A 57,671-nucleotide genomic window follows, 5' to 3' on the forward strand; every position below is an offset into this window, starting at 1 on the left:
TCTTGGCTTTCTATTAGTGTGAAATAAATCAGACTCTCACGGCCAGTCATGGCCGAGGTGACAGTACGTGATTCCATATCGAACACGTTTTCGATCAGGTGATGTTCTTGCTCTTGCAACACGCCGGCCTGCGCGCCCGCTTCCATCATGGCGATGATGTCTTCTGGCGTGATCTCGTCCTTGCGCATGGTGGGCACTTTAAATAAGCGGAAGAACAGATTTGCCAAACCATTAAACAGCCACACCAAAGGCCTAAGTGCCACCAGACAAAACGCCATGGGACGCACGACAGACACGGCTATTCGCTCCGGCGCTATCATGGCTAATCGCTTAGGCATTAGGTCGGCAAATAAGATAAAAAGCGACGTCACGACAAAGAAGGACATAAAGAAGGCGGTTTTCTCAATCCAAGCGCCAACAAAGAATGTTTTTAGCAAGTCGGTCAAAAAGGGCGTAAACGCCGCTTCCCCTAAGATACCGCCTAAGATGGCCACTGCGTTTAAGCCGATTTGCACCACTGTAAAGAAATTACCCGGTTGCTCTTGCAGCAGGAGTACCTTAGCAGCATTCAGATCGCCGTCACTGGCCATCATCCTGAGTTTTATCTTGCGAGAAGCCGCCAGGGCAATTTCAGATATGGAAAAGAATGAACTAATCGCCACCAGCAAGATTAAGATCAAGAGGTTCTCAAACAACGTCATAGTGCTACACCGATAAAAGTAAGGAAAAAGGCCAGTTATACCAGCAGCTCAAGGTATCATTATGTATGCTATTTCACAGCAGCTAAATCGCTGTTTTAATCAGTTGGCAAAAAAGGCGTAAAAAGGCGTAAAAAGTATAAAAACTTGCGGCCATGCTGCACGAGCTAGACTTGGATTATTTCATTCTTGAGCACAGATTAGCTGTTTTCGCTCCATCACTTAGTCAATGGGTCATTAAGTATGTTAACCAAAAAACTAGGGCTCGCAGGCCTGTGGCTGTTGTTACAGCTGCCCAACCAAGTGTGGGCAAACAGTTCAGAGTATTGGTCGCTGCAAGAGTACTTAACCCTGTTTCCGGCACAACAGCCGTTATCCCAGCAATTTGCTAACCGAGTGCGGCAGCCCGCCGTGCCGTTGCAAGCGCCTTTAGCTAAACCGGTCAGTATTATAATGCTCACCCCCGATCAACAGGTATCGGATTACTGGTTGCGTAACCAACAAAGCTTGAGCAAAAGGTTAGCTGAGATAGGCGTACCTTTTAATTTACACAGCTATGCTTCCTTACCTGCCACTGCCCACCGAGAGCAAGAGCAACAACTGGCCAATGCTTTACTCAGTGATCCTGACTATCTAATTTTAACCTTGAACTCACAGCGTCAAGGGGTGCTGATCGATAAATTAATGACTCGCGATCGACCCAAAATTATTTTAATGAACATCACTACGCCGTTGAAGCACTTACGCAACCGGCAGCCTTTCTTTTACGTCGGCTTTGATCACAAAGACGGCACGCGCTTATTAAATAAGAAGATCAAAGAGCTGACCAGCAGCCAAGCTAATTATTTGATGCTCTACGGTACGCGCGGTTACGTTAGTGAAGCCAGGGGCGATGAATTCATTCATTTAAACGCCAATGAACCTTACATGAATCTGAGCCAAGCGTTTTACACGGACGTGAGTGCTGAAAAAGCCAAGCAGGCGGTACTGCAAACTTTAAAAGCTAAGCCGAATATTAATCTTATTTATGCCTGCACCACAGATATTGCCTTAGGTGCGGCAGCCGCGTTAAAACAGTTAAATAAAGCAGGCAAAGTTATTCTTAATGGTTGGGGAGGCGGCAGCGCTGAACTCGATGCCTTAGCGGCGGGCAGCCTAGATCTGACCGTGATGCGGATGAATGATGATAATGGAGTGGCCATAGCGGAAGCCATACGTCTTGATCAAGTTGGAAAGAACAATTTGATCCCACAAGTTTACAGTGGAGATTTTGCCGTCATCGACCGACAAACTCCCAAAGCCGAACTGGAGCGTCTCAAAGATTATGCTTTCCGTTACTCAAACTAATCGCCGACGCCAGCAAGCTATGTTGAAGCTGGCCTTACATTTTCTCTTGCCGCTATTGTTTTTACTGGCTGGCAGTTTTTTATTATTGGCATGGCAGTCCACTACCCGCATCGTCAATGACAGTATCAATTATCAAATGCAAGAGGCACACGATAGAGCACAGAGTCGTTTAGACAGTTATCTGACCGGCCTAAATACGTTACTGACCAGTACCGCGGAAAACCCAGCATTAGCCAATATCTTGGTTAAAGGAGATAGGCCTGCTGCTAAAAAAATACTGCAAAACACCTTGAGTCATAGTTATGGTGAGTATTTAGATTTATTACTATTAACACGCCAAAATCAATACTGGACCAATCTAAATTCACCACTGTATTTACTGGGCAATCATTTAAATGTACTCATCGTTGATACGCCTTATTTTAACAAGTGGTCTAGCATAGAGCTCATTCCTGAGCCCGCCCCCTTAATTGCTATAATACAGCGCTATCCTATTTTATCTGCAGACTCTGGTCTGATAGCGGGCAGCTTATTTGGTGGTTTGGTCCTAAACGACAACCTGACCTTGATCAGTTTACTCAGCCAAGGGGCCACGAATAAAAGTTTAAAATTACTGATTGATGACCAACCCGTGGGCCCTACCTTTAATACGGGTAAGATTGAACAGACTATTTTTGAGCAGGCGATAGCCAGTAATTTGAGTCGAGGTAAAGTTGCAGATCATTACTTTAGTCGCCAACCGTTACTGATTAATGGCGAGGCGAGCAAGTTACAATTATTATTGATAGCAGATAAATCGATGTCGGAACAATTAGCACATGCCTATTTTTATCATCTACTACTGGCGTTAGTGCTAATACTACTATTTATAGCGACCTACTTTTTCTTAACCATAAAGTCTGCCCAGTTAAGGCAATAATTAATCGGGTAAGTTTAATTTATAAAACTCTGCCTACTTTAATATAAGTAGGCAGAGTTAAAATGATAGCGTTATTCTACCGTCACTGATTTAGCTAGATTTCTTGGCTGGTCTACATCTGTGCCTTTAATAAGCGCTACATAATAAGACAGTAATTGCAGTGGAAGCGTATAGACTATGGGTGCGATAGCCATAGGCACATGAGGCACTTGGATGACGCGCATGCTGGCATCGCCTTTAAAGTCCGCTTGTTCGTCTGCAAACACATACAATTGTCCGCCTCGAGCCCGCACTTCTTCGACGTTCGACTTTAGCTTTTCCAATAAGTCATTATTCGGTGCCACCACAATGATTGGCATATCTGCGTCAATCAGCGCCAGCGGCCCGTGCTTAAGCTCACCGGCAGCATAGGCTTCTGCGTGAATATAAGAAATTTCTTTTAGCTTAAGTGCACCTTCCATGGCAATCGGATACTGCTCGCCGCGGCCCAGAAACAAACTGTGCTCTTTCTCGGAAAATTCTTCAGCCAACACTTCTATATCAGCAGCCAGTTTCAAAGTATCAAGCAAATGGCCGGGCAAAGCGCGTAAAGATTGCACCAGCTCGCTTTCAGTATCCGCCGTCATGTAGCCGCGACAGCGCCCTACCGCAGTGACCAGCATCAGTAATCCCGCCAGTTGCGTAGTAAACGCTTTGGTCGAGGCCACACCTATTTCGGCACCGGCTCGTGTCATAAAGGCCAAGTCCGATTCGCGCACTAAAGAAGAGCCCGGTACGTTACAAATGGCCAAGCTGCTCATAAAGCCCGATTGTTTAGCTAACCGCAGTGCCGCTAAGGTATCCGCAGTTTCACCACTTTGTGACAAGGTGATCAGCAGGCTATTTGGCCGTACTACCGACTTGCGATAGCGAAACTCAGACGCAATTTCAATATCACACGAAATGCCAGCCAAGGCTTCAAACCAGTAACGGGCCACCATGCCCGCATGGTAGGAGGTGCCGCAGGCAATCAGCTGTATATGCTCGACTTTTTCGAAGATATCACGAGCACCATTACCGAAAGAATCCACTACTACCGCCGATTCGGTGATGCGACCTTCTAGGGTATCGGTGATGGCCTTGGGCTGCTCGTAGATTTCTTTCAGCATATGATGGCGATATTCGCCTTTGTCGCCGGCATCATGAGTCACGTCAGACTCTAGCTCATCACGCATAACGGGATTGCCATGAGTATCAAAGACGCGCACTTCACGACGTGTTACTTCGGCTACGTCGCCTTCCTCTAAAAATAGGAAGCGACGGGTCACCGGCAATAGCGCTAGCTGATCCGAAGCGATAAAATTCTCGCCTAATCCTAAACCAATCACCAAAGGTGAACCGGAGCGTGCCACCACTAAGCAAGAGGGATCGCGCGCGTCCATCAATACAGTGCCGTAGGCGCCACGCAGCTCTTTAACTGTGGTTTGTAATGCCGCCAGCAAAGAGTCGCACTCTTGACGATGATAATGCACTAAGTGAGCAATCACTTCGGTATCGGTATCTGAGCTAAATTCGTAGCCTTTGCCTTGCAGTTCAGCCCGCAAGCTTTCATGGTTTTCGATGATGCCGTTATGTACCACGACAATATCACCAGACACATGAGGGTGCGCGTTACGTTGTGAAGGCTCGCCATGAGTCGCCCAACGGGTATGGGCAATACCCGTACCACCGGCTAGCGGCTGTGCTTCGAGTGCGCTGGCCAATGCTTGTACCTTGCCAAGCTCACGCAAGCGGCCTAATTGGCCAGAGGCTTGAATGATGGCCACGCCCGCCGAGTCGTAACCGCGATATTCAAGACGGCGCAGCCCTTCTACTAAGATTTCTGCCACATCACGCTGGGCTACTGCCCCTACAATTCCGCACATAGATAATTCCTTAAGATTTAGGGGCAATAACTAAGTTAATACCCTTTTGTTCTAGATGTTGTTGCTGCTCGGCCGAAATACCACTATCAGTCACTAGGGTATGAATAGCGCACCAAGGCAGTTCAAGGTTGGGGATCTTGCGGCCAATTTTATCTGACTCCACCATCACCACCACTTCTCGCGCTACCTCAGCCATCACCCGAGATAACCCGGTTAGCTCGTTAAAAGTCGTCGTGCCACGCTCCAGATCGATACTGTCAGCACCAATAAACAACTGATCGAAATCATAAGAGCGTAGTACCTGTTCGGCTACCTGTCCTTGAAAGGACTCAGAAGAGGCATCCCAAGTGCCGCCTGTCATCAATAAAGTGGGTTCAGGCTCTAACTCACGCAACGCATTGGCGACCATTAGTGAGTTAGTCATCACTACCAAGCCACGCTTGTGAGCCAGCTCACCCAGCAAAGCAGCAGTAGTGCTGCCGCTGTCGATAATAATGCGATTATGATCGCGAATACGCTCGGCGGCAGCTTTGGCTAAGGCCTGTTTTTGTGGAGATATCGGCTCGTTGATGCGCTCGGCGACCATGTCACTGGGCACCAGCACGGCACCCCCATAACGGCGCAGTAAGAGGCCGTTGTTCTCCAGTGCAGTTAAATCTTTACGAATGGTCACTTCGGAGGTGGCAAAGCGTTGGGCTAACTCGTCTACCGTCACTTCACCCTGCTCGTTTAACAGCGCAATTATAGTATGGCGACGCTGCTGAGTATTAGGCTTAGCAACGTGAGCGCTCGGCTTAGCAGTGTGGATTTTTGGTTTCGACATGTATGCTTTAAGTTTCGAATCGAAACAAAATACTAGCAGATCAAAAGATAACGGAGCAAGTGTTAATACCGCTAGCGCTTTAAGATGAAAGCACGGCTGCAACCTTCACTATGCAATAGTAAATAAAATACGGATTAAGGCGCTGTAAGCTAGCCTAGACTCTGAGCCAGATAAGATGGAGTAGTTCATGATCTAGCGTAAATTATAAGTCCCTAATTTACGCTATACTCACACTCCTAACCTAGGATTTTACCTAGTTTAATTAAGTAGTTAGATGTTTAAGAAGGCCATCATAATGTCGGTTTTAAGCACTCCTCATTCGCAACCAAGCTCAGTACAGTCAGAGCTAACGCAGCCTAATCTCACACAAACTAACAGTGGCCAAGTCATCAAAATTCGTGGCGGCGTAGTGGATGTGCACTTTTCTGATATTGCGCCTCGTATTCATGACTTGCTGTATGCCGGCGACGGCACTACAGAAAGAATTCCCATGGAAGTGGCGTCATTGCTTGATAACGGCGTGGTGCGCTGTATGTCATTAAGCAGCGTGCAAGGCTTAGGTTTAGGGATGCCAGTAGTCGCCACAGGCGCGCCGATTCAGGTGCCGGTAGGAGATGCAGTATTAGGCCGTATGCTCAATGTGTTTGGTGAGCCCATCGATAATAAACCCGCCATTGAAGGCGCCGAGCGGCGCTCCATTCATCAAGACCCCCCGCCATTAGCGGATCGGGTGGTGCACAGTGAAATATTAGAAACCGGCATTAAAGCCATCGACCTGCTATCGCCCATCGAGCGCGGCGGCAAAACCGGCCTCTTTGGCGGCGCCGGCGTGGGCAAAACCGTATTAATTACCGAGCTGATTAATAATACGGTGCAGCATTATCAAGGGGTGAGTTTGTTTTGTGGCATTGGCGAGCGTTCACGAGAAGCAGAAGAGTTATATCGTGAAATGGGCGAGGCCGGGGTGCGCGATAAAACCGTGATGCTGTTTGGCCAGATGAATGAAGCGCCAGGAGTGCGCTTCTTGGTGGGTAAGTCTGCACTCACTATGGCCGAGTACTTTCGAGATGTGCAACAGCAAGACGTACTGCTGCTTATAGATAATGTGTTTCGTTTTGTGCAAGCGGGCTCTGAAGTGTCCGGCTTATTAGGCCGCATGCCCTCGCGCGTAGGCTATCAACCGACGTTGGCCACCGAGTTGGCGTCACTGCAAGAGCGCATTACCTCTACCAACAAGGCGGCCATTACCTCTATTCAGGCGGTGTATGTGCCGGCCGATGACTTTACCGATCCCGCTGCCGCGCATATTTTCTCGCATCTTTCCGCTTCCGTGGTGTTGTCTCGTAAACGCGCCAGTGAAGGCTTATATCCGGCGGTAGATCCACTGGCATCGGCGTCTGTGATGCTCACGCCCGCCGTAGTAGGCCAGCGCCATTATGATATTGCCCGCGCGGTGCGCCGCACCTTGGCGGAATATGAAGAGCTGCGCGATATTATTGCCATGCTCGGCATGGAAGAGTTATCCGCCAGCGATCGCGCCGTAGTAGCGCGCGCACGGCGCTTAGAGCGGTTCTTAACCCAGCCATTTTTCACTACCGGCTCTTTCACCGGCACCGGCGGTAAGCGGGTGTCGATTAGCGAGACCTTGGCGGGCTGTGAAACCATCTTAAACCAAACTCAGTTCGACGATAATGAAATGGATTACTACATGATAGGTTCACTGGCCGACTTGAAACCGGCAGGGTTGGAGCAAAAGGTGTGAGTATGAGTCAGCAGGCAGAGCAGGGGTTAGTGAAAGAACAGGGCGTAGCGACAGGGCAGGTAACACTATTGCAGGTTGAGCTGCGCCTGCCCACCCGCGCCTTATTTTCCGGCACGGCCCGTAAGGTATTTGCCACCGCCCACAATGGCGCCTTTACACTATTGGTTAACCATACAGATTTTGTGACCGCCTTGGTGCCCTCGATACTGATCGTCACCGATGAAACCGGCGGTGAGCTCTTTTTTGCGGTCGATGAGGGCATCTTAGTGAAGAAAGACCATCGCGTGCATATCGCCATCCAACGTGGGCTACAAGGTGAGTCACTCGCAGCCATCAATGAATTAGTGAACACTCACTTCTTCGCCGTCGATGAAGAGGAAAGGGTGGCGCGCTCTGCCTTATCGCGCTTAGAGGCCAATATAGTGCGTCGCTTCGGTGACTTGCGAAAACCTTCTTTATAAGTAAGAACGGTATGCAACCAGCTATGAGTAAAGAATGATGAACAAGCCTAAAAAAGAACAAGATAAAGCCGCCGAAGCCATGCGCCGCAGTGCCCAGCGCACTCAGCAAGCGCGCAGCAGCAAAAACTTAAGCCCACTACACGGCTTTAGTACCTTCGGCATTATTGGCTGGTCCATAGCCGTGCCCACGGTGGGTGGTGCCTTTTTAGGGGTGTGGCTGGATAAGGTCGCGCCGCAGTCTTTTTCATGGCCGATGGCGCTGATCTTGGGTGGCATTATGATCGGCGGCATTATCGCTTGGAATTGGATTAATAAAGAAGACAGCAAACAACACCAAAAGTCACCTAAGGATCAGCCATGATGATAGCGAACTGGCCACTATTGGAGCTGGGCATAGCGCTGGAGTTAATACTGGGTTTAGCACTGGGTATAGCGGTAAGCACGAGCTTTTTTTGGGGCCTAAATTATGGCATCACCCAGGCACTTGACGCACCGCACCCCGCCCGCACCTTATTAATGAGCTTTGTATTACGCATGGCGTTGTTATTGGGTGTGGGTTTTGCGTTGGCGGCAGTGAGCGCCAGCTTATGGCCCTTGTTCGGTTATGTATTGGCCTTTTTTGTGGTGCGCGCAGTGTCGATACGTCGCGCTCGACGCGCCATCTTGGCGGCAACCACAGATAAAGGAATCCTAGATGCGAGGCAATAATTGATGCAAAGGAAAATCTTATGCAGATGACACCGGATGATACGCTTATGTTCACCCTCGGCAGTTGGGCGGTGAATGCCACTATCGTCAATACCTGGCTGGTGATGGCGCTGTTGGTGGTCGCATCTTGGTTGGTAACTCGTAACTTACGACCCGATGTGCCGCCCAATCGCTGGCGCACCTTATTAGAGGTGATAGTAAAGACTATTCAAGGTCAGATTGAAGAGATCAGCTTAAAGTCGGCGCGTCACGTGTTGTACTTTGCCGGCACCTTATTCTTGTTTATTGCCGTCTCTAACTTGCTGACTGTAGTGCCGGGCTTTAAGCCACCGACCTCGTCTTTATCCACCACTATGGCGTTATCGCTGTCGGTGTTGTTGGCGGTGCCGCTATTCGGCATCGCCAGTAATGGCGTTAAACACTACCTGAAAACCTTTATTCAGCCCTCTATCGTGATGCTGCCGTTTAATATAATCGGCGAATTTTCCCGTGGTATTTCTTTGGCGGTGCGCCTTTATGGCAACGTGATGAGTGGCGGCGTGATAGTGGCTATTTTGCTCAGCATAGCGCCGTTTTTCTTTCCGGTACTGATGGACATGCTGGGCTTACTGACCGGGCTTATTCAAGCGTACATTTTTGCCATTTTGGCGACCGTTTATATTTCTTCTGCTACCGAAAAATCAACCAAACCTTTGCAACAGGACTCCTTATGACAGATATCGCTATTATTGCCATTGCTTGTGTTTCTATCTTCACCGCCGGTATTACGGTGGCCATCGGCTCCATTGGCCCAGCACTGGGTGAAGGCCGAGCGGCAGCGTCGGCCATTGCCGCCATCGCTCAACAACCGGATGCCGCGCCTACCTTATCGCGCACCTTGTTTGTGAGTTTGGCAATGATTGAGTCTACCGCCATTTATTGTTTCGTAGTGGCGATGATTTTGATTTTCGCCAACCCGTTTTGGGATGCGGTAAAGGTCACCACAGGCGGCTAACTTTTTTAATTAGTAAGGTAACAAGATGTCCATTGATTGGATCACCGTACTAGCGCAAATGGCTAACTTTTTACTGTTAGTCTGGCTGCTAAAACGCTTTCTTTATCGGCCTATCCTCGATGGCATAGATGCCCGAGAAGCCGAGATTGCCAAACGCATGGCCGAAGCGGGCATTGCCGAGCAACAAGCTAACACCGTTAAGGCAGAGTACCAGCGCCAGCAAGCACAGTTACATGAAGATAAAGAACTGCTGGTTACCGATGCACTAAATAATACCAAGGCACAACGAGATGCCTTATTAAGCGAGGCACGCGCCAAGCTTGAGCAAGAACAACAAGACTGGCAGCGCTTTTTAAGCGCCGAGCGCGCAAAGTTTAGCCAACAATTGCAGCGTAATGGCGAACAGGCGTTGTTAACGCTCACCCGTAAGGCCTTACATGACTTGGCAGATGAAAGTCTGGAAGCCGCTATCGTGCGCCATGTGGGCAAGCGGCTGGCGCCCTTGGCCAGCGACTTAATTGATGCGGCTGGCGATACAGACCAAGCGCAAGCCTGCACCCGCGAGCCCTTGAGCTTGACCGATCAAGACCAATTACGCACCGATCTTAAACAACTGCTGCCGCAACTTACCTTAAGCTTTATCTCCGACGCCGAACAAGCGGCCGGTTTAATACTGCGGGTGGGCGGCGCGCAAGTGGCCTGGACTCTGGATAGTTACACCGATGAACTGGAAAACCAGTTAAGTAAACGCCATGAATAATTCTTCAACGTTAACTAATAACTTATCTGACGCCGTATCTAGCCACTTATCTAGCAAAGAGGATGATGCACAGTTTGCTCACTGGCTCGATAGCTTGGCCGACGTGCCCACGCCAGCACCGGTGATCACCGAAGTGGGCAAGGTAAGCGAAGTGGGCGATGGTATCGCTATCGTTTCTGGACTGGCGCGCGCACTTGCAGACGAATTATTGCTGTTTGACTGTGGTGTGCTGGGTATAGTGCTGGATCTTGAGCCCGACCGCTTAGGCGTAATTTTATTAGGCCCCTCGGAGTTGATCAATTTAGGCGAACCGGTACGGCGCACGCGCAAAGTAGTGAGTGTGCCGGTAGGCAGCGCCTTGTTAGGCCGAGTAGTGGATGCCATGGGCCGACCAAAAGATGGCTTAGGCAACATTGCCACCACATTAATACAGCCTATAGAAGCGCAAGCGCCGGGTATTTTAAGCCGTTCGGCCATCGCACGGCCCTTGGCGAGTGGTATGACCGCCATCGATGCGGCCATTCCGGTGGGCATGGGCCAGCGCCAGCTAATTATTGGTGACCGCCAAACCGGTAAAACCTCACTCGCAGTGGATGCCATTCTTAATCAGGCCAATACCGACGTGGTCTGTATTTATTGTGCCATTGGCCAGCGCGGCGATGCGGTAGCGCGCGTGATCCGTGCCCTTGAGCAGGGCAATATGCTGGCGCGCAGTATAGTTATGGCCGCCGGTGATGAAGAAGCGCCGGGCTTGGCTTACATAGCTCCCTATGCGGCCATGACCATGGCCGAGCACTTTTGTCAGCAGGGCAAAGATGTACTGATTATCTTCGATGATATGACCCACCATGCTCGGGCCTACCGCGAGCTATCACTCTTGCTACGTCGCCCACCGGGTCGTGAAGCCTTTCCTGGCGATATCTTTTATGTGCATGCTCGCTTACTGGAGCGCGCCGGACAGTTCACCCAAGAGGCGGGTGGCGGCTCCATTACCGCGTTACCGGTAGTAGAAACTCAAGCCGAAAACTTATCGGCTTATATCCCCACTAACTTGATCTCCATTACCGATGGTCAAATCTATCTCTCGCCACGCTTAGTGCGTAAAAACCAGTTTCCGGCGGTGGACTTGGGCTTATCGGTGTCACGAGTCGGCGGTAAGGCGCAAGAGCCGGCACTCAGAGGCGTGGCCGGTAACTTACGGGTCACCTTGTCGCAGTTTGAAGAGTTAGAAGACTTTGCCCGCTTTGGTACCCGCTTAGACGATGCCACCAAGGCGCGCTTAACCCGTGGCGCGGCGGTGCGTAACTCCTTGCGCCAAGCGGAGCGGGATCCGCAATCGGTGCTGGAGCAATTAGCCGTGCTAATTTCTGCCATGGCTGGGGTGTTTGATAGCTTAAGTGAAACTGTCGCCAGTGCCGCCATGCAGCAAGTACGCAGGACGGCATTGCAACAATTACCGGAGGTGGCGCAACGCGTGGCGGCCAATCAAGCCCTCGACGAACACCATCATCAAGGGATCCTGGCCATGGCCCGAGCCGTGGTTGAGCAGATGCGTATTGAGAGTAATGAGGCGGCAGCGGGCACGGATATAGACCAGCCAACCTGCCTGACCACTAAAAGGAGTGAATAATGGCGCAGACGCTGGAGTTTCTCACTCGACAACAGGCTACGCTGACCAGTATTCGCAGCATAGTGCACACCATGAAGACGCTGTCGGCGATTAATGCCAGCCCCTACGAGCAAGCGGCACAAGCGATTGCTGAATATCGACACACCTTAGTGCAAGGCTTTGCCGCCTTTGCTTATCGCACCGGACCCTTACAGACCGGCCCTTTGCAAAGTTCAACGACGCAAATTAGCCAACAACTGTTGGTGGTCTTTGGCTCGGATCACGGCTTATGTGGCGGCTACAATGAACTGCTGGCCGAGCAGGTGCATCAATATGCTATTGAGATTGAGCAGGGCCTTAAACATGAGCTAGATCTTAAACATAAGCCGCAGCCGCTCACCTTATTGTGCGTGGGCGCGCAAATGAGCGATGCCTTACAAGCACGAGGCTTAATTCCCGAGGCCGTGCTGCTGCCGCCCGCTTCCGCCGATGGCATTGGCCGGCTGGCCACCGAGCTAGTGACACGTATCGAAGCCTTTAGTCAGGCTAAGGGTTTACATAGCTCTACCGTCAATAGCACGGCAGTCGGCTTAGCCTTTACTCAAAGAGCCGAGCATCATCTGCGGGATCCGCATATTCAGGCGTTATTGCCATTGGATCCCAGCTTATTAGCTCGGCCAAAACGCTGGGATTCGCGATCCTTACCGGATTACAATTTGCCGCCCGACACCTTATTGTCGGCACTGCTGCGTAATTACTTATTTGCCAGCATCTTTGGCGCCGCCGCAGAAGCCATGGTCACCGAAAATGCCGCGCGGCTGGCGCTAATGCAACAAGCTGAGCAATCGGTGGATGAGCGTTTAGAAGAAGTAAAAGGCGAGCTAAACTACGTGCGACAAACAGACATCACCAACGAGCTGATGGATGTGATTATTGGGCATTTGGAATAAGAGCAGCGCCGAGCGCCCAGCACCAAGCGCCTAGCTAAAGACAAACAGGTATTTTGTAGGCGAACGCTTGCTCTCGCATTACGCCGCAGGTGGAACTATTTAAACATCACACCAAAACACTTTTGCCACGGAAGAACACGGAAAAATAGGGATCAGCTCTGAAAGATACCTTAATGGGTACCTGATTACTTATGAACCTCAGCTATTATGCGCCCTGTTTCAGTTTGTTCTTTTGTAGCTGCCGGTCTGGCTCCAAGGTCAAATGGTCTGGGTTTTGTAGCAGCCAATTCATTCGGCTGGCCAGCTTTGCTGGCTGTTACTGAGGTTTAGATTTAAACCAAAACATAAAACCGAGCCGAATAAATTGGCTCCTACAAGAGAATAGGCGTGAGTCACTCTGTAAGTTATTGAATTTGTTCATTAATAACTATTGAGATATGGCTGATCATTATGGGTAATCAGGAATGGGTAAGAGCCAAACCAGCGGCGTCGATATTCAGATACTACACGAATGTAGTCGCGCGCTTTAGCCGCGAAAGCCTGCACAGCAGGATCTCGCTTTTGGGCTTTCACTGGTAGGCGAACACTGCTAGTACATAAAAAACGCGGCGGTGAAATTCACAGCCGCGTTTTTTATGTTTCACATACAGCGTATCGCGTAAAGCGTATGGCTGCTTTTAAGCTATTTCTTCACGGGTCTTGGCCAGTTCTTAATATGGCGCTGGGGGACGCGGGTGATCACCAGCTCATTTTCAGCCACGTCTTTGGTGACGGTTGAACCCGCACCCAAGGTGGCGTTTTTACCGATACGCACTGGAGCCACAAGCTGAGTATCGGAACCGACGAACACGCCGTCTTCGATGATAGTTTGAAACTTGTTTACGCCATCGTAGTTACAGGTAATGGTGCCGGCACCAATATTCACACCGTCGCCAATTTCGGCATCACCTAAGTAGCTTAAATGCCCAGCTTTGGAGCCTTTGCCGAGGCGGGTGTTTTTGATTTCCACGAAGTTACCCACGTGAGCATCTGCACTTAATACCGCACCTGGGCGTAAACGCGCAAACGGGCCGGCAGAGCTGGCACGGCCTAACTCGGCTTGTTCGATAATGGAATAGGGCTTAATCACGGCATCATCACCAATCACGCAGTCTTTCAGGATGGCGCCGGCACCAATAACCACGCGGTTACCTAAAGTTACCTTACCTTCGATAATGACGTTCACATCTATGGTCACTTCTTCACCCACCGTTAGCTCACCGCGTAAGTCGAAACGAGCTGGGTCCAGCAAGGTCACGCCATCACGCATTAAGCGCTCTGCCTGCATTTTTTGATAAGCACGCTCTAAACCGGCCAGCTGTACTCGGTCGTTGGCACCTTCCACCTCGGCGGTGCTGGCAGGGTGCACGGTGGCAATTTCACAGCCGTCTTGATGGGCCATGGCGAAGATATCGGTCAGGTAATATTCACCCTGGGAGTTATTGTTATTCAAGGCAGCCAACCAGCGCTTTAATAAACCTGCTTCGGCAACCAGCACGCCGGTATTCACTTCGTTAATCAGCAACTGCTCGGCGTTAGCATCTTTCTGCTCAACTATGCCTACTACCTTGCCATGCTCGCGCACGATACGACCGTAACCGCTGGGGTTATCCAACTTTACCGTTAACAGGCCCACGCCGCCCACTGGCTTGGCGGTCAACAGCGCCTTTAAGGTATCTGGCTGTAATAACGGCGTATCGCCATAGAGCACTAATACATTATCGTTATCGGCAATTTCAGGTAATGCCACTGCCACCGCATGGCCGGTGCCTAGCTGTTCTGCCTGATGCACCCAGCTTAAATCTGCGTTAGTAATACGCGCTTTTAATTGCTCGGCACCGTGGCCATATACCAAGTGAATGCCGTCTACCGCACAGGCTTGAGCTGCCGCTATCACATGGCTCACCATGGGACGGTTTGCCACCGGATGCAGCACCTTAGGTAAAGAAGAACGCATACGGGTGCCTTTACCCGCCGCTAAGATCACAGCCTGTGTTGTCATTGGATTTATTACCTTATGTGAGGCGTAAATAGTGAGGAGTGAGGTGTAAATACGCGGCAGGCTCTCCACCTTACGCTTCACACCTCTCGCCTCACTTGATTTAAGCCATTTTGGTTTTTTTGTAAAAAAAAAGCGACCCTAAGGTCGCTTTTTTACGCGCGAGTAATACGCACGTTATCTTTTCAGCAACCGCAACACGCGCAGTTGTGCCATGGCGCGAGCCAGATCGGCGGCCGCTTCGGCATAGTTCACATCATGAGAGGAACTTTGCAACTTAGCTTCTGCCGCTCGTTTGGCTTCTTCAGCCTTGGCTAAGTCCAGATCTTCGGCGCGAATAGCAGTGTCGGCTAATACTTTGACACTGCTGTTCTGTACTTCCAACATACCGCCAGAAACATACAGAACTTCTTGTTGACCAGACTCAGTGACATATTGCACTAGGCCTGGACGAATCGATGTCAACAAGGGGGCATGTCCGTAACGGATCCCCAATTCACCCTCAGAGCCGGAAACCGTGACCGCTTGCACAATGCCAGAGAATAAAGACTCTTCGGCACTGACAATGTCGAGATGAAAGCGAAAATTGCTCATCAGGTTCTCCTTCGCGGCTTACAGCTTCTTGGCTTTCTCGACGGCTTCGTCGATTGAACCAACCATGTAGAACGCCTGCTCTGGCAACGAGTCGTAATCACCGTCTAAAATACCTTTAAAACCACTAATGGTATCTTTCAATGACACGTACTTGCCCGGTGCACCGGTAAATACTTCTGCCACGAAGAAAGGCTGAGACAGGAAACGCTCGATTTTACGGGCGCGAGATACGGTTTGCTTGTCGTCTTCTGACAGCTCATCCATACCTAAGATGGCGATGATGTCTTTCAGCTCTTTATAACGCTGTAACACAGTCTGAACGCCACGGGCTACCGCGTAATGCTCTTCACCCACAACCTGTGGATCCAGCTGACGGCTGGTTGAGTCCAACGGATCAACGGCTGGGTAGATACCCAAAGCAGCAATCTGACGGCTCAATACTACGGTCGCATCTAAGTGAGCAAACGTAGTAGCAGGTGACGGATCCGTCAAGTCATCCGCAGGTACGTATACCGCCTGCACAGACGTGATAGAACCTGTCTTGGTTGAAGTGATACGCTCTTGCAGGATACCCATCTCTTCAGCCAGTGTTGGCTGATAACCTACTGCGGAAGGCATACGGCCCAGCAGTGCAGATACTTCAGTACCGGCCAAGGTGTAACGATAGATATTATCTACGAAGAACAGTACGTCACGGCCTTCATCACGGAATTTTTCCGCCATGGTCAGACCGGTCAGTGCTACGCGCAAACGGTTTCCTGGTGGCTCGTTCATCTGACCGTATACCAGCGATACCTTATCGATAACGTTAGAATCAGTCATCTCGTGATAGAAGTCGTTACCTTCACGAGTACGCTCACCCACACCGGCGAATACAGAGTAACCACTGTGCTCGATGGCGATGTTACGGATAAGTTCCATCATGTTTACGGTTTTGCCTACACCGGCACCACCGAACAGACCTACTTTACCGCCTTTGGCGAACGGACAAACCAAGTCGATAACCTTGATGCCGGTCTCTAACAACTCAGAGCTGTTTGACTGCTCTTCGTAGGTAGGAGCTGAACGGTGGATAGACCAACGCTCTTCTTCACCGATAGGACCTTTCTCGTCGATTGGGTTACCCAGCACGTCCATGATACGACCCAACGTCGAAACACCTACTGGTACTTTGATTGGGTTGTTGGTGCGCTCAATTTCTAGCCCACGGCGCAAGCCGTCGGAAGAACCCATAACGATACAGCGTACAACGCCGCCGCCAATTTGCTGTTGCACTTCCAGGACGATGCCCTGGCTTTGGCCTTCAGTCGTGATCTTCAGCGCTTCATAAACGCGAGGAACTCCATCTTGCGGGAATTCCACGTCTACTACGGCGCCGATGATTTGGACTATGATACCCTTACTCATGTCGAATCCTCTAAACCTTTGAATACCCTTGCCTTTATACGGCACCGGCCCCAGCAACAATCTCACTTAGCTCTTGGGTAATCGCAGCCTGACGGGCTTTGTTATACACCAATTGCAGCTCGTCTATCATGTCACCGGCGTTGTCGGTAGCGGCTTTCATTGCCACCATACGTGCAGCCTGCTCACTGGCGAGGTTTTCTACCACGCCCTGATACACTTGTGCTTCCACAAAACGTACCAACAGCTTGTCTAATAAAGACTTAGGATCGGGTTCGTAAATATAATCCCAGCTGTGGGTGGCCACCGTTTCTTCCGCGGCGGGTAAGGGCAACAGTTGATCGATCGTGGGTGTCTGGATCATGGTGTTTTCAAACTTGTTGTACACCAAATACAGTCTGTCTATTTCACCCGTGTTGTACGCTTCAAGCATCACGGTGACGGAGCCAATCAACTCAGACAGCGATGGGTTATCACCCAAACCGCTCTTTGAGGCAATGACTTTACCGCCATAGCGTTTAAAAAAGCCGACCGCCTTGCTACCGATTAGGCCCAGATCAATTTCTGCACCTTGATCGGACCAAGCCTTCATGTTCATGAGAGCTTGTTTGAACAGGTTAGTGTTCAGGCCACCACACAGGCCCCGATCGGTTGAGATAATAATAAAACCAACGCGCTTAACGTCACGGTCGTCCATGTAAGGATGCTTGTATTCCAAGTTACCTTGCGCGACGTTACCGATCACATTGCGTATGGTTTCAGCGTATGGGCGGCTGTGGACCATTCGTTCCTGCGCTCTGCGCATTTTCGAGGCGGCCACCATCTCCATAGCGCTGGTGATCTTCTGAGTGTTTTTAACACTCCCGATCTTGCTACGTATTTCTTTTGCGCCGGCCATGTCGCTTCTCCAATTCAAGTGGCAGCAAACGCTGCCACATGGTTACCAGGACTGGGTAGCCTTGAAGCTATCCAGCAACGCAGTCAGCTGAGCCACAACGTCTTTGTTGTAGTCGGCTTTCTGGTTGATGTCTGCCATGGTGGCAGCATGTTCTGAATCGGCGTAAGCGAGCAGGGCAGCTTCGAACGTAGTGATGAGGTTTAGCTCAACATTGTCCAGATAGCCGTGTTCAGCAGCAAACAGTACTAAGCCTTGTTCAGCAACTGACATAGGACGGTATTGCTTCTGCTTCATCAACTCAGTTACTTTCTGACCGTGGCTCAGCTGCTTGCGCGTGGCTTCATCGAGGTCGGAAGAGAACTGAGCAAAGGCTGCCAGTTCACGATACTGAGCCAACGCAGTACGAATACCACCTGACAGTTTCTTGATCAGCTTAGTTTGTGCAGCACCACCAACACGAGATACAGAGATACCTGGATCAACAGCAGGGCGAATGCCTGAGTTAAACAGCTCTGTGGTCAAGAAAATCTGACCATCGGTGATGGAAATTACGTTAGTCGGTACAAACGCAGATACGTCACCGGCTTGAGTTTCGATGATAGGCAACGCGGTCAAAGAACCGGTTTTGCCTTTCACTTCACCCTTGGTGAAACGTTCTACATACTCAACCGATACGCGAGAGGCACGCTCTAGCAGACGGGAGTGCAAGTAGAAAACGTCACCTGGGTAAGCTTCACGACCTGGCGGACGACGCAGCAACAGTGAGATCTGACGGTAAGCAACGGCCTGTTTAGACAGGTCATCGTATACGATCAGTGCATCTTCACCGCGGTCACGGAAGAATTCACCCATGGCGCAACCGGAGTAAGGCGCCAAGTACTGCAGTGCTGCAGACTCAGAAGCAGAAGCCACTACTACGATAGTATTGGCCAGTGCGCCATGCTCTTCCAGCTTACGTACTACGTTAGAGATGGTGGACGCTTTTTGGCCGATGGCCACGTACACACACTTAACGCCAGAGTCTTTCTGGTTGATGATGGCATCAACTGCTAAGGCAGTTTTACCAACCTGACGGTCACCGATGATCAGCTCACGCTGACCACGACCTACAGGGATCATGGCATCAACGGCTTTATAGCCAGTTTGCAGTGGCTCATCTACCGATTGACGGTCGATTACGCCCGGTGCGATCATTTCTACTGGAGAGAAGGTATCGGCAACAATGGCGCCTTTACCGTCGATGGGCTCACCCAAGGTGTTAACCACACGACCCAGCAGGTTACGACCTACTGGAACTTCCAAGATACGACCTGTAGAACGGACCTTCATGCCTTCGGCCAGATCCGTATACGGACCCATTACCACGGCACCTACGGAGTCACGCTCTAAGTTCAATGCCAAAGCGTACAAGCCGCCTGGCAGTTCGATCATTTCGCCTTGCATGATATCAGCAAGGCCGTGAACACGGATAATACCGTCACTTACAGAGACGATAGTACCTTCGTTTCGTGCTTCACTGACAACGTTGAATTGCTCGATACGCTGTTTAATCAGCTCGGCAATTTCAGTTGAATTCAGTTGCATGCTCTATTCCCCAATCAAGATTGCAGCGTTTCAGCCAAGCGGGACAGCCTGCCCCGAACACTTCCGTCGATTACTAAGTCACCGGCAGTAATAATAATGCCGGCCATCAGTGCTTTATCGACACTGCAATTCAGCTTCACTTTGCGATCTAAGCGCTTTTCAAGTGAGGCTTGAATCTTGGCCATTTGTTGCTTAGTCAGTTTGGCGGCAGAAACCACATTGGCCTCTACTTCCCGGTCTTGTTCTGCCTTCAGTGCGGCAAACTCTAAGACCACTGCTGGCAACACACTCAAGCGTCCGTTTATGGCCATTACCCTTATCAGGTTCTGGCCTTGCTCATCGAGCTGATCGCCACAGACAGCCAAAAACAAGTCGGCCATCTTTTCCGCGTTCAGATTGCTGTTGATAAGGTCTTCAACTTGCGGGTCGGTTGCCACTTGTGCGGCAAAACCCAGCATTGTTAACCAGTTATCAACCGCTTTTTTCTCAACGGCAAAATCGAAAGCTGCTTTGGCATAGGGGCGAGCAATGGTTTTCATTTCCATAGCTCTATGTCCCTTACAGTTCAGCTACTACTTTCTCAACAATGTCGCTATTAGCAGCGGCATCAATTTGACGCTCGAGGATTTTTTCTGCACCCGCCAAGGCAAGAGCAGCAACCTGCTTGCGCAGTTCCTCTTTGACACGGTTGCGTTCGGCTTCAACTTCAGCCTGAGCCTGTGTCAGAATTTTTTCACGTTCAGCTTGCGCTTCACGTGTAGCATCCTCGACGATCTGGGCCTTGCGCTTATTCGCCAACTCAACAATGTGAGCAGACTGTAGCTTGGCTTCTTTTAACTGTTCGGCTGCATTATTTTTCGCCAGGGCCAAATCTTTCTTGGCATTCTCCGCTGAAGATAATCCTTCGGCGATTTCTTTCTGACGAGCTTCAATGGCGCCCATAATCGGGGGCCATACAAACTTCATGCAAAACCAAACGAAGACAATAAAGGCGACCGTTTGACCGAGGATTGTTGCGTTCATATTCATCGCAACTCTCCTTTAAAATAGTTAACAGACTGATTAACAGACCGAGGCATTAAGCAGCAACGGCGAAAATCAGGTACAAAGCCATACCAACAGTGATCATTGGGATAGCGTCAACCAGGCCAACTACGATAAAGAAGTTAGTACGCAAAGCTGGCAGCATGTCAGGCTGGCGAGCAGCACTTTCCATGAACTTACCACCCAGCATAGAAATACCGATAGATGCAGCGATAGCGGCGAAGCCCAACATAACGGCGGCAGCGATGTAGATCATTTCCATTTTTATTTCTCCAAATATTAGCGGTTTAACGACTGCTTGTTAAAGTATTGTTATCTTTTATTATTAATGCTCTTCAGACGCCATTGATAAGTAAACAACGGACAAGATCATGAAGATGAAAGCCTGCAAGGTGATTATCAATATATGGAAAATCGCCCAAGGCACATTAAGGGCCCATTGAGACCACCATGGCAACAAGCCTGCGATCAAGATGAAGATCATCTCACCCGCATACATGTTACCGAACAGTCGCAAACCTAAAGAGATAGGCTTAGCGATCAGTGATACGGTCTCAAGCACCAAGTTAACAGGGATCATTGACCAATGGTTTAGTGGTTGCAGTGTCAGCTCTTTAACAAAGCCAGACACGCCTTTCTCTTTGATACTGAAGTAAATAATCAAAAAGAACACACCAAATGCCATGGACATGGTGATGTTAACATCGGCGGAAGGAACAACCCTCAGGTAAGGAACACCGAGCAATTGTGCGCCATAAGGCAGTAAGTCGACCGGTAGTAAGTCCATTGCGTTCATCAAGAAAACCCAGACAAAAATGGTTAGCGCCAACGGGGCCACTAACTTACTTTTACCATGGAAGACGTCTTTAACGGCTGTATCTACAAAGCCCACTAACAGCTCAACGGCACATTGCAACTTGCCGGGTACGCCACTGGTTGCACGAACAGCAACCTTGTGAAATAACCACAAGAACAGCATTCCCAGGACAACGGAAACAAGCAAAGAATCGATATTTAACGCCCAAAAACCCGAACCAACCTGTAAATGTGTCAGGTGGTGTGAGATATAATCTTGGGAAGTTAAGACATCTCCTGTTGCAGCCATGTGTTTTCCTAGTAACGGTTGTTGAGAGTGAACGAAACAATCCACTGCATCAGCAATGCTGTGATGTAAGCAGCAAACAGAGGTGCGTGTAGCACGTCCATAAACTTGAGCGCTATCGTAAACAGCAAGATAGTGCTACCAAACTTAATCCCAGCCCCGCTGTAAAAGTCCGCCATCACGCTGCTTGGCGTTGCCTGCTTCGCCGTAAAGGCAAACACACGCACGCTAAACAAGCATTGGGGAACCCAGTAGATTCCGCCCCCCAAAAGGGCAGAACGAGCGGCTGCCTCACCCTGTAAGTAAAAAAACAAGGTAGCGACGGCCACAATCAAGAGTAATTGACAACACAAACTCACCAGCGCCAGTTGCTTGTCGCTCAGGTACTGCTTCATTTGTTCCACAAAAACTCCTGATACAGTTAGGGGCTTATTGGCCACACATATCGAGATAGATAGGCGTTGTCAGTTAAGCCCCCAAAAAGCAGGTCAAATTATACCCGTGCTCGGCGTAAAAGCAATTGCAGTAAGCCCTTATTTTCACAGCTTAACTGCTGGCATTTAGCCACTCCTCATGGATGTTAACTGTTTGTTTACATCCAGTAACTTACAGATCAAGTTCGTCATTAATCCCGAAGAAATGACTGATTTTATCCAACTCATTCAAAGAGTTATAAGATATAACTAGCTTACCTTTGTCTTTGTTAGTCGACTTTATCTCTACCTTAGCACCGAGTTTGGATCCAATTTCTTGCTCAAGTTGGCTCATTAGCAAGGATCTGGGTTGCTCAAGGGGCGCTTTTTTCGGGTTTTGACTTTGTTTGACCAAACGCTCAGTTTCACGAACTGTGAGGCCTTTTTGCGCCACAAAGCGTGCTAATTCAGTTTGTTGCTCGCCGGTAATGGCCAATAAAGCGCGGGCATGCCCCATTTCTAATGAGCCATGTTCGACCAATTGCTTCACTTCGTCGTTTAATTGCGCCAAACGTAAAAGGTTAGAAACCGCACTGCGACTCTTGCCCACGGCTTCGGCTACCGACAGATGAGTAAAGCCAAACTCTTCAATCAAACGAGATAAAGCGCGCGATTCTTCGATCACGTTTAAGTCTTCACGCTGAATGTTTTCTATTAGGCCAATGGCCATGGCTTCTTGGTCGGCGACGTCTTTGATAAGGCAGGGCACCTGGCTTAGCCCCGCCATGCGTGCGGCTCGCCAGCGGCGCTCACCGGCTAAGATTTCATAGCCGCCCTCACTGATGGGTCGCACTATGATCGGCTGAATAATGCCTTGTTGGCGAATTGAGGTGGCCAGTTCTTCCAGTGCCACCTGAGACATATCGCGGCGCGGCTGGTATTTACCAGGTCGTAATTCATGTAACCCCAAACTTTGCAGCTCACCGTGAGCATCGGGTTGAGAATGCGTGTCGGCCTGCTGTTGACGCACATTGGCCGCCGAGCTGGTGCTAAGTAGCGCATCCAAGCCTTTGCCCAAACCCCGTCGTTTCATGTTCATGCTAGTTGTTCCGAAGTTTCATTAGAGTCTAAAGACAGTTCTTCGCGGCGCAATATTTCTCCTGCCAGCGCCAAATAGGCTTTAGCACCCAAAGAAGATTTATCGTAATGCATGGCAGGCTGACCAAAGCTCGGCGCCTCGGCCAGGCGCACGTTGCGCGGGATCACGGTGCGATACACCTTGTCACCAAAATGCGTTTTAAGCTGATCAGAAACATCACTCGAAAGCCGATTACGATGATCGTACATCGTTCGTAATATGCCCTCGATTTTTAAGTCATGGTTCACCACTGCCGCCAGTTTACTGATGGTATCCACCAAGGCGGTTAAGCCTTCCAGCGCGAAATACTCGCATTGCATGGGCACCAATACTGAATCCGCCGCAGACATGGCGTTCACGGTTAACAGGTTCAGCGAGGGGGGGCAGTCGATAAAAATATAATCGTAATAATCACGCACCGGTGCCAGTGCCGTGCGCAGTCGCGTCTCGCGGGCAAACACTTCCATCAACTTGATTTCGGCGGCGGTCACATCGCCATTGCCCGCCACCAAGTGATAGCCACCGCTGGTTTCTCTTTCAACCACTTGCTCGATGGGCACTTGATCCACTAACAACTCATAGGCGGTGTTAGGCACCTGATATTTATCTATGCCGCTGGCCATAGTGGCGTTGCCTTGCGGATCCAGATCTATCACCAGTACCTTGCGCTTGGTTGCAGCCATGGAGGCTGCCAAGTTGACACAGGTCGTAGTTTTACCCACGCCCCCTTTTTGGTTGGCAATGGCGATGACTTTCCCCACCGAACACCTCTATTGGCTAGCTAAGATTTTGTGATCTTATGCGGTTAAATTTTACAGGACGGTGATTTTACACTGCGTTAGCAACTACTTAGGCTGACTAACTTGCTTTAACACCACCAAGTGCCGATCTCCGTCTTGCTCAGGCACGATTAAGGGGTAAACCTTATCCAACTGCAGGTGAGCAGGCAATGATTGTAGCTCCTGCTCTGGATATTGTCCTTTGAGCGCCAAAAAGCGGCCTTCAGACTTAAGCAGATGAGCGCACCAGCTTACCATGTCATCCAGTGAAGCGAAGGCTCGACTTAACACGCCGTCAAATTTTTGTTCTGGCTGGTAGGCCTCTACGCGGCTTTCGACGGCAGTGACGTTGGTCAGCCCTAAATGATGGATAACCATACGAATAAAACGAATGCGCTTGCCGAGGCTGTCGAGCAACACAAATTCTTTATCCGGATTCATGATGGCCAGCGGTAAGCCGGGCAGGCCAGGACCGGTGCCCACATCGATAAAGCGCGTACCTTCCAGATAGGGGCTAACCACTAAGCTGTCGACCATATGGCGGCCAACCATGGCGAGTGGGTCACGCACCGAGGTCAAATTAAAGGCCTTATTCCACTTGTTGAGCAGCGTCACCAGCGTGACCAACTGCTCCACTTGTTGCTCGGTGACTACCAGCTCTGTTTGAGCCAGCAGGCGCGTTAGGGTGCTTGTTAATTGTTCTTTCATGTTATTTATTTACGCCAATGTCTTACGCTGATTTGCGCAGCAAGCCACGTTTTTTAAGATGAACCAGCAAAATTGAAATCGCCGCCGGTGTTATGCCAGGAGTACGCGAGGCAATGCCTAAGGTTTCAGGTTTCGCTTGATTCAGCTTAATGATCACCTCAGTCGACAGACCCGGCACTTCTTGGTAATCCAAGTCCAGTGGCAAGTGGGTGTTTTCATTGCGCAGCTGCTTTTCGATTTCGCCTTTCTGGCGCTCGATATAACCCGCATATTTAACCTGAATTTCAACTTGCTCAGCCGCTTGCTCGTGGCTGATACCCGGACCTATGCCGTCCACCGACATCAAGGTCGGGTAGTCCAACTCTGGGCGGCGTAACAGCTCTTCCAGAGTATGTTCTTTGCTTAACGGGGTTTTTAGTAATTCATTCAAGCTGGCAGCCGACGCGTGCACCGGATTAATCCAGTTCTCACGCAGGCGTTGGGTTTCTTGAGTGATCTGCTCCATTTTATCGCAGAACAGCGCCCAGCGATGATCGTTCACCAAGCCTAGTTCACGGCCAGCTTCGGTTAGGCGAAGATCGGCGTTGTCTTCACGCAGCAGCAAGCGATATTCAGCACGACTGGTAAACATGCGGTAGGGCTCTTTAGTGCCCAGTGTAGACAGGTCATCCATCATCACGCCCATATAGGCTTGATCACGACGTGCCGACCAAGGCTCTTTGCCAAAGGCGCGCAGCGTAGCGTTAAGGCCCGCCAGCAAACCTTGGGCCGCTGCTTCTTCGTAACCCGTGGTGCCGTTAATTTGTCCGGCAAAAAACAAGTTATGTAAATACTTGTTTTCCATGTTGATCTTTAAGTCTCGTGGATCGAAGTAGTCATATTCGATTGCATAACCTGGTCGCATGATGTGCGCCTGCTCAAAACCTTTGATCGAACGTACGATCTGTAACTGCACATCAAACGGCAGGCTGGTCGAGATCCCATTTGGATACAGCTCTGTGCTAGTTAGGCCTTCAGGCTCGACGAAGATCTGGTGCGAAGTTTTATCAGCAAAGCGCATGATCTTGTCTTCGATCGACGGGCAGTAGCGCGGTCCGATCCCTTCGATCACACCGGCATACATGGGGCTACGATCCAAGTTTTTGCGGATCACATCATGAGTTTTTTCATTGGTGTGGGTGATGTAACACGGGATCTGTCTGGGTTGATCGGCTCGGCTACCAATAAACGAAAATACCGGAGTCGGGTTATCACCAGGCTGAGTTTGCATCACCGAGAAATCCACGCTGTTGGCGTCAATGCGCGGTGGAGTTCCGGTTTTCAGTCGGTCAATACGCAGCGGCAATTCACGTAAGCGTTGAGCCAAGGCGGTGGAAGGGGGATCCCCTGCACGACCGCCCTTGTAATGATCCATACCGATGTGGATCAAGCCGTTTAAAAAAGTACCCACGGTCAGTACTACGGTTTTGGCTCTAAATCTTAAGCCGGTTTGGGTAACCACACCCACCACAGTTTCGCCTTCAAGGATCAAGTCATCACAGGCTTGCTGGAAGATCTTTAAATTAGGCTGATTTTCTAACCGAGTTCGCACGGCTTGCCGATACAGCTGACGATCCGCTTGTGCACGGGTCGCTCTTACCGCAGGTCCCTTGGAAGCATTGAGCGTACGAAACTGGATCCCGGCGTTATCCGCAGCCATGGCCATGATCCCGCCCAAGGCGTCGATCTCTTTGACCAAGTGGCCTTTGCCAATGCCACCAATGGCGGGATTGCAGGACATTTGTCCCAAAGTATCAATGTTATGGGTCAATAACAGGGTGTTTGCTCCCATACGAGCAGCGGCAGCGGCGGCTTCAGTGCCGGCATGGCCACCGCCAACAACGATGACATCAAACGATTCTTCATAATGCATAACAGATACTCTTGAAACAAGCAGGTGTAAGGATCCCGAAGGCCGATCATTTTAGCTGTTTTACGACTGAGATGGAAATGCGATCGAGAGGATCTTTGCTGTGCTTAATAGATCTTAGATCTCTAGAGAGATCTTCTATTATGACTACTACTAGTGATCCTCTTTTCTGTGAGTAAGGCGTTTTTGATCTTAAAGATCATAAGCTTAAGTACGATCTCTACCTGTGCACAACCTTTAGTTAGATCCCCTTAGACCCGTGGGTAACTAGCCTAGTTATGCACAGGCGCCCCCAGTGAGATATTTCATTAAGAGGATAACTATAGGTTTAACACTGGTTTTAAGCATAGTTATGCACAGGTGGCGAAAAGGGCGGGATTAATAACAACACTAAATTGAGGAGGGGATCTGTTGATAACTTGGTGGAAAGAATTTATCCACAGTGGGGATCAGATGCGTGAACCGATCCCCATAAGAGGCTTAATTAATAGATCTATTGCTTAGTTAACCAGAGATCGAGCCATTTTTTTGCGATCATCTCCGGTGGATCGGCCAAACTAACGTCTATCTTAAGTTGATCCTCTAGACGAATGGCGCCTAGTTGGCTGAGTTGATGATCCAGTGTTTGTATGGCTTGGCAGAAAGTATCGTAGGCAGAATCACCTAAACCCACGGCTAAGTAGTTAAGGCCGGTTAAGTTTGGTGCTTGGTCAAGTAATTGCTGGTAGAAAGGTTGAATATTTTCCGGAAGATCTCCGGCACCATGAGTAGAACAGATCAATAATAAGATATGCTCAGGGCTGATCAAGATGTGATCAACTTGGGGAGAAGTGTGAATAACAGTGTGATAACTATTTTGTTCTAGGATCTCAGCTAAGTCTGCCGCCAGATCTTCGGCCGCACCCAAAGTTGAGCCCACCAAGAGGGTTACCTGCTTCATATTGCTCCTGATAAAATAAAAAAGTGGTGATTTTAGCACCATCATCTTAAATAGTCGGTGTAAGATAGAGCCTGGCAAGACCACTTTAGTCTAACTAAAGTGGTCAAACCGGCGGTCAGTAAGGCGGAATACGGGGTATTAAATGATAAAAAAACACAAATATTCCACCTTTAATTCATCAATGGCATTGACCGAAAACTGCATTCATATTTCAATAGAAGCGGGTCTCAACCACCAGCAGTATCCCAGCATAAGTGGTACCAAAAATAACAAGGAAGATATCGTGACGTATATTCATAACACCATCACCAAACTCAAGCAGACCAGCCCAGCTCAAGCTGAATTTTATCAGGCGGTAGAGGAGGTGCTTGAATCGTTACAGCCCATCCTTGAAACTAACAAAAAATATCAGCTGCATGCCATTATTGAACGTATTGTTGAGCCAGAGCGCCAACTGATGTTCAGAGTTCCTTGGGTAGATGATCAGGGTAAGATTCAAGTTAACAAAGGTTATCGTATTGAATTCAACTCAGCATTAGGTCCTTACAAAGGCGGCCTTCGTTTCCATCCCAGCGTTAACGCCAGCATCATCAAATTCCTCGGTTTTGAACAAATCTTTAAAAACGCATTAACCGGTCTGCCAATTGGCGGCGGTAAAGGCGGTGCCAACTTTGATCCTAAAGGCAAATCTGACGCCGAAATCATGCGCTTTTGTCAGTCATTCATTAATGAATTGTATCGCCACATAGGCCCAACCACAGACGTACCTGCGGGTGACATTGGGGTAGGCGGACGTGAAATTGGCTATATGTTCGGTCAATATAAGCGTTTAACCGGCAATTTTGATGGCGTATTTACCGGTAAGAGCCTGCTGTGGGGCGGTTCGTTAGCGCGTAAAGAAGCCACTGGCTATGGTTGTGTTTACTTTGCTCAGTACATGCTAGAAGAGAAGGGCGATACCTTAGCGGGTAAACACTGCTTAGTTTCTGGCGCGGGTAACGTAGCTATCTATACCATCGAAAAGCTGTATCAGCTGGGTGCTATCCCAGTAAGCTGTTCAGACTCTAGCGGAACTATTTACCACGAGTCCGGTATTAACTTGGATACGCTAAAAGAGCTGAAAGAAGTACGCCACGTTCGCTTGAATGAGTACTTAACCGCGCACCCTGACGCGACCTTTATTCCGGTGGCTGATTATCCTGCCGATAGCAATGCGGTGTGGCATTTAACTGGCGCTCAATTAGCGTTTCCTTGTGCGACCCAAAATGAGCTTAACGAAGCTGATGCGAAAGCACTGGTGGCTAACGGCTGTATCGCTGTGTCTGAGGGTGCCAACATGCCTTCTACTCAAGATGCAGTTGAAGTATTCTTGGCCGCTAAAATCCTTTATGGCCCAGGTAAAGCTGCCAACGCAGGTGGCGTAGCGACCAGTCAGTTGGAAATGGCACAAAATGCCAGTATGCAGCGCTGGAGCTTTGAAGAAGTAGATGAAAAGCTCAAAGTTATCATGAAAAACATCTATCTGAACGCCAGCCAAACGGCGGCCGAATTTGGCGAGCCAAACAACCTAGTGTTGGGCGCTAACATTGCTGGTTTCCGTAAAGTAGCGGATGCCATGATAGAGCAAGGCGTGGTGTAACAAGCGGTACGTTATACGCTGTACGCCATACGTTAAAGAACATGCTCTTGTAGGCGAACGCTTGCTCTCGCATTTCGCCGAAGGCGGAACGGGTTAAAATATAATAGTAAAATCGAGATCCTGACATGCGTCAGGATGACGGCAATAAAAAAGCCCCGAACCAACGGTTCGGGGCTTTTTATTTGGCTGGGCTATGGCATTACTTTAGCTTCTCGTTTTACTGCGTAAAACCGGCCAGCGGTCGCGGCCTCTTGTCAGTGCAATAACATACAGCGTAAGGCGTATAGCATAAGACTATTATTTAACAGCTGCAGTTACCGATATTTCTACCAGTAACTCTTCGCGCGCCATAGCACCTTCCACACAGGTGCGAGCAGGGGCGTGGCCTTTCGGTACCCAAGCATCCCACACCGCATTCATGGCAGCAAAATCCTTCATGGATTTCAAAAATATAGTGACCGTCAGCATGTGTTCGCGGCTTGAGCCTGCTACTAATAGTAACTCGTCTACTTTATCCAGCATGGTGACCGTTTGTTCGGTAATATCCTTACTGGCATCTTTGGGCACTTGGCCACACAAATAGACGATGCCATTGTGTTTGACGATGCGGCTCATACGCTCGCTGATTTGTTGGCGCTCTATAGTCATGACTGCTGCTCCGGTTAGGTTTTATAGAGAGAGCGCTAAGCGCTCAGCGTCGAGCTCTAGGGAAAACAAAGAACGATGTCTTATTTTAGCTCAGCGCTGGGCGCCTAGCGCTATCTTTTAGTACGCAAACCTTAACCTCTGAGCTGAGCTTGTAAACGTTTAATCTCAATAAGGATCAAATTCTATGGCGGTGATCACGCAGCTCTACCTGTACCCTTTGAAATCTGCGGCTGGATTAGCCTTAAATGAAGCTTTTGTCACTTATGAAGGCCTACTGGGTGATCGCCGCTTTATGCTCGCCAAGCCCGATGGCCGATTTATTAGCGCGCGTACGCATCCGCGATTACAAGGTATTCAGGTGCAGCCGGTCGCTGGCGGCTTAGATCTACACTTTAATTTACCCCACGGCGGCGAACACCAATTAGCCGTACGTTATAGTGAGTTTTTGCAGCAGCCAGTTACCGCCACCGTTTGGGACGACACTTTTACCGCACTCAGTACCCATCCTCATTACGATGCGTGGTTTAGTGAGTTCTTGAGCGAGGCGGTGCAACTTATTTGGCTGGGTGAGCAGTCTCAGCGCTATCGTGAAAGCATAAATACGGCGGTCAGCTTTGCCGATGGTTATCCGTTACTGCTGATCTCACAAGCCTCATTGCAAGATCTTAACTTGCGCGCCGATGCGCGGCTTGAGATGTCGCAGTTTAGGCCGAACCTGGTGATATCAAAAACGCGGGCGTTTGAAGAGGATGGCTGGCGACGAATTCGTATTGGCGACGTGGAGTTTGTGGTCGCCAAGCCTTGTAGCCGTTGTGTGATGACCACCATAGAGCCTGGTACGGAACATTTTAATGTGCTTAAAGAACCGTTAGCAACCTTGCTGCGCTATCGACACGGCAGCGATGGCGAGGTGTATTTCGGCCAAAACCTGATTGCCGTTAATGAAGGCATCATCCGCCAAGGCGATAAGGTTGAGGTTTTAGAATACGCGAGTGCTGCCATTTACCCTGATGCGGCACCTAAGCGCCGTGAGCTTATTTGCGTGGCACGGGAAGCGCTCACCCCTGATATAGAAACCTATTGGTTAGTGGCAAGCGATGGCAAAGCGCTACCTAACTATCAAGCGGGGCAGCACCTGCCGATTGCCGTAGAGATAGATGGTCAGCGCCATGTGCGCTACTACAGCCTAAGCTCTAGTCCTACTCAGGATGAACGCTATGGTATTAGCGTGAAACGCCAGCCCGATGGCAAAGTATCGCCTTGGCTGGCAGAGCATTTTCAACCGGGTAAAACGTTATTGGCGCATGCACCCGCCGGCGACTTCGTACTGCAACCCGCCGAGCGTTATCTGCTGTTATCGGCAGGCTCCGGTATTACGCCTCTGTTATCGATGATCCGCGCATTAGCAGATAACGAGCAGTTACATGATGTGGTGTTTATTCATGTGTGTCGGACTGAGCAGGATATTCCTGCCGCCGCAGCATTACGGCAATTGGCAGATAGCCATCCAGGTCTGATTGTGCAGTTTGTACTTACCCAACCCCAAATAGGCGAGGGCGGTCGACTGACGCTGGGGCAGTTGGCGGCTATTCCACAGTTACCAACACGCCAAACCTATCTCTGCGGCCCAGCCGGTTTTATGCAGCAAGCACGCAGCTGGTTATTAGCGTTAGGGTTACCTGCAACGCTGTTACAACAAGAGTACTTTGGCAGTCTGCAAAGCGAGGATGTTTCACGTGAAACACTGGCAGTCTCTATCCAAATTGGCGAACAGTGCTTTACTGGCAATAACCAGCGCGACTTACTGACTCAGGCCGAGCAGCAAGGCATGACCTTGCCTTGGTCTTGTCGAGCCGGTATTTGTGGCAGTTGTAAGCAGCAGTTAGTGTCCGGCGCAGTGGAACAACCGCCAGCCCCCGCGTTATCCGCAACCGAACGCGAAGCCGGTATAGTGTTAGCCTGCTGCTGTGTGCCGCTAACAGATGTGGTCTTAAAATGACTTAGCTATACGCTTTACGTCATACGTTAAAGATAAATACGAAATATATGACAGCTCGGTGTTGATATGCGGCTGCGCCACATTGCCAAGCTAAAGCATCGCCTACATAGACACCGCAAAGCAATAGCTTTGCTGCACCATGCCACAACGGCGTGGTCGGTCTTTTGTTTGAACTTACAGCGTACGGCTTATAGCGTATCGCGGCTCTTGGACGCTTCATCTACTAAGTAAAGAATGGACTCATAGTTGATGCCGCTGTGATGGCTTAATCCGAGTTCACAGGTGCGGCTGTTACTCAATCCTCGTGTGCAACCTGACGGCACTTGCTGTTTTAAGGTAGCCAGTGCCGAAGCATTAAGCTCGGGCAGGGTAAAGCCTTTATCACCGGCAAAACCACAGCAGCTGATGTGCTCTGGCACTATTACCGACGTCGCACAAAGCTTAGCTAACGCTAACATTTTATCGGCCAAGCCCATGCGTTGGCTGCTGCAGGTAATGTGCAGCATTACCGTTTCATCAAGGGGCGAGAGTTGCAGTCGTGTTAATGCATGCTCCAAGATAAAAGCTACCGGCTCATAAACGGCTAAGTTTTTGGTAAAGCTATCTTTACTCAACTTGGCACAAGGGCTGGTGTCCATCAGTACTGGCCATCGCCCTTGCTCCGAAGCTTGCCACAAGCTGTCTTCCAGCTCTTGTATCTTATCCGCCGCCAGTTCAAACATACCCTTACTCTGATAGGGCATGCCGCAACACAGACTATTCAGCTGTGCCGGTATGATGACCTCAAAACCTGCCTTGGCTAATACCGATAACGTGACTTCAGTTAAGGGTCGAGCATCGGTTGCTTGTGATGATTGGCCGAGTGTGCGGCTGGCACAAGAGGGGAAATACACTACTTTATTGCTGCTCGTCGGTAGTCCTTGAGGCTGATTTTGCTTTTGCTTAGTTAATTCTTTCTGCAGCTGATGCGAGTTAGCCGCCGGTATTTCAGGAAACCACATCGGTAGTTTGTTACGGCTAACACTACGCAAGCTGCTATTCACGCGAGTCATGGCTTGGTTGCCGACTAACTTGCGGGCCAGATTAGTGGTATTCAAACCTATACCTACTGCCTTAGTGGTACTGGCAAAGTGCTGAGCCGTCCAACGCGCAATGGGCTGAAACTTCTGATAGCGGGCTGTGCGTAGCTTGCGCATCATGTCGCCAGTGTTAATGCCGACCGGACAGCGCTGCTCGCATAAGCCGGTGGCCGCGCAAGTATCGACGCCATGATACTCAAACACCTGAGCTAAGCTGTCGTCTATCACCTCGTGATTAGTTTGGCGACGTTGTAGCTCTCGGTAGAGCACTATTCGTTGGCGAGGCGTGAGGCTTAAATTCTTGGAGGGGCAGACTGCCTCACAAAAACCACATTCAATGCACTTATCAATCAGCGGATCGGCGGCGGGTAAGGGTTTAAGGTTTTTAAGATGCGCTTGGGTATCTGCGTTAACAATCACGCCTGGGTTCAGAATGCCTTGAGGATCAAACAGTGCTTTTATCTGCTGCACTAATCGATAGCCGTCTTGCCCCCATTCCAACTCAACGAAGGGCGCCATGTTGCGCCCCGTGCCGTGCTCGGCTTTGAGTGAACCTTGATATTCCACGGCCACCAACTGAGTGACGGCTGCCATAAAATCACCGTAACGCTGGCGCTCAGTCTCGTTATCGAAGCCTTGAGTAAATACAAAGTGCAGATTACCGGCCAAGGCGTGACCGAAGATAATGGCCTCGTGATAACCGAACCGCTCGAAGAGGGCCGTTAACTTACGCACTGCCGCCGCTAAATGTTTCACGTGAAACGCTACGTCTTCAATTACTACAGTAGTACCGGTTTCACGTACCGCTCCCACCGCCGGAAACATGCCTTTGCGCATGGCCCACAGGTTAGCGCACAACTTGGTATCTTGCGTGAACGCTACCTGCTCAAGCAGTGTGAAGCTCTCAATGGCGGCCATTGCTTGAGCGCAGTTTTGCGCTAACTCGGCTTGAGTAGCGCCGTGTACTTCTATTAATAGCGCCGCTGCTTCTAAATCTAAGGTTTGAATAAAGTCGGGCATACCGGCCTGATTGGCAATGGAGCGCAGGGCGCGACCGTCCATTATCTCAACTGCCGCAACAGCAGTGTCGGCTAATTCGGTGACCGCCAAGCAGGTATTTTCAATATCGGCATACACCAAAAGGCAAGAGGCCTTAAAGGCATGATCGGGTACCGTGTTGTAACTAATGTCATTAATAAAGCCCAGCGTGCCTTCGGAGCCAATCATCAAGTGGGCCAGCATATCGAAGGGATCGGTAAAATCTAGCAGGGCGTTCAGGCTGTAGCCGGTGGTATTTTTTAATCGGTACTTGTGACGGATGCGCTCACTCAAGGCCGGGTTGGCTAACACTTGCTGATGCAATGCTTGTAAGCCACTGAGTAACTGCGGCTGCAACTGGGCAAAGCGCGCCTTGCTTAATTCGTCTCGGGTATCAAGATAGGTACCGTCGGCTAAAACTACACTTAAGCCCGCTAAGGTTTGATAGGAATTTTGGGCCGTGCCACAGCACATGCCAGAGGCATTATTAGCGGCGATGCCGCCAATTTTACAGCTATTGATAGACGCGGGATCTGGGCCTATCTTGCGCCCAAACGGTGCCAGATATTTATTGGCGTGTGCACCTATTACGCCTGGCTGTAAAGTAATGAGGTGACCGTTTTCACTCATGGTGTGGCCGCGCCAGTCATCGGTTAAGGTGATCAGTACCGAGTCGGAGATGGCTTGGCCCGACAAACTGGTGCCCGCAGCGCGAAAGGTGCAATGAATGGCGTGCTCGCTACATAGCTGAAGTACCTGAATAACTTCTGCGGTGCTGCTTAAGCGCAATACCATTTTAGGTAACAGTCGATAAAAGCTGGCGTCTGTGCCCAGTGCTAAGCACAGCGCAGGATCGGTAATAATACGCGCGGCGGGTAATATCTTGCGTAGCGCCGCCAGTAATAAAGTGTAACGAGATGCCATCAAAGTGCTTCCTTAGCTGTGGCTGTGCTTGCGTCTTATGATAAGGCCTGCTTATGATTTTGGCTTAACCGATTCTGGTATAAAAAGGTAAGCGTCAGTTTATTCTGATTTATCGACAACATCAGGTTAGGCTAGAGTAAGACACTAACTGTCGCGACTTTACTGTGCTACTTGAGCCTGTGTTGCTTGAGTGGCAGTTTTCTCTGATGGTATAACAAATATGATTTTTAACGAGGTTAACCGTGATTAAAACCGCCATTATCGGCTACGGCCAGTCTGCCAGTATTTTTCATTTACCTTTTATCGATAGCTTGGCGGACTTTGAACTGGTCGCCATTAGCACCTCTAAGCCAGAGCTGGCGGCAGAGGAATGGCCAAATGTCGCTGTGTACACTGATGTGGATCTGATGCTGGCCGAGTCCGGTGCAGAGCTAGTGGTGATCACAGCTCCTAACGAAGTGCACTACGAGTTAGGGCGCAAGGCCTTGAGCTTGGGGCTGCATGTGGTGATGGAAAACCCCACCGTGACTCAGCTGCATCAAGGTACAGAGTTAATGCGCTTAGCTGAAACTAATAACCTGTGCTTGATCCCATTTCATAACCGCCGCTGGGACAGTGACTTTTTAACGTTACGCAAATTACTGGCAGATGGCACCTTGGGCCCAATTCATGGTTTTGAATCCCACTTTGATCGCTTTCGCCCTCGGGTACGCGTAGAAACCCCAGGTGTGGGTGCCGGTATTTGGTTTGATTTAGGCGGGCATTTAGTCGATCAGGCGTTGGTGTTATTTGGTAAGCCACAAGCGGTGACGGGCCGTTGTTTATCGATGCGCCCAGGTGGCAAAGTGACGGACTACTTTCATGTGCTGCTGCATTATCGCGATAAAGAAGTGATTTTGCATTCCAGTCCCTATCATCCAGGACCGAGTTTGCGCTTTAAGTTACAGGGCGAACTGGGCTGCTATATTAAGCGTGGTTTTGATCCGCAAGAAGAGCGTCTGCAAAACGGCATAGTGCCGGACTCGCCATATTTAGCGAAAGAGGCGGAAGCGGACTACGGTATTTTCTATTCGGATGATGATGCACAAGTGATTGAGTCTGAGGTGGGTGGTTATCGTTATTTCTATCAAGCCACGGCCAAGGCAATTCGCGGCGAAGCGCCGCCACCTGTGACCATGCAAGACGCATTAGATGGACTTAATATTATTAATATTGCAGAAAAGAGCTCGGTAGAAGGTCGTACCTTGCCCTTAACGGCTACCAGCTTTAGAGAATAATCGTCTGCTGCTGGCTTAGTATTTTTTATAAAGAGTAAAGTGGTCGAATACTCTTTCTTTAAGTATCGACCCTACTTAACCTTACTCGGCAGTTTGGTCGGCATCTTCTTCAGCGCTAGGCTCTGCGCCATGGCGGCGTTGCAGGGCTAGGCCTTGCAAGAAGTTCCGCAAGAACTGGTCGCCACACGGTTTGAAGTGTTTATGGTCGGGTTTGCGAAACAAAGAAGTCAGCTCAGGCTTTCTTACAATAAATCCGGCCAAGGCCAGCAAGCTTAAAATATCATCTTCTTTTAGTTGCAAGGCGACGCGCAGCTTCTTAAAGACTTGGTTGTTCATCGGCTCGGCACCTTCAGTCTTAGGTGCAGGTCCACCTTCGCGTGGGCCTCTTTCTTGTAATACTAAGCCATCTAAAAAGCCCAATAGCTGCTCATTGCTGCAGCTGTGGTAGTTTTCATCTTCTTCTTTGGCGAGCAAGGCTAAAAACTGCGCTTCATCAATCTCAATACCACCTTGAGCAAACAGGGCGAGTGACTGAGCATCTTTTAAGTCCAGTGAGTAGCGCACGCGGCGTAAAATATCGTTATTAGTCATATTATTTTGGCTCCACTTTTTTAGCTTCTTCTGGCTTATCTTCGGCTTTTTTCACGCGAATTTTTTCACCGTCTACTTCGATACCGTTCAAACTCTTGATGGCGGCTTTAGCTTGAGCAGGGTTTGGCATAAAGGCAAAACCAAAACCTTTTGAGTTATTGGTATTAGGATCCATAACCAGATGGAAGTACTGCACTAAGCCGTAAGGGGCGAGCAGTGCTAAGATTTTTTCTTCGGTAGTGAGGCGAGATAAGCCTCGGATCATAATCTTCATGGATTCTCCAAAATAATATGTTGGCGCCTTATCTTAAGATGATAAGCCGTTCATTAAGTGGTTGTTTATAAAATGGGCTGGCATAAGCCTGAATGCTTAATGCAAGGGGTCGCGAGTGTAGCAGTTTGTCTGGCTAACGTCTGCCTGCTTATGCCTGACTATTTAGAGGATAGCACCGAGATTGGCGTCCATAAAAAAGCCGACCTTTACGGGCCGGCTTGTGATCATTTTACGTGTTAACCGTGTGACGTCATGGTTTAAAACTAACTTTCTAAACTGCGAATACGTTGGCGCAAGATAGAAAAATCAAAGGTCTGGCGGTTAGGCATAAACTGCAATAACACAGAGACCAGCACAGGTACTAAGCTCGCCAGTAAGAATGACTCCAATAGATATTCGATTGGCGCACCAGGGGCTGGGAACAGCCACAGGCCTGCGATTAAGCCGGCGGCGGTGCTGAGCACGGCGTTATAAGCCTGATAACGAGCGCTATAAAAGCCAAAGAACACCGGGAAGGCCGCGGCGCAACATAAGAGATCGGCCAATAAGAACAGATACAAGACGCTAAAGCCTTGAGACGCCACTATCAATACCGGAATAGAGATCAATACTATCAACCAGCGGGATAAACCCAGCAGGCGGTTGGCGCTAAAATCCGGTAACAGACGGCGCAAGTCCACCACTATCATGCTGGAAATACCGCTGATGGTGGAGTCGGCGCTGCTCATAATCAAGGCTAGGCCAAAGGGCAATAAACCGATGGCAAACCACAACGGAATGTTAGACAGCAGCACATCAAACACGGCTACCGAGCCATCACCTGCTAAGCCTAAGCCCACGAAGGCTAAGCCGAATAGGCCCATGATAAAGATAAAGATGAAGCTCAAGATACCGCTGACGATAAAGCCATTACGAATGGCTTTATTATCTTGAGCGGCAAAAATACGCTGCCAAGTGCCTTGGTAAAAAAGCCCGGTTAACACTACCGCAATAAAGAAGGTGAGGCCGGATTTAAAGCCACCCATATCAAAGGGATTGAGTAGCTCTGGCGCTTTTTCTTTGAGGCCGGCGATAGTGGGCCCAATGCCGCCCACCGCTTGCCAGCCAAACATAATCAGCAGTAATAAAAACGGCAGTATTACTATGATCTGTAGGCGGTCGGTAAAAATGGTGACGCGCAGGCCGCCGTATAAGGTGTAGAGCAGGGTGGCCAACATTACGATAGAAGCAGTAGCCCACAAAGGCACGGGTGCCAGCAAACTTACCATTTTAGCGACGGCGGTGAGGCCTGCGGTCAGTGAGATAAACATGTAGAACATCATGATCACCATCACGAAGCCATACATGGTTTTACCGTAGCGATGCAGCACAAATTCAGTGAGGGTGTGGCCTTCTGGGATCAGCTCGCGCAGCCTTTTACCTAAGGGGATCATCATAAAGCGGGGCGCAAGTGAGCCCAGTGCATAGCCGATCACCGCCCCTATGCCGCCCCACGTGGCGGCTTCTGCCGGGCCAAATAATATCCAAGCGCCGAGCGTGGTGGCTAATAATGTCAGCATAGTGGATATGCCGTTTTGACTATTGCGAGCCACGACAAAGTCTTCGATATTGTCTTGCTGGCGGCGCGCATAATAGAGGCCTGGAATAGCAAACATGGCGGCAAATAAGCAGAGCCATAAAATGGCTTCGGTAGTGCTGAGTAGCATGTATTCTCCCTTTGCCAAAAGGCAAACATGATTAACATCGTCAGTCATTGACGGTTATATGGGCGATAGTATGCCGGGTAACAACGGTCGCAGAGGTGGGGAGTGAGGGTAAGTCAGTTCCTTCCCTTCGCCGGCATTATCCGGATCAGGTTCTAAGGGTTACCGCTGCAAGTAGCGGAATCTCAGCCAAATTGGGTGTAATTTCTACACCTTAGGCTCCCCCAGGAATGACAATGAGAGTAAGAATAAAAGTGACGCTTGTCAAACATTGGACTTACGTGAGGTGGGAGGTAGAGGCCGCTTTAGCTGGCCGATGGCACGTAGCGGCATAAAGTGATCAAACAAGATGATATTTCCAAACCAAGCTCCTGACATACGTCAGAATGACGGCGAAAAAAAGCCCCGAGCTTGGCTCAGGGCTTTTTATCTAGGTTGGTGCTTATCGTTTTGCTGCGCAAAACCGGCCGGATAAATCGGCCTCTACGGTATTAGCTAGGCGCTACTTCACCATCCAGCTGATGGTTTCACCGGCACGGATGGGCACCAACTCTTGACCACCTAAGGGCAGGGTGGCGGGCACAGACCAGGTCTCTTTCACCAAGGTAATGGTGTCTGAGTTGCGTGGCAGGCCGTAAAAGTCTGGGCCGTTATGGCTGGTAAAGGCTTCCAGTTTATCCAGAGCACCCGCTTCTTCAAATACTTCTGCATACAGCTCAACGGCGGCGTGCGAGGTATAAGCGCCAGCGCAACCACAGGCGGTTTCTTTATTTTGCTTAAAATGCGGCGCCGAGTCGGTACCGATAAAGAATTTCTTATTACCACTGATGGCTGCGCGCACTAACGCTTGCTGATGGGTGTTGCGCTTTAAAATCGGTAAGCAGTAATAGTGCGGACGAATGCCACCCACCAGCATGTGGTTACGGTTAAACATCAAGTGATGCGTGGTAATGGTAGCCGCTACGTTATCACCGGCTTGCTCCACAAACTTAACCGCGTGCTCGGTAGTAATGTGCTCGAGTACGATTTTCAGCTGAGGAAAATCGCGCACTACGTCGGGCAAGATAGTCTCAAGAAACACCTTCTCGCGGTCGAAAATATCCACGCTGGCGTCGGTCACTTCGCCGTGCACCAACAACAAGATGCCGGTTTCTTGCATCACATCCAACACTGAGTAAATATTCTTCACGTCAGTTACGCCGGAGTCCGAGTTGGTGGTGGCACCCGCTGGATACAACTTGCAGGCCACGATTTTACCGCTGGCTTTGGCGCGCCGGATCTCTTCTGGATCTGTCTTATCGGTGAGGTACAAGCTCATCAAAGGTTCAAACAGGCTGCCTGGTGGGCGCACTGCCGTTATCTTGTCGTAATAGGCCAGCGCCAGCTCGGTAGTAGTGGCGGGCGGCAAAAGATTAGGCATTACTAAAGCGCGGCCTAAATAACGGCTAGCATCAGCCACTGTGTCTTTGAGTTGTTCGCCATCACGCAAGTGTAAATGCCAATCATCAGGGCGGGTAATCGTCAGGCTAGTCAGTTGTGTGCTCATTGGGCGGGTTCTCCATTGCATCCAGACGGCCATTATCCACTGCCGAGCTGTTTTAACCAAATCCACATTAATGTGAGGGGTGAAGAGTAAGGTGTTAGGGGTACAACAACTGTGAGTCTGCAGACTTACGGTTAGGTTTTCCACCTCACGCTTCACGCCTCACAATTCACCCTTTTTATGCTATGGTCTAGCTTGTGACACGGGGTGTCTGGCAGCACATCTGCCTGGCTGAGATAACACCCGTCGAACCTGATCCAGTTCATACTGGCGAAGGGATGTCAGCCATTCGGCTCTCGGCAACACTGCCCATCTGCCTTCGCCTCTGACTTTTTAGAGGTAGTAAAGCCATGCAACACAACCAAACCGATCCCCAAAATCAGCACACTGCACAGCCATTCGATCAACAGTTGGTATTAGTCACCGGCGGCGCTCGCGGCTTGGGCGAGCATTTAGTGCGCGCCTTCTTGCGTGAAGGTGCCAAGGTGGTAATAAACTATTTAAACAGTGCCGAGGCCGCTCAACAGCTGGCATCCGATTACCCCGAGCAGGCGCTAGCCATACAAGCCGACGTGACCGATGCGGCAGCTGTGCAAGCTCTGTTTGCACAAGCGAAAGCCCACTTTGGTCAGCCTATTACCACGGTTATCAATAACGCCCTGCCGGCTTTCTCGTTTAATGGTGATGCCCGTGAAAATGCCGACCAATTAAGCTGGAGCAACGTACAGCAGCAGTTTGAAGGTGTGGTTAAGGGGGCGTTAAACACCACTCAAGCCGCGCTTGCCGGCATGCGTGAAGCGGGCTTTGGCCGTATCGTGAATATCGGTACTAATCTGTTCCAAAATCCAGTGGTGCCATACCACGACTACACAGCCGCTAAAGCCGCATTGCTATCGCTGACCCGCACCCTTTCTCAAGACTTAGGTCCCGACCAAATCACCGTAAACATGGTATCTGGCGGTTTGCTGCGCACTACCGATGCTTCTGCGGCCACCCCAGAGGCGGTGTTTGATTATATTGCAGCTGCCACACCGCTGCGCCGCGTTACTACACCCGCTGAATTTGCCGATGCGACTTTATTTTTTGCCTCACCTTGGTCACGCTCTGTCACCGGCCAAAACTTGGTGGTGGATGGCGGCTTGGTGAAAAACTAATGGCAGCTCAACAATTGGCAGATCAACAAGCGCAACGCATGATGCACCTGAACGTATTTTTATTTGGTTGTGGCCATCATAAGGGCGCTTGGCGCCATCCTAAATCGTCGGTAGAACGTTTAGGCGACATCAGTTTTTTCGAAGAGTTGGCGCAAACTGCCGAGCGTGGCAAGTTGGATGCGGTGTTTTTTGCCGACGGCCAATCCGCCGGTAATGTCTCCGATGGCAGCTGGTGGTTTTTAGAACCCTTAACGGCCTTGGCCGCCATGAGCCGTGCCACCGATAAAATCGGCCTGATCAGCACAGTGTCCAGTACCTTCTACACGCCGTTTCATGCGGCGCGCTATATGGCGTCCTTGGATCATATCTCTGGCGGTCGTATGGGTTGGAACGTGGTGACGTCTATGTTTGATATGGAAGCGCGTAACCATAACTACGAGGCCATGCCGGTGCACGCAGACCGCTATCGCCGCGCCGATGAGTTTGTGGATGCAGTGCTTAAACTCTGGGATTCTTGGGAAGCAGACGCACTCAGTTTTGATCGCTCGGGCCATTATGCAGATCCGACCAAGGTGAATGCCATTAACCATAACGGCGAGTTCTTCTTAGTGGATGGCCCGCTTAACGTGCCGCGCTCGCCCCAAGGACATCCGGTTATGTTTCAAGCTGGCGCCTCTGAAGAAGGCCGAGAATTAGCCGCGCGCCGCGCCGAAGGCATATATGCGGTGGCGTACGATTTGCCGGCGGCCCAAGAATATTATCGAGACATTAAGCGTCGGGTGCAGGCTGCCGGTCGTGAAGTTAATGTGCCCATTATGCCGGGCTTAGTCACTTATGTGGCGGCCACCGAAGAAGAGGCTAAAGCCAAGCAGCGCGAGCTGGATGAGCTATTGCCCGTTGATGCCTCATTGCGCCAGCTCGGTATATATACCCAACAAGATTGCATGAACTGGGAGCTGGATAAGCCAGTGCCTGAGCTGCCATCTTTAGAAGAATTTACTGGCCCTAAAGGCCGTTACAGCACTATTTTACGCATCATAGAAACCGAGCAGCCGACGGTGCGCCAGTTATTGGGTCGTTTAGCGGCCGGTGGTGGCCATTGCACTATAGTGGGCACGCCTGTGCAAATTGCCGATCAGATGGAGTTGTGGTTTAAAAATGAAGGGGCCGATGGTTTTAATCTAATGCCGCCTTCATTGCCCTATAGCCTCAATGACTTTGTGGATCAGGTGGTGCCTGAACTACAGCGCCGCGGTCTGTTTCGTCGCGATTATGAAACCGATACCTTGCGCGGCCACTTAGGCTTAGCTAAGCCGTAACTGACTGTGAGGGGAAAGGGTGTGGCGTAAAGCGCCACCCTTTACCCTCTCTTTCGGATCTATATTTTTACTCCTCACAATCGGGCCATTCCATCCTCACACCTCCGCTGCACTAAAAACCACCTATGCTAAAAAGCGTGTCTATTAACTCTTTTTTCAGCATTAGGAGCTAGCATGCATATTTTAATGGTGATGACCTCTCATGATAAATTAGGCGACAGTGGTAAGAAAACCGGCCTGTGGCTTGAAGAGTTTGCCGCGCCTTATTACGTATTTAAAGATGCGGGCGCCGATATTACCTTGGCGACGCCTCAAGGCGGCATGCCACCCATAGATCCCAACAGTGTTGAGCCCGATGCACTTACTCCCGCCACCGAGCGCTATGCTGCGGATGCCAGCGTCAAGGCGCAATTAGCGAATACCTTTGAGCTAAAAGATTTTTCTGCTTTTGAATTTGACGCGGTTTTTTACCCCGGCGGCCATGGGCCATTGTGGGATTTAGCCGAAGATCCTCATTCCATTAGCTTGATTCAAGCTATGCTTGCTGCTAATAAACCGGTGGCCGCCGTGTGCCATGCACCGGGTGTATTGCGCCATATTAATGCGGCTGATGGCTTGCCTTGGGTAAATGGCAAGCGGGTGACGGGTTTTAGTAACAGCGAAGAAGCAGCGGCAGGGCTTACGGATATAGTGCCATTTTTGGTGGAAGACATGCTTAAACAGAGTGGCGGTGAATATCATAAGGCCGACGACTGGCAGTCTTATATAGAAACGGACGGTTTGCTGATCACCGGCCAAAACCCCGCATCATCCGCCGCCACCGCCGAAGCACTATTAGCGAAACTTAACAGTACCTGATTACCCACAAAGCTCAGCCATGTTTCAGAAAACTCAGCACCAATGAATTCAATAGGTTACAGGTAGGCACCGCCTCTTCGGTGAAGAATATGAGGCTCAGTTTGGTATTTCGACCTTGTAGGGGCCCGTCTCTTCGGCGAAGAGGACTTCGGCCCGGTTTGGTGTTTGGGTTTAAATCTAAACCTCAGTAACAGCCAGCAGAGCTGGCCTGCCGAATAAATTGGGCAGCTACAAAGAACAAACCAAAATAGGGTGCGTTATGGCTGAGGTTCATACGTAATTAGGTAACAGTAAAACTTAAGTACCCGTTTAATCCCTAACGAGAGCATTGCAGGTAATAAAACGGCGGCCTAATGGCCGCCGTTTTTATGCTGTAGTTATGATGCTATTAGAAGCTACAAACGCTTATCTGGATCAGGCCTATCTTGAACAGACTTATCTGGCGCAGATTTAGCCGCTGCCTTGGCGGCTTTGTTTTTGCTTTCAAAGTTGAGATGCAACTTCACCGGTCGCCATGAACCTTGGTAAGCAAAGCAGCTCCAGCCCCAACGTAACCAACCTAACAAAGCAAACGCCAACCAGAGTGCCCAGCTGAGCATCAGCAATCGATACACCCACAGTGGCACCGATAACACCCAAGCTTGAGGTAAGTTTCCGGCACTGCGGTCTTGATACCAGCGCAGCGTATTGGCATAAGAGCCATGGCCGCTAATTTGCATATTCGGTAAGCCTAACAAGCCCTGTTGAATGGCCAAAAATAAAAAGCCTAGCGCTAATAAGCTCAGCAGCACCAAGCCAATTTGTGCCAGATTAAAGGCCGCGCCTGCCGTTTGATGTTGCCAACGACCACGCAGCCCCAGCGTCAACAGCCACGCCACTACCACTAGCGCCATCCACAGTGGCACTTGGCTTAAGCCGATGCCCAATAATAACCAGTGGTGAAAGCGCAGCGGTGTAAAGCGCACACGGCTAAGGCCAAAGGCCAGTAAGGCGATAATTAGCAGTAAACTCCAGAACAACACCGCCGGCCCCATAGGCGGGCCCGAGGCCCATAATATCCAACGATCATCACCTAGGGTGAGCTGGATATCGTTATTGACGCTGGCGCTATTCAGCACAATGTTGGGCGTGCTAAACACGGTGGCAATGCCAGGCTGTTGGCGCCAGTTAATCTGTATCTGTTGCGCGCCGGGTGTTAACGGGAGCAGCAAGCTGTGATCTGCTTGCAGGCGCAGCGCATGGCTTTTACCGTCGATAAGCACCGACTGCAGCTCAATCTGCTCGGGCAGCTGCACGCTATGCTGGCCGCCTTGGCTACTGCGCAGCTGTAATGTTAAGTCTACATCTACCGCTTTGTGTCCTGTGGCTAAGTTTAACTGGCTGCTATCTATGGTCAGGGTTTGCCCCGGCACGCCGGCTGGTCGGCTAATGTGCCAGGTTAGCGACTCACCTGGCCACGGATGCCACACCGGCAGCCAAGTATTTTGTTCGCCGTCTTGCGCGCTATTGGGTTGGCTCACCACTAAGCCACTGCTTTCTACGTGCCAAATGGCGCTGCTATCTAGGCGCCACACTTCACTCCAACGAGTAGTCTCGGCGGCGGTGAGCGTTAACTCAGCGGATTTATCTAAGCGCGATTGCCAATGAGCGCTCGTTTGATCCGCCTGTAAGGTGAGTTGCAACTTACCGTCTTTGACGGTGAGTCCATCCGTGAGCAGCGATTCGCCTTTTAACAGCGGCAGGCTCAAGATAATGGGCTGACCTAAAGGAGAAACGCGGCTTACTTGGGTGTCTACCTGCCAGTCCAGCCCTAATTGCACGGTGCGCGTAACTTGCACGAAGTCCGGTTGCGGGCCGCTCGCTAACTGAGCCGCTCCCGCTTGGGAGTCAGCCTGTGCTTGGGCGCGACTAAACTGCAGCTGACTATTAGGCACGCCATTATCATTAAGCCCGCGCACCGCCCAGCCGTTGGCCATTACTTGCACATGACGGGGCACTAACGGCAGATCCAGCTGTAATTGCTCGCCATACAAGTCACCTTGCAGCTGCAGCTGATGAATACCCTTGCTCAGCGGTACATACAAGATGCCGGCCGCATCACGGCGCAATGCTGTGGCCAGCTGCCCATCCACTAATACCGCCTTGAGCTGCCAATGAGCGTGAGCACGGGGCAAGGGGACGGCCACCGACGCTTGGGCATGGACTTCCAGCTCCATGTTGAGCGGCTGAGGTGTGTTGGCCGCCGCGTTATCAGGCAAGTTATCAGTTAAGTTATTAGACACTTTATCAGGAAATTTATCAGATAAAGTCGGTAAGGCGAGGTGCAGCCTGGCGATTTGCGCGCATTCGGGCAGGCAGTCGGCGGGCACCAGTAAACGCGTTTTTAGCTCATTCAGTAATGCTTGATTAGGGATGTCCGCTTGTGCCGGCGAGGGCAAAGCTAATAGCAAAGGCAGTAATAAGCCGATGGGTAACAGGGCTGACCATAAGCGCGACTCTTGATAAAAATCGCGTTGGCGGCTGAGGGTAAAGCCCGCCATGCGCAGCATCAGCAGGCTGATTAATAGCACCCGTAATAGGCTTAATGCCAGATTCATGGTCGGTGATAACAAGATTAAATTAATTTGTTGCGCCTCATCTACCGGGCCATTCCAGCTCATGTCTATGCTGTTGGCATGCCACAGGGGCAGTCCGGGGCCGGTTTGTAACTTAGCATTGGGATCTGCTTGATGCAGAGCTCGAGCTGGGGGGAGTGATTTGCCGGTCATGGGTGCCGCCGAACCTTGGCGGCGCACATAGCTGTCGGTTAAGGATTGCACGGGTGAGGACTCAGATTTTAAAGACTGATACTCACCATCCCGAACATCGCCCATATCATCCGCTGCCGACATTTCTGCCTCTTGGACAGATGAGTAGTGTTCTAGCGCCGTATTAGGTAAGTGATAGCTCACTTCAGCCAGCTGCGGATACATGGCAAGCCTCACTTGTTCGGCCATAAAAGGCAGAGCAATCAACAGCAATACTGCTAAGCAAACACTGCGATACCCGATCATCGCTTTTCTGAGTAAGCCCGCGGGCAGCACTTTGAGTAAGGCGCTGGCGGCCATTAGATTGAGCCATACCCAGCGTGGTGGGCCAAAGCCTGAACTTTCATGCCAGATCAGCGCCAGCGTTACTAAGGTGAGCAAGCCCCACCACCCACCCCATAAGCGAAAGGCGGCCACGGCGGCAATTAACACTAAAAATAAGTCCAGCAGCGTCCAATGGGACAGCCAAGTGTTGGGTGCTTTATCCATACCCGAGGCGGAAAGTAGGCTCCAGCCGGGCGGCAAATATAGCCGAGTCTGTAAGGAGGCCAGATCCGTATTCCAACCGACCGCCGGCAAACTGCTAACCGAGCTTTGATAACGACTGTCGGCGATAAGATCTATGTTTCCTTGGCGAATTTCCACGCCCTTCAAGTCAGAGTCTACTTGCTGAGTAATAAACTGCGGTTGGCCATTTAAGGTTACCTGCCCCAGCTCTAATGCGGGGTTGGCCTCTAAGCGCCAACCTTGGTTGATTTGGCCGGTAAGTCGGTCTTGTACGCTATAACCACCACCATCAAAGTCCAGCCACAGCTGGCGCCTTAACTCAAGTTGATTGGGTTGTGGGTCTGGATTGCCGCGGCGAATTTCGCGCAACACCATGCGCTCGCCTTGGTTTACGCGATAGGCGGGCAGGCGTTGCCAGTCATTGGGCAAATTAGTTTGTTGTGGGTCTATCGAGCTGAGGTTTTCCACTTCTACCAAGCGCAGTTGTGGTACTGCTTCAAATACCCACACCTCTTGCTCTGGCCAAGGCGATTTGATCGTAGGTAGGCTTATCTCATGCACGGCACTGGGATGGCGACTAATAAGAGTAAGAGTCCAGCGGCCGGGGCGCACCTGTACTCTTAAGCGGCCATCGGGCTCTATTTTGGCAGGCAAAGGGCTGTCGAGTTGCAAGGAGATCTGCTTATCCAGCAATACCGGGCCCAGCACGAGCTCGCGCTGCTCACCGGTCACCTCTAACGTTATCTGATTGGTCACTTGCAGCGGATTGAGATCGCTGATTTTTCGAAACACCTGCAGCGTGAGTGCATCCGAGGGCGGCGCCGTATTGGGTTGTTCGGTCTGGGACTTTGCCAACCACAGTAGCCCCTTGGCGTCGATATCCAACTCTCGTTTGGTTTGCTCATTAATAGTGAGCGCTAACAAGCCGCTGGCGGGCGGTAACATCAGGCTCTTGGGTAGGGAATTCCATTGCCACTGGCCGCGGATTATATATTGGCCGGCGGCGAGCTTAACGCTGGGGCGGCCATGTCTGATGGCGATAGGTTGCGGCTGATTATTAACCGTAACCTGTTGTGGCCAATACTGAATATCGCCCGGCAAGGGCACCCAGCTCTCGCTATAAAGCTGCCATTGTTGGCTAAATTGCCCGCCGCGTTCGGTTAAGTCCAGGTTCAGCTGAGTAGGCCAAGCACAGGGCTGATCGTTAGCTTGATTGTATAAAAAAGGGCACAAGCGTTGCGGCTCATCGGCTAAGACCCACTCCACCCAAGGCTGCAAAGGCTCAGGTATGGGCGTGCTGGCGCGAGCCGAAAGGGCGCTTAAGTTGAGTAATAACAGCGTAAAAAAAATCAGATAGCGCATAAGAATCCCTTCTTTGCTTAGCCGATAGCAGGCGGTGTGGTATTAGGCTTTCAGCGCATCCTAACATGAAGATCCGAAAACATAGCTGCAGTAGCACAGTGAGGGATGAGAAGTAAGAAACACAGTCTAAACCAGAGCACAAATGTGGTTTTTCCTGCTAGCAGCTATTACTCAAGCAGCATATAAAAGTAGCGAGATGTGCGCTTCGTTGCAAAATGCTGCAGTAGCGGTTTTTTTATAGTGGCTTCTGCTATAAAATCGGTGAAACATGATTGGATAAGATGGGTTTTTACCATCAAAGGATGACTATGAACCAAACACAGCCCTTTTTACTGCGTTTAAGTAATCGCGTTAGCTTAGTGACGCAGATATTGGTCGGTATTATTGCCGGCGTGGCGTTAGCTGTGCTGTCACCCACGGCGGCCGAGTCGGTTGGCTTATTGGGTAACCTGTTTGTGAGCGCGCTAAAAGCGGTGGCGCCCATCTTAGTATTTGTGTTGGTGCTGTCTTCTATCGCCAATCATAAAAAAGGTAGCCAAACCAGTATCAGACCTATTTTGGCATTGTATCTGATTGGTACCTTTGTGGCGGCGCTGACCGCTGTGGTGATGAGTTTTATCTTCCCCACCACTTTGGTATTAGTCAGCATCGGCATTGAGGCCTCGCCGCCAGAAGGCATCGCCGAAGTGTTGCAAACTTTGTTATTCAAGATCGTTGATAACCCAGTAAATGCGCTACTCACAGGTAACTTTATCGGTATTTTGGCCTGGGCCATTGGCTTAGGCATGGTACTGCGCCACGGTGCCGATTCCAGCAAGCATGTGTTTCGGGATATTTCCGATGGCGTGTCCAGCATAGTGCGCTTCGTTATCCGCTTGGCGCCTTTCGGTATCTTTGGTTTGGTAGCCAGCACCATAGCGGCCACCGGCTTTGATGCACTCTGGGGTTATGCACGGTTATTGGCAGTGTTAATCGGCTCCATGTTGATTATTGCGCTGGTGATGAACCCGCTGATCGTTTACTTAAAAATCCGCCGCAATCCGTATCCGTTAGTGTTTAAGTGCCTGCGCGAAAGTGGCGTAACCGCTTTCTTTACTCGTAGCTCAGCCGCTAACATTCCGGTGAACATGGAATTATGTAAGCGCTTAGACTTGCATGAAGACACCTATTCAGTATCCATCCCACTGGGTGCCACCATCAACATGGGTGGTGCGGCCATTACCATTACCGTACTCACCTTGGCGGCGGTGCATACCTTGGGCATTGAAGTAGATTTAGGCACTGCACTGCTATTAAGTGTGATCGCCTCTGTCTCGGCCTGTGGCGCATCCGGCGTGGCCGGTGGCTCCTTGCTGCTGATACCGCTGGCTTGTAGCTTGTTTGGTATTCCTAACGAAATCGCGATGCAGGTGGTGGCGGTGGGCTTTATTATTGGTGTGTTGCAAGACTCGGCAGAAACCGGCTTAAACAGCTCCACCGACGTGCTGTTTACCGCCGCCGCTTGTCAGGCTGAAGAAGCGAAAGCTACCGCCTATCAGGCTGCAGAAAACAAAGCCGCCGTGCGCTAGGCTTTAGCCGTCAGTATATAGATAAGCCCCGAGTCTCATGACTCGGGGCTTTTTTTTAGCTGAAAATTTATCGCTGACGGCTTACCGCTTTGTTTCATCATATTGCTGGCACAGCGCGATAAAGCGGCGTAATAAGGCCGAGTGATATTTTTGTTTATGCCATACCAGCTTGAGGGTGCGAGATAAGTAAGTATTCACATTGATTGTGACTAAACGGCCATAGGTCAGCCTATCACTGACCGCTCTTCTAGACACAAACGCCAGCCCTAATCCTTGCTCTGCGGCCTGCATCACCGCCTCTAGGGTATTGAGTTCTAGAGTCTGACCCAAAGTGCCAATTTGCGGCGTCAGCTCGCGATCAAACTGCTCACGATTGCCCGATTTCGGCTCACGCAATACCCAGTTGTGGTGTGCTAATTGCGCGAGCTTGAGCGTTTTTTTCTCGGCCAGCGGGTGGTGAGGGTGAGCGATAACTAACATCTCATCTTGCAACCAGTCTTGGGTGACCAAGGTGGGATGAAAATTTTCACCCTCAATTAATGCCATATCCAACTCAAAACGCAGCAGCATGTCACACAGATTATGAGTATTGGTGATGCGCACCTTGGCCTGTAATTGCGGTTGTTGCGCCAATAATTTGGGTAGCAGGTAATTGCCGATGGTTTGACTGGCACCTAAGCGTAAAGAGCCGCTGGGCGCGCCTTGCTCATCAAATAAATGCTCAATATCCGTGATGCGGCTTAAGACTTCTTCAGCCAGCGGCTGTAATTGGCGACCCTGATCGTTGAGCTGCAAGCGTGGATGCACCCGATCAAATACCGGATGGCCCAGCTGGCGCTCCAATTCGGCCAGCGCTTGAGAAAGAGCACCTTTGCTTAAAAACAGCTCTGCTGCCGCCAGCCCTAAGTTGCCGTGGCGGGCAATACTGCTAAATACCTGTAGCTGTTTTAGACTTATCATTTAGAAAAACAAAACACTTTGTTTAAATCATTTAGATATCGTAAATACTAAGGTTTTTTTATGATTAGAGCCAGTTAACAAGGAGGCTCACATGCTAAATATTTCTCGACATCGTTTTGCCAATGTTCCCACTCCCATGGCGGGGCTGGCGTTAGGTATCGCAAGCCTTGGCTGGGCTTGGGAAAATGTGGGCCTGTTTTCTGGTGGCGCACAAATGCTGGGCGCCATTATCGCCGCCGTTCTGCTGCTGATCTTAACCGCTAAGTTTGTGCTGCATCCGCAGTTATTAATGCAAGACTTAGCACACCCAGTAGTAGGCAGCGTGGTGCCGACCTTTGCCATGGCCACCATGGTGGTATCTAAAGCGCTTGGCGGCAGTTTAGGAACTGGCTTATGGTTGTTTGCCATCGCACTGCATTTGGTCTTTTTGGTGACCTTTATCTGGCATCGCCTGAAAGGCTTTAAACTACACCAGATGGTGCCCAGCTGGTTTGTGCCACCCATTGGTATCATAGTGGCCGATGTAGCAAGCCCAGGTGGTGCATTTGCTCCTTTGGCCCAAGTGCTACTGTGGTTTGGTATCGTTTGTTATGCGGTGATGTTACCCATGATGCTGTATCGCCTGATATTTTGTGCCGAGGTGCCGGATGCCGCCAAACCGACTATCGCTATTATGGCCGCTCCCGCCAGCCTATCTTTAGCGGGTTACTTAACCGTTACTGAACAGCCTGCACCCGTATTAGTGGCCGTGTTGTTAGGTATCGCCGTGTTAATGACCGCCCTTATTTACTTGGCCTTTATTAAGCTATTACGTTTACCCTTTAGCCCAGGCTACGCCGCCTTTACTTTTCCGATGGTGATAGGTGCGACCGCCTTATTTAAAGTGGCTACGCTGGCTGAAACGCTAGGTTTGGATGCTGCGACTATTAATCAGTTACGTTGGATGGCAGAAGGCGAGCTGGTTATCGCGACCTTGGTGGTCAGCTACGTGGCACTGCGCTTCGCGCAAAACTTTAACCCACTGCGTAAGGCCTTAGCCGATTTGGCATAATTATCTCACTCGACTAGCGCTGAGCATCAAGCTAAAGAGCAAAGACTCAAGATTATCTGCAACGGAATCCACTGCTCTTTGTTTACGATAAGCACGGAAAAATAGTGATCAAATCTGAAAGTGACTCTTATGGTAAGACCTAACCACCGTAGAAGCCGCTTCAGCTGGCTGGTTTTGCGCAGCAAAACTAAAAGCTTTGGTTTAGCTCTTACCAAGAATAAGATTTTGTCACTCGTCGAACTTATCTCATCTTAATTTTTCCGCGCCTTCCGCGTTCTTCCGTTGCAAAATAGCACTAGGTTTTAGTGTTTAGAGCTTATGTTGGCCTCTTCGCTCTTCACACTGCTTTTTCTACATTAGCCTGCTTGTAGGTGGCACGAATAAATGCCGCGATAAAGAATAGCGTGAGCAGCAGTACTATGGTGGGCGCGGGCGCACTGTCGATAAAGAATGACGCATATACACCGAAAAAGGCGCCGACTACGGCTATCACTACCGACAGTATCAACATGGTGCTGAACTTATTGGTCAGCAAGAAGGCGATGGCACCGGGCGCGATTAGCAGCGAGATGGCCAAGATTAAGCCCACCGATTTGAGTGCTGCCACTATGGTCAGCGCTATCAAACACAATAGGCTGTAATGCAGCACATTCACGCGCAAGCCTATGGCTTGTGCATGAGCGGGGTCAAAGGCATGCAGTAAAAAATCCCGCCATTTACTGCCTAAGATCAGTACCGTAATCAAGGCAATGACGCCGGTTTCGATAATATCTGAACTGCCAATGCCTAGCATGTCGCCAAACAGAATATGGTCGAGGTGTACATCTGAGTTAATTTTCACATATAACAGCAAACCTAAGCCGAACATGCCGGAAAAGACGATCCCCATGATGGTGTCTTGCTTAATGCGGCTGTTGTTCTTTAAAAAACCAATCGACAGCGCACACACCATACCGGCAATAAAGGCGCCGATAGTAAAAGGTGCCCCGACGATGTAAGCAATCACTACGCCTGGGAATACGGCATGGCTCATGGCATCACCCATTAATGCCCAGCCTTTGAGCACCAAGAAGCAAGATAAGAGTGCGGTTGGCACGGCAATTAATACCGAGATCGTGAGCGCATTAGTCATAAAACTAAACTGAAAGGGCGCCAGTAAGGTTTCCATCATGATGCCACCTCCAGTGCTTGCGCCGCCCGTTTGCGAGCAGCGAAGTAGCCGTGCTTAGGTGCAAAGAAAAAGGCCAGTAAAAACAATAAGGTTTGTAACACCACTATGATGCCGCCGGTGGCGCCATCGAGAAAGTAACTGGCATAAGCGCCAATAAAGCAGCTCACTGAGCCAATGCTTACGGCGATAATCAGTAGCCGAGGAAAGCGGTCAGTGAGCAAGTAAGCCGTGGCGCCCGGCGTGACCACTAAGCAAATTACCAAAAATGCGCCCACGGTTTGCAGTGCCGCTACTGTAGAAGCGGCCAGTAGCGTAAAGAACAGCAGCTTAATTTTAGTGGGGCTAATGCCAATGGAGCGGGCGTGGTTTTCATCGAAGAACACCACCAAAATATCCTTCCACTTAAAGAGCAAAATCACCAAGGTCACTACGCTTATTAGCACTAACTGCAAGATATCCATGGGATCTATGGCCAGAATATTACCCAGCACTATGGTTTTGATGTTTACGGCTGTGGGCCTGAGCGACACCATAAACAGACCCAGCGCAAAGAAGCTGGAAAAAATCAGCCCGATAATCACGTCTTCTTTAAGCTTGCTGCGCTGGTTTAAAAACAGCATGGCACCCGCCGCCAGTCCACCGGAAAAAAAGGCGCCCAGCGAAAAAGGCAAGCCCAGCATGTAAGCGCCCGCTACCCCTGGCACGATAGAATGAGACAGGGCATCGCCAATCAGCGACCAGCCTTTGAGCATTAAATAGCAGGATAAAAAAGCGCACACGCCACCCACTAAAGCCGAGACCCACATGGCGTTAATCATGTACTGATAGCCAAAGGGCTCAAGCAGTATGGTCATCGTTTTCGCCCTCCCACTGGGTTTGTGCTTCTCGACTGTGCACTTGGCCGGCCTTGATGATCAAGGGACGCTCATCATCACTGATAATACCGATGGCGTGCTCGCGGCCGTGGCGAGTTTCATTGAGCACAAAGTGGCGCAACACGCCGCCAAAGGCCAGTTCTAGGTTGTCTTGAGTAAAGATATCTTGGGTGATGCCATGGGCCAAAACCGTGCCTTTGATCAAGATAGTGCGATCACAAAACTCCGGTACCGAGCCTAGGTTGTGAGTAGACACTAACATTACTCGGCCTTCGGCCCGTAATTCACGGAGCAGGGCGATGATTTGATCTTCGGTTTTTACATCCACGCCAGTAAAAGGCTCATCGAGCAAGATAATGCGGCCGTTTTGCGCCAAGGCGCGAGCCAAAAATACCCGCTTCTTTTGGCCGCCCGATAACTCACCGATTTGGCGTTTGCGAAATTCTGTCATGTTCACGCGCGCCAGTGCTTGGCTCACGGCTTCATGATCCACCTTTTTAGCGCGGCGTAACCAGCCCATATGGCCATAACGGCCCATCATGACGACATCTTCTACCAGTACTGGGAAATTCCAGTCCACTTCTTCCGATTGGGGTACATAGGCCACTAGGTTTTGGCGCAAGGCCTCGTCCACACTCATGCCCAACACGCTGATGTTACCTTTAGCTAAGCGCACAAAGCCCATAATGGCCTTAAACAAGGTCGACTTGCCGGAACCGTTTACGCCCACCAGCGCCGTTATGGTGCCGGTGGGAATGGCAAAGCTCGCATCACGTAATGCAGTGTGGCCGTTACGGTAAGTAACGGTGACGTCTTCGACCTTCATGCCGGCATCGGCCGTTAGCGCGGTGGCTGCATTCGGTTGCTGATGCCGTTCGATCATTTTGCCAATCCTTCTTTGATGCCAGTAACAATGGTTTGTGAGGTCACGCTCAATAAGTCGAGATAAGTCGGCACAGGGCCATCTTCGGCACTCAAGGAGTCCACATACAAGACGCCGCCATAGTGACTGCCGGTTTCGCGTGCCACTTGCTTGGCGGGCTTATCAGAAATGGTACTTTCGCTAAATACAGTCGGGATCTGATGCTGGCGCATGGTATCGATAACCTTGCGCACTTGTTGCGGTGTACCTTGCTGATCCGCATTAATGGGCCATAAAAACAGCTCTTTTAAGCCAAAGTCGCGGGCTAAATAAGAGAAAGCGCCTTCGCTGGTGACTAGCCAGCGCTTATCTTCTGGCAGCTCTGCGATCAATTGCTGAATAGGCGCAATTTCTGCTTCAATTTTGGCTTTATAAACGGCGGCATTGGCCTGATAAATATCCGCGTTATCCGGGTCGTATTTCATAAAGGCATCACGAATGTTATCTACATAGATGATGGTGTTTTTCGGCGACATCCACGCATGGGGGTTAGGCTTACCTTCATAAGGGCCGGCCACCACACTCATGGGCTCTATGCCATCGGAGACCACCACTTCTGGCATCTGTTTCATGTTTTGATAGAACTTCTCAAACCACAGCTCTAAGTTCAAACCGTTAGAAAAAATCAGCTGGGCATCGTGAGCGCGAATAATATCGCCAGGCGTTGGCTGATAGTCGTGAATTTCCGCACCGGGTTTGGTGATGGACTCCACAATCGCCGCATCACCGGCTACGTTGCGCGCCATATCGGCGATCACGGTAAAAGTGGTCACGGCTTTAAATTTATCTGCGGCTTGCGCTGAGCTTACCCAGATTAGGCTGGTCAGTGCTAATGCGAGCACACGTTTGAGCAGCGTCCCTGACTTAAGGTTTAACATGTTAGATCCTTAATAATACGTAAAGACACAATACACAAGGTCTACATACAGTGGCACAGCGTCACTCTGACGTTTACTGCATTTATATATCGATCAAGCACAAGAAGGGCGCCGTAGCGCCCTAAAAGGTATATCAACAGATTAAGTGAATGTGATCTATATCTCAAATATAGCGTGCATTTCACGTCTTATTTAGTTGGGTGAAGGTTTTATTGCCATTACCTATAGAAAAAAGCGCCATTGGTAGAAAGAGAGGCGTGCCGCCGATTAGCAGTCTGCCATCACTAACCGAAACGCCGAATGTTGGCTCAGGTAGGCGGTAAACTCTGCTTTTAGCAGAGGTTTACTTAAGTAGTAACCTTGAACGATATCCACTCCTTTTTGCTGCAAGTAAGCCAGTTCGAATTCGTTTTCGACGCCTTCCGCCACCACGGTTAGGTTCAGCTGTTTGGCCATGGCAATAACGGCAGACATAATGGCCTTGCCGTCGCTGCCTTGGTTTAGGTCAGTGACAAAGCTTTTGTCTATCTTCAGCTCGTCTATCGGTAGACCTTTAAGTGCACTCAAGGAGGAATAACCGGTACCAAAGTCGTCCAGAGAAATCCGAGTACCGGTCGCGCGGATCTGCCTTAGCCGCGCTATGGCTCCTTCTCCTTGCATGATGCTGGATTCAGTGACTTCAACTGTGAGGCTTGAAGGAGAAAGCTGGTGCTGGGCTAAGCAGTCTTGCAGTAGGCGGGGCATATCTTCCCTGAGTAGCTGCACAAAAGAGACGTTTACCGACATCCTAGGTACGATTTCACCTTGGTCTTGCCAAGCTTTAATCTGCAGACAGATCTCCAGAATGACCCAGCGACCCAGTAGCAGGATAAGTCCCGATTGCTCAGCCACGGGAATGAACACTTCGGGTGGGATCCAGCCTTTTTCTGGATGGTGCCAACGTAGCAAGGCTTCACAACCCACCAAGCGGCCACTGCGGGCACAAATCTGCGGTTGATAAGCCAGCTGCAGGTGATTGTGGTCGATAGCCTTATGCAGATCTTCTTTTATTTCCAGATTTTTGATCGAGGCCAGAGCGGTACTACGACAGAAGAAACGATAGGTGTTCTTACCGTGGTGCTTGGCGTCATACATGGCTAAGTCGGCACTTTTCAGTAACTCGCTTACGCTTTCGCCCGCTTCAACGGCCAGACTAATACCGATACTCACCCCGATCCGCAGCTCTTTGTCAGCCACCATCAGCGGAGAATCCAGAGCATGGATGATGCGTTGGGCCACCGTCTCGGCTTCGCTCCGCTCTCGAATATTGCGCAGCAATATGGTGAACTCGTCACCACCCAGCCGAGCCAGCAGGGGATAGTTTTGGTGTTCTAAAGCATTGGCGTTAGGCAGAACTTGCTCAATACACCTTGCTATGGCTATTAGCACCGCATCACCGGTTTCGTGGCCTAGGGTATCGTTGATATGCTTGAATTCGTCCAGATCCAGAAACATCAGGGCGATGGTCGGGGGGCCGCCATCGCTGTTCGCATAATGTTTATCCAGTTCTTCCAGCAGCTGGCGCCGGTTTGGCAGTCGAGTCAGGCCATCTAAATAGGCGATTTCGTGTAATTCCCGCTTTTGTGCAAGCAGGGCTTGGCCCATGTCTCGCACCCTATTGGCCAGGCTGGTAATTTCGTCATTACTGCGGCTGTAAAAGTTCCACCCGGAGCCATTACCTAGCTGGCGGGCGGCATGGCCTAATTGCTGGATAGGATTAATCAGCAGTCGATTCAGCAGCCAGTACAACATCAACATACTGAACAGCGTGACTGCGAGGGTGTATTTAATCGAGCTGGAGCCCACTTCCCACAGTAGCTGGTGTAGTTTGGATGCGGGCCAGCCAATGGAGAAATAAAGGCCGTCCATTAACGACATGTGCCCTACTAAGTAAGGCTGTGCATCGAGGATAAAGTTTTCTTTATAATGAATAGCGTCATCATTAGTCTCTTGCCCAAGCGTTGCTAACGTTGACAGACCTGCGGCGGACAGTCGGGTA

At 50.2% G+C, this 57,671-nt stretch carries 50 protein-coding genes and 2 riboswitches (2 of these 52 running past the window's edge); of the genes, 19 read left to right on the top strand and 31 right to left on the bottom strand.

What is annotated here, in order from left to right; all coding sequences use genetic code 11:
- Positions 1-701, bottom strand: the 5' portion of a protein-coding gene (locus R0134_RS15495) for a hemolysin family protein (protein WP_319782833.1). It extends 616 nt beyond the left edge of the window; 701 of the gene's 1,317 nt are visible here — the first part of the coding sequence; it begins with the start codon at positions 699-701; the stop codon falls past the left edge of the window.
- A gap of 240 nt (positions 702-941) precedes the next feature.
- On the opposite strand from R0134_RS15495, the gene R0134_RS15500 reads away from it, so the two are divergent.
- Together R0134_RS15500 and R0134_RS15505 are read left to right on the top strand one after the other, a co-directional pair.
- Complete coding sequence (locus tag R0134_RS15500; RefSeq protein ID WP_319782834.1) at positions 942-2,045, top strand: substrate-binding domain-containing protein; 1,104 nt, start codon at positions 942-944, stop codon at positions 2,043-2,045.
- The gene (locus tag R0134_RS15505; protein ID WP_319782835.1) at positions 2,023-2,964 is read left to right on the top strand and encodes a LuxQ periplasmic sensor domain-containing protein; all 942 of its coding nucleotides are present in this window, start codon (positions 2,023-2,025) and stop codon (positions 2,962-2,964) included. Before R0134_RS15500 ends, R0134_RS15505 begins: the two co-directional genes overlap by 23 nt.
- A gap of 71 nt (positions 2,965-3,035) precedes the next feature.
- On the opposite strand, the gene glmS is transcribed toward R0134_RS15505, so the two are convergent.
- Entirely contained in the window at positions 3,036-4,868 is a 1,833-nt protein-coding gene (glmS, locus tag R0134_RS15510; RefSeq protein ID WP_319782836.1) for a glutamine--fructose-6-phosphate transaminase (isomerizing), read from the bottom strand.
- Between the two features lie 10 nt (positions 4,869-4,878).
- The gene (locus R0134_RS15515) at positions 4,879-5,691 is read right to left on the bottom strand and encodes a DeoR/GlpR family DNA-binding transcription regulator (RefSeq protein WP_319782837.1); all 813 of its coding nucleotides are present in this window, start codon (positions 5,689-5,691) and stop codon (positions 4,879-4,881) included.
- A gap of 295 nt (positions 5,692-5,986) precedes the next feature.
- On the opposite strand from R0134_RS15515, the gene atpD (R0134_RS15520) reads away from it, so the two are divergent.
- The 9 genes from atpD (R0134_RS15520) to R0134_RS15560 are packed head-to-tail and all read left to right on the top strand — an operon-like array spanning position 5,987 to position 12,935.
- Complete coding sequence (gene atpD / locus R0134_RS15520) at positions 5,987-7,453, top strand: F0F1 ATP synthase subunit beta (RefSeq protein WP_319782838.1); 1,467 nt, start codon at positions 5,987-5,989, stop codon at positions 7,451-7,453.
- Between the two features lie 2 nt (positions 7,454-7,455).
- Positions 7,456-7,914 (top strand): F0F1 ATP synthase subunit epsilon, encoded by a 459-nt coding sequence (locus R0134_RS15525; RefSeq protein ID WP_319782839.1) that lies wholly within the window; start codon positions 7,456-7,458, stop codon positions 7,912-7,914.
- 34 nt (positions 7,915-7,948) lie between these two features.
- Entirely contained in the window at positions 7,949-8,275 is a 327-nt protein-coding gene (locus R0134_RS15530) for an AtpZ/AtpI family protein (protein ID WP_319782840.1), read from the top strand.
- Positions 8,272-8,622, top strand: coding sequence for an ATP synthase subunit I (locus R0134_RS15535; RefSeq protein ID WP_319782841.1), 351 nt, complete (start codon positions 8,272-8,274; stop codon positions 8,620-8,622). The genes R0134_RS15530 and R0134_RS15535 overlap by 4 nt, the downstream gene beginning before the upstream one ends.
- A 20-nt stretch (positions 8,623-8,642) precedes the next feature.
- Complete coding sequence (locus R0134_RS15540) at positions 8,643-9,335, top strand: F0F1 ATP synthase subunit A (protein WP_319782842.1); 693 nt, start codon at positions 8,643-8,645, stop codon at positions 9,333-9,335.
- Positions 9,332-9,616 carry a F0F1 ATP synthase subunit C gene (locus R0134_RS15545; RefSeq protein WP_319782843.1) on the top strand — a complete coding sequence of 95 codons (285 nt, stop codon included), beginning with the start codon at positions 9,332-9,334 and terminating at the stop codon, positions 9,614-9,616. The genes R0134_RS15540 and R0134_RS15545 overlap by 4 nt, the downstream gene beginning before the upstream one ends.
- 25 nt (positions 9,617-9,641) lie before the next feature.
- Positions 9,642-10,376, top strand: coding sequence for a hypothetical protein (locus R0134_RS15550; protein WP_319782844.1), 735 nt, complete (start codon positions 9,642-9,644; stop codon positions 10,374-10,376).
- Positions 10,369-12,006 (top strand): F0F1 ATP synthase subunit alpha, encoded by a 1,638-nt coding sequence (locus R0134_RS15555; protein WP_319782845.1) that lies wholly within the window; start codon positions 10,369-10,371, stop codon positions 12,004-12,006. Before R0134_RS15550 ends, R0134_RS15555 begins: the two co-directional genes overlap by 8 nt.
- The gene (locus R0134_RS15560) at positions 12,006-12,935 is read left to right on the top strand and encodes a FoF1 ATP synthase subunit gamma (RefSeq protein WP_319782846.1); all 930 of its coding nucleotides are present in this window, start codon (positions 12,006-12,008) and stop codon (positions 12,933-12,935) included. The genes R0134_RS15555 and R0134_RS15560 overlap by 1 nt, the downstream gene beginning before the upstream one ends.
- Positions 12,936-13,617: 682 nt before the next feature.
- Here the strand turns inward: R0134_RS15560 and glmU are convergent.
- The 15 genes from glmU to mioC all read right to left on the bottom strand — a co-directional run bounded on the left by glmU (position 13,618) and on the right by mioC (position 27,486).
- Positions 13,618-14,976, bottom strand: a complete 1,359-nt coding sequence (gene glmU, locus R0134_RS15565; protein WP_319782847.1) for a bifunctional UDP-N-acetylglucosamine diphosphorylase/glucosamine-1-phosphate N-acetyltransferase GlmU — start codon at positions 14,974-14,976, stop codon at positions 13,618-13,620.
- 174 nt (positions 14,977-15,150) lie between these two features.
- Complete coding sequence (locus R0134_RS15570) at positions 15,151-15,567, bottom strand: F0F1 ATP synthase subunit epsilon (protein ID WP_319782848.1); 417 nt, start codon at positions 15,565-15,567, stop codon at positions 15,151-15,153.
- 18 nt (positions 15,568-15,585) lie between these two features.
- Positions 15,586-16,974 carry a F0F1 ATP synthase subunit beta gene (gene atpD, locus R0134_RS15575; RefSeq protein ID WP_319782849.1) on the bottom strand — a complete coding sequence of 463 codons (1,389 nt, stop codon included), beginning with the start codon at positions 16,972-16,974 and terminating at the stop codon, positions 15,586-15,588.
- 34 nt (positions 16,975-17,008) lie between these two features.
- A complete protein-coding gene (gene atpG / locus R0134_RS15580) occupies positions 17,009-17,869 on the bottom strand; it encodes a F0F1 ATP synthase subunit gamma (RefSeq protein WP_319782850.1) in 861 nt (286 codons plus the stop codon).
- Between the two features lie 42 nt (positions 17,870-17,911).
- A complete protein-coding gene (atpA, locus tag R0134_RS15585) occupies positions 17,912-19,453 on the bottom strand; it encodes a F0F1 ATP synthase subunit alpha (RefSeq protein WP_319782851.1) in 1,542 nt (513 codons plus the stop codon).
- 14 nt (positions 19,454-19,467) lie between these two features.
- On the bottom strand, positions 19,468-19,998 hold the full coding sequence (gene atpH / locus R0134_RS15590; RefSeq protein ID WP_319782852.1) for a F0F1 ATP synthase subunit delta: 531 nt from the start codon (positions 19,996-19,998) through the stop codon (positions 19,468-19,470).
- Positions 19,999-20,011: 13 nt separating this feature from the next.
- The gene (gene atpF, locus R0134_RS15595) at positions 20,012-20,482 is read right to left on the bottom strand and encodes a F0F1 ATP synthase subunit B (RefSeq protein ID WP_319782853.1); all 471 of its coding nucleotides are present in this window, start codon (positions 20,480-20,482) and stop codon (positions 20,012-20,014) included.
- A 49-nt stretch (positions 20,483-20,531) separates the two neighbouring features.
- Positions 20,532-20,759, bottom strand: coding sequence for a F0F1 ATP synthase subunit C (atpE, locus tag R0134_RS15600; protein ID WP_087035980.1), 228 nt, complete (start codon positions 20,757-20,759; stop codon positions 20,532-20,534).
- A 63-nt stretch (positions 20,760-20,822) separates the two neighbouring features.
- A complete protein-coding gene (gene atpB / locus R0134_RS15605; RefSeq protein ID WP_319782854.1) occupies positions 20,823-21,602 on the bottom strand; it encodes a F0F1 ATP synthase subunit A in 780 nt (259 codons plus the stop codon).
- 8 nt (positions 21,603-21,610) lie between these two features.
- Complete coding sequence (locus tag R0134_RS15610; protein WP_319784393.1) at positions 21,611-21,994, bottom strand: ATP synthase subunit I; 384 nt, start codon at positions 21,992-21,994, stop codon at positions 21,611-21,613.
- Between the two features lie 211 nt (positions 21,995-22,205).
- Positions 22,206-23,111: a ParB/RepB/Spo0J family partition protein gene (locus tag R0134_RS15615; protein WP_319782855.1), complete on the bottom strand. Its 906-nt coding sequence runs from the start codon at positions 23,109-23,111 to the stop codon at positions 22,206-22,208.
- Positions 23,108-23,911, bottom strand: coding sequence for a ParA family protein (locus R0134_RS15620; protein WP_087035970.1), 804 nt, complete (start codon positions 23,909-23,911; stop codon positions 23,108-23,110). The genes R0134_RS15615 and R0134_RS15620 overlap by 4 nt, the downstream gene beginning before the upstream one ends.
- An 84-nt stretch (positions 23,912-23,995) precedes the next feature.
- Positions 23,996-24,637 carry a 16S rRNA (guanine(527)-N(7))-methyltransferase RsmG gene (gene rsmG / locus R0134_RS15625; RefSeq protein ID WP_319782856.1) on the bottom strand — a complete coding sequence of 214 codons (642 nt, stop codon included), beginning with the start codon at positions 24,635-24,637 and terminating at the stop codon, positions 23,996-23,998.
- Positions 24,638-24,659: 22 nt separating this feature from the next.
- Positions 24,660-26,549: a tRNA uridine-5-carboxymethylaminomethyl(34) synthesis enzyme MnmG gene (mnmG, locus tag R0134_RS15630; RefSeq protein WP_319782857.1), complete on the bottom strand. Its 1,890-nt coding sequence runs from the start codon at positions 26,547-26,549 to the stop codon at positions 24,660-24,662.
- 490 nt (positions 26,550-27,039) lie between these two features.
- Positions 27,040-27,486, bottom strand: a complete 447-nt coding sequence (gene mioC / locus R0134_RS15635; RefSeq protein ID WP_319782858.1) for an FMN-binding protein MioC — start codon at positions 27,484-27,486, stop codon at positions 27,040-27,042.
- Positions 27,487-27,769: 283 nt separating this feature from the next.
- Here mioC and gdhA point away from each other — a divergent pair, with 283 nt between their 5' ends.
- Positions 27,770-29,125 carry an NADP-specific glutamate dehydrogenase gene (gene gdhA, locus R0134_RS15640; protein WP_319784394.1) on the top strand — a complete coding sequence of 452 codons (1,356 nt, stop codon included), beginning with the start codon at positions 27,770-27,772 and terminating at the stop codon, positions 29,123-29,125.
- A gap of 297 nt (positions 29,126-29,422) precedes the next feature.
- On the opposite strand, the gene R0134_RS15645 is transcribed toward gdhA, so the two are convergent.
- Positions 29,423-29,773 (bottom strand): RidA family protein, encoded by a 351-nt coding sequence (locus tag R0134_RS15645; RefSeq protein ID WP_319782859.1) that lies wholly within the window; start codon positions 29,771-29,773, stop codon positions 29,423-29,425.
- Positions 29,774-29,957: 184 nt separating this feature from the next.
- Between R0134_RS15645 and R0134_RS15650 the strand changes: the two genes are divergently transcribed.
- Complete coding sequence (locus R0134_RS15650; protein ID WP_319782860.1) at positions 29,958-31,772, top strand: hybrid-cluster NAD(P)-dependent oxidoreductase; 1,815 nt, start codon at positions 29,958-29,960, stop codon at positions 31,770-31,772.
- Between the two features lie 188 nt (positions 31,773-31,960).
- Here R0134_RS15650 and R0134_RS15655 read toward each other — a convergent pair whose 3' ends face one another.
- A complete protein-coding gene (locus R0134_RS15655) occupies positions 31,961-34,813 on the bottom strand; it encodes an FAD-binding and (Fe-S)-binding domain-containing protein (protein ID WP_319782861.1) in 2,853 nt (950 codons plus the stop codon).
- 242 nt (positions 34,814-35,055) lie between these two features.
- Between R0134_RS15655 and R0134_RS15660 the strand changes: the two genes are divergently transcribed.
- Positions 35,056-36,090 (top strand): Gfo/Idh/MocA family oxidoreductase, encoded by a 1,035-nt coding sequence (locus R0134_RS15660; protein ID WP_319782862.1) that lies wholly within the window; start codon positions 35,056-35,058, stop codon positions 36,088-36,090.
- A gap of 81 nt (positions 36,091-36,171) precedes the next feature.
- On the opposite strand, the gene R0134_RS15665 is transcribed toward R0134_RS15660, so the two are convergent.
- The 4 genes from R0134_RS15665 to pyrC form a co-directional block, all read right to left on the bottom strand.
- Positions 36,172-36,681, bottom strand: coding sequence for a DUF1456 family protein (locus R0134_RS15665; RefSeq protein WP_319782863.1), 510 nt, complete (start codon positions 36,679-36,681; stop codon positions 36,172-36,174).
- Between the two features lies 1 nt (position 36,682).
- Positions 36,683-36,955, bottom strand: a complete 273-nt coding sequence (locus R0134_RS15670) for an RNA-binding protein (protein WP_319782864.1) — start codon at positions 36,953-36,955, stop codon at positions 36,683-36,685.
- 263 nt (positions 36,956-37,218) lie between these two features.
- Complete coding sequence (locus R0134_RS15675; RefSeq protein ID WP_319782865.1) at positions 37,219-38,661, bottom strand: sodium:solute symporter family transporter; 1,443 nt, start codon at positions 38,659-38,661, stop codon at positions 37,219-37,221.
- Between the two features lie 105 nt (positions 38,662-38,766).
- A riboswitch (TPP riboswitch) is annotated at positions 38,767-38,894 on the bottom strand.
- Between the two features lie 266 nt (positions 38,895-39,160).
- Positions 39,161-40,204 (bottom strand): dihydroorotase, encoded by a 1,044-nt coding sequence (gene pyrC / locus R0134_RS15680; protein WP_319782866.1) that lies wholly within the window; start codon positions 40,202-40,204, stop codon positions 39,161-39,163.
- Between the two features lie 190 nt (positions 40,205-40,394).
- A riboswitch (TPP riboswitch) is annotated at positions 40,395-40,497 on the top strand.
- Between the two features lie 54 nt (positions 40,498-40,551).
- Between pyrC and R0134_RS15685 the strand changes: the two genes are divergently transcribed.
- The 3 genes from R0134_RS15685 to R0134_RS15695 all read left to right on the top strand — a co-directional run bounded on the left by R0134_RS15685 (position 40,552) and on the right by R0134_RS15695 (position 43,532).
- Positions 40,552-41,355 carry a 3-oxoacyl-ACP reductase gene (locus R0134_RS15685; protein WP_319782867.1) on the top strand — a complete coding sequence of 268 codons (804 nt, stop codon included), beginning with the start codon at positions 40,552-40,554 and terminating at the stop codon, positions 41,353-41,355.
- The gene (locus R0134_RS15690) at positions 41,355-42,674 is read left to right on the top strand and encodes an LLM class flavin-dependent oxidoreductase (protein ID WP_319782868.1); all 1,320 of its coding nucleotides are present in this window, start codon (positions 41,355-41,357) and stop codon (positions 42,672-42,674) included. Before R0134_RS15685 ends, R0134_RS15690 begins: the two co-directional genes overlap by 1 nt.
- 174 nt (positions 42,675-42,848) lie before the next feature.
- Positions 42,849-43,532: a type 1 glutamine amidotransferase domain-containing protein gene (locus R0134_RS15695; protein ID WP_319782869.1), complete on the top strand. Its 684-nt coding sequence runs from the start codon at positions 42,849-42,851 to the stop codon at positions 43,530-43,532.
- 395 nt (positions 43,533-43,927) lie between these two features.
- On the opposite strand, the gene R0134_RS15700 is transcribed toward R0134_RS15695, so the two are convergent.
- Positions 43,928-48,208 carry a hypothetical protein gene (locus R0134_RS15700; protein ID WP_319782870.1) on the bottom strand — a complete coding sequence of 1,427 codons (4,281 nt, stop codon included), beginning with the start codon at positions 48,206-48,208 and terminating at the stop codon, positions 43,928-43,930.
- Between the two features lie 308 nt (positions 48,209-48,516).
- On the opposite strand from R0134_RS15700, the gene sstT reads away from it, so the two are divergent.
- Positions 48,517-49,776 (top strand): serine/threonine transporter SstT, encoded by a 1,260-nt coding sequence (gene sstT, locus R0134_RS15705; protein WP_319782871.1) that lies wholly within the window; start codon positions 48,517-48,519, stop codon positions 49,774-49,776.
- An 81-nt stretch (positions 49,777-49,857) separates the two neighbouring features.
- Here the strand turns inward: sstT and R0134_RS15710 are convergent, their stop codons facing one another.
- Positions 49,858-50,736 carry a LysR substrate-binding domain-containing protein gene (locus R0134_RS15710; RefSeq protein WP_319782872.1) on the bottom strand — a complete coding sequence of 293 codons (879 nt, stop codon included), beginning with the start codon at positions 50,734-50,736 and terminating at the stop codon, positions 49,858-49,860.
- 91 nt (positions 50,737-50,827) lie between these two features.
- Between R0134_RS15710 and R0134_RS15715 the strand changes: the two genes are divergently transcribed.
- On the top strand, positions 50,828-51,787 hold the full coding sequence (locus R0134_RS15715) for a TDT family transporter (protein ID WP_319782873.1): 960 nt from the start codon (positions 50,828-50,830) through the stop codon (positions 51,785-51,787).
- 337 nt (positions 51,788-52,124) lie between these two features.
- On the opposite strand, the gene R0134_RS15720 is transcribed toward R0134_RS15715, so the two are convergent.
- The 5 genes from R0134_RS15720 to R0134_RS15740 all read right to left on the bottom strand — a co-directional run.
- Positions 52,125-52,958: a metal ABC transporter permease gene (locus R0134_RS15720; protein WP_319782874.1), complete on the bottom strand. Its 834-nt coding sequence runs from the start codon at positions 52,956-52,958 to the stop codon at positions 52,125-52,127.
- On the bottom strand, positions 52,955-53,812 hold the full coding sequence (locus R0134_RS15725) for a metal ABC transporter permease (RefSeq protein WP_319782875.1): 858 nt from the start codon (positions 53,810-53,812) through the stop codon (positions 52,955-52,957). The genes R0134_RS15720 and R0134_RS15725 overlap by 4 nt, the downstream gene beginning before the upstream one ends.
- Positions 53,796-54,716, bottom strand: a complete 921-nt coding sequence (locus R0134_RS15730; RefSeq protein ID WP_319782876.1) for a manganese/iron ABC transporter ATP-binding protein — start codon at positions 54,714-54,716, stop codon at positions 53,796-53,798. Before R0134_RS15730 ends, R0134_RS15725 begins: the two co-directional genes overlap by 17 nt.
- Positions 54,713-55,633 carry a metal ABC transporter substrate-binding protein gene (locus R0134_RS15735; RefSeq protein WP_319782877.1) on the bottom strand — a complete coding sequence of 307 codons (921 nt, stop codon included), beginning with the start codon at positions 55,631-55,633 and terminating at the stop codon, positions 54,713-54,715. Before R0134_RS15735 ends, R0134_RS15730 begins: the two co-directional genes overlap by 4 nt.
- Positions 55,634-55,900: 267 nt before the next feature.
- Positions 55,901-57,671 carry the 3' portion of an EAL domain-containing protein gene (locus R0134_RS15740; protein ID WP_319782878.1) on the bottom strand. Its footprint extends 689 nt past the window's final position, so only the last 1,771 of its 2,460 coding nucleotides appear in the window; its start codon lies off the right edge, out of view; the stop codon is at positions 55,901-55,903.

This window comes from Oceanisphaera sp. IT1-181 (assembly GCF_033807535.1).
In the GTDB taxonomy this organism is placed as follows: Bacteria; Pseudomonadota; Gammaproteobacteria; order Enterobacterales; family Aeromonadaceae; genus Oceanimonas.

Bases quoted from the DNA above. Each gene is read 5' to 3' on its own strand.
- R0134_RS15500 (WP_319782834.1), top strand. From the start codon at position 942: ATGTTAACCAAAAAACTAGGGCTCGCAGGCCTGTGGCTGTTGTTACAG.
- R0134_RS15505 (WP_319782835.1), top strand. From the start codon at position 2,023: ATGCTTTCCGTTACTCAAACTAATCGCCGACGCCAGCAAGCTATGTTG.
- glmS (WP_319782836.1), bottom strand. From the start codon at position 4,868: ATGTGCGGAATTGTAGGGGCAGTAGCCCAGCGTGATGTGGCAGAAATC.
- R0134_RS15515 (WP_319782837.1), bottom strand. From the start codon at position 5,691: ATGTCGAAACCAAAAATCCACACTGCTAAGCCGAGCGCTCACGTTGCT.
- atpD (WP_319782838.1), top strand. From the start codon at position 5,987: ATGTCGGTTTTAAGCACTCCTCATTCGCAACCAAGCTCAGTACAGTCA.
- R0134_RS15525 (WP_319782839.1), top strand. From the start codon at position 7,456: ATGAGTCAGCAGGCAGAGCAGGGGTTAGTGAAAGAACAGGGCGTAGCG.
- R0134_RS15530 (WP_319782840.1), top strand. From the start codon at position 7,949: ATGATGAACAAGCCTAAAAAAGAACAAGATAAAGCCGCCGAAGCCATG.
- R0134_RS15535 (WP_319782841.1), top strand. From the start codon at position 8,272: ATGATGATAGCGAACTGGCCACTATTGGAGCTGGGCATAGCGCTGGAG.
- R0134_RS15540 (WP_319782842.1), top strand. From the start codon at position 8,643: ATGCAGATGACACCGGATGATACGCTTATGTTCACCCTCGGCAGTTGG.
- R0134_RS15545 (WP_319782843.1), top strand. From the start codon at position 9,332: ATGACAGATATCGCTATTATTGCCATTGCTTGTGTTTCTATCTTCACC.
- R0134_RS15550 (WP_319782844.1), top strand. From the start codon at position 9,642: ATGTCCATTGATTGGATCACCGTACTAGCGCAAATGGCTAACTTTTTA.
- R0134_RS15555 (WP_319782845.1), top strand. From the start codon at position 10,369: ATGAATAATTCTTCAACGTTAACTAATAACTTATCTGACGCCGTATCT.
- R0134_RS15560 (WP_319782846.1), top strand. From the start codon at position 12,006: ATGGCGCAGACGCTGGAGTTTCTCACTCGACAACAGGCTACGCTGACC.
- glmU (WP_319782847.1), bottom strand. From the start codon at position 14,976: ATGACAACACAGGCTGTGATCTTAGCGGCGGGTAAAGGCACCCGTATG.
- R0134_RS15570 (WP_319782848.1), bottom strand. From the start codon at position 15,567: ATGAGCAATTTTCGCTTTCATCTCGACATTGTCAGTGCCGAAGAGTCT.
- atpD (WP_319782849.1), bottom strand. From the start codon at position 16,974: ATGAGTAAGGGTATCATAGTCCAAATCATCGGCGCCGTAGTAGACGTG.
- atpG (WP_319782850.1), bottom strand. From the start codon at position 17,869: ATGGCCGGCGCAAAAGAAATACGTAGCAAGATCGGGAGTGTTAAAAAC.
- atpA (WP_319782851.1), bottom strand. From the start codon at position 19,453: ATGCAACTGAATTCAACTGAAATTGCCGAGCTGATTAAACAGCGTATC.
- atpH (WP_319782852.1), bottom strand. From the start codon at position 19,998: ATGGAAATGAAAACCATTGCTCGCCCCTATGCCAAAGCAGCTTTCGAT.
- atpF (WP_319782853.1), bottom strand. From the start codon at position 20,482: ATGAATATGAACGCAACAATCCTCGGTCAAACGGTCGCCTTTATTGTC.
- atpE (WP_087035980.1), bottom strand. From the start codon at position 20,759: ATGGAAATGATCTACATCGCTGCCGCCGTTATGTTGGGCTTCGCCGCT.
- atpB (WP_319782854.1), bottom strand. From the start codon at position 21,602: ATGGCTGCAACAGGAGATGTCTTAACTTCCCAAGATTATATCTCACAC.
- R0134_RS15610 (WP_319784393.1), bottom strand. From the start codon at position 21,994: ATGAAGCAGTACCTGAGCGACAAGCAACTGGCGCTGGTGAGTTTGTGT.
- R0134_RS15615 (WP_319782855.1), bottom strand. From the start codon at position 23,111: ATGAACATGAAACGACGGGGTTTGGGCAAAGGCTTGGATGCGCTACTT.
- rsmG (WP_319782856.1), bottom strand. From the start codon at position 24,637: ATGAAAGAACAATTAACAAGCACCCTAACGCGCCTGCTGGCTCAAACA.
- mnmG (WP_319782857.1), bottom strand. From the start codon at position 26,549: ATGCATTATGAAGAATCGTTTGATGTCATCGTTGTTGGCGGTGGCCAT.
- mioC (WP_319782858.1), bottom strand. From the start codon at position 27,486: ATGAAGCAGGTAACCCTCTTGGTGGGCTCAACTTTGGGTGCGGCCGAA.
- R0134_RS15645 (WP_319782859.1), bottom strand. From the start codon at position 29,773: ATGACTATAGAGCGCCAACAAATCAGCGAGCGTATGAGCCGCATCGTC.
- R0134_RS15650 (WP_319782860.1), top strand. From the start codon at position 29,958: ATGGCGGTGATCACGCAGCTCTACCTGTACCCTTTGAAATCTGCGGCT.
- R0134_RS15655 (WP_319782861.1), bottom strand. From the start codon at position 34,813: ATGGCATCTCGTTACACTTTATTACTGGCGGCGCTACGCAAGATATTA.
- R0134_RS15665 (WP_319782863.1), bottom strand. From the start codon at position 36,681: ATGACTAATAACGATATTTTACGCCGCGTGCGCTACTCACTGGACTTA.
- R0134_RS15670 (WP_319782864.1), bottom strand. From the start codon at position 36,955: ATGAAGATTATGATCCGAGGCTTATCTCGCCTCACTACCGAAGAAAAA.
- R0134_RS15675 (WP_319782865.1), bottom strand. From the start codon at position 38,661: ATGCTACTCAGCACTACCGAAGCCATTTTATGGCTCTGCTTATTTGCC.
- pyrC (WP_319782866.1), bottom strand. From the start codon at position 40,204: ATGAGCACACAACTGACTAGCCTGACGATTACCCGCCCTGATGATTGG.
- R0134_RS15685 (WP_319782867.1), top strand. From the start codon at position 40,552: ATGCAACACAACCAAACCGATCCCCAAAATCAGCACACTGCACAGCCA.
- R0134_RS15690 (WP_319782868.1), top strand. From the start codon at position 41,355: ATGGCAGCTCAACAATTGGCAGATCAACAAGCGCAACGCATGATGCAC.
- R0134_RS15695 (WP_319782869.1), top strand. From the start codon at position 42,849: ATGCATATTTTAATGGTGATGACCTCTCATGATAAATTAGGCGACAGT.
- R0134_RS15700 (WP_319782870.1), bottom strand. From the start codon at position 48,208: ATGCGCTATCTGATTTTTTTTACGCTGTTATTACTCAACTTAAGCGCC.
- sstT (WP_319782871.1), top strand. From the start codon at position 48,517: ATGAACCAAACACAGCCCTTTTTACTGCGTTTAAGTAATCGCGTTAGC.
- R0134_RS15710 (WP_319782872.1), bottom strand. From the start codon at position 50,736: ATGATAAGTCTAAAACAGCTACAGGTATTTAGCAGTATTGCCCGCCAC.
- R0134_RS15715 (WP_319782873.1), top strand. From the start codon at position 50,828: ATGCTAAATATTTCTCGACATCGTTTTGCCAATGTTCCCACTCCCATG.
- R0134_RS15720 (WP_319782874.1), bottom strand. From the start codon at position 52,958: ATGATGGAAACCTTACTGGCGCCCTTTCAGTTTAGTTTTATGACTAAT.
- R0134_RS15725 (WP_319782875.1), bottom strand. From the start codon at position 53,812: ATGACCATACTGCTTGAGCCCTTTGGCTATCAGTACATGATTAACGCC.
- R0134_RS15730 (WP_319782876.1), bottom strand. From the start codon at position 54,716: ATGATCGAACGGCATCAGCAACCGAATGCAGCCACCGCGCTAACGGCC.
- R0134_RS15735 (WP_319782877.1), bottom strand. From the start codon at position 55,633: ATGTTAAACCTTAAGTCAGGGACGCTGCTCAAACGTGTGCTCGCATTA.